Below are 55,200 nucleotides of genomic sequence, written 5' to 3'. Positions count from 1 at the left end.
TGCTCCGCCAGGAGGAAAGGCCTTGAAAGACCTACTGAATTTGCTGAAAAACCAGGGTCAAGTCGAAGAGTTCGACGCCATCCGTATCGGATTGGCATCGCCTGAGATGATCCGTTCGTGGTCGTTCGGTGAAGTTAAAAAGCCGGAAACCATCAACTACCGTACGTTCAAACCTGAGCGTGACGGCCTGTTCTGCGCCAAGATCTTTGGCCCGGTAAAGGATTACGAGTGCCTGTGCGGTAAGTACAAGCGCTTGAAGCATCGTGGCGTAATCTGCGAGAAGTGCGGCGTTGAAGTTGCACTGGCAAAAGTTCGTCGTGAGCGCATGGCGCACATCGAGCTGGCCTCGCCTGTTGCCCACATCTGGTTCCTGAAATCGCTGCCGTCCCGTATCGGCTTGCTGATGGACATGACCCTGCGTGATATCGAGCGCGTTCTCTACTTCGAGAGCTATGTCGTTATCGATCCAGGCATGACCACCCTTGAAAAAGGTCAGCTGCTGAACGACGAGCAGTACTTCGAAGCGCTGGAAGAGTTCGGCGACGATTTCGATGCCCGTATGGGTGCCGAAGCTGTCCGTGAACTGCTGCACGCTATCGACCTGGAACACGAGATTGGTCGCCTGCGTGAAGAAATTCCGCAAACCAACTCCGAAACCAAAATCAAGAAGCTGTCCAAGCGTCTGAAGTTGATGGAAGCCTTCCAGGGTTCCGGCAACCTTCCAGAATGGATGGTGCTGACCGTTCTGCCGGTTCTGCCGCCAGATCTGCGTCCACTGGTCCCGCTGGATGGCGGTCGCTTCGCGACTTCCGACCTCAACGATCTGTATCGTCGAGTGATCAACCGTAACAACCGTTTGAAGCGCCTGCTGGATCTGTCCGCTCCGGACATCATCGTGCGCAACGAAAAGCGTATGTTGCAGGAAGCTGTCGACGCACTGCTCGATAACGGTCGTCGTGGCCGCGCTATCACCGGTTCCAACAAGCGTCCTCTGAAATCCCTGGCTGACATGATCAAGGGTAAGCAGGGTCGTTTCCGTCAGAACTTGCTCGGTAAGCGTGTTGACTACTCCGGTCGTTCGGTAATTACCGTAGGCCCGACCCTGCGTCTGCACCAGTGCGGTCTGCCGAAGAAGATGGCTCTCGAGCTGTTCAAGCCGTTCATTTTCGGCAAGCTGGAAATGCGTGGTCTCGCGACCACCATCAAAGCTGCCAAGAAGATGGTCGAGCGCGAGCTGCCAGAGGTTTGGGACGTTCTCGCTGAAGTGATTCGCGAACACCCGGTTCTTCTCAACCGTGCACCGACCCTTCACCGTCTGGGCATCCAGGCGTTTGAACCGGTACTGATCGAAGGTAAGGCTATCCAGCTGCACCCTCTGGTCTGCGCCGCGTACAACGCCGACTTCGACGGCGACCAAATGGCCGTGCACGTACCGCTGACGCTGGAAGCCCAGCTCGAAGCGCGTGCGTTGATGATGTCGACCAACAACATTCTGTCGCCAGCCAACGGTGAGCCAATCATCGTTCCGTCGCAGGACGTTGTATTGGGTCTGTACTACATGACTCGTGAAGCGATCAACGCCAAGGGCGAAGGTCGTGTGTTTGCGGATCTGCAGGAAGTTGACCGTGTGTTCCGTGCCGGCGAAGCCGCACTGCACGCCAAGGTCAAAGTGCGGATCAACGAAACCGTCAACGACCGTGATGGCGGCAGCGTGAGCAACACCCGTATCGTCGACACCACTGTCGGCCGTGCGCTGTTGTTCCAGGTTGTGCCAAAAGGTCTGTCGTACGACGTCGTCAACCTGCCGATGAAGAAAAAGGCGATCTCCAAGCTGATCAACCAGTGCTACCGCGTGGTTGGTTTGAAAGAGACCGTGATCTTCGCTGACCAGTTGATGTACACCGGTTTTGCTTATTCGACCATTTCCGGCGTTTCCATCGGTGTTAACGACTTCGTTATCCCGGATGAAAAAGCCCGCATCATCAATGCTGCTACTGATGAAGTGAAAGAGATCGAAAGCCAGTACGCCTCCGGCCTGGTAACCCAGGGCGAGAAGTACAACAAAGTAATCGACCTTTGGTCCAAGGCGAACGACGAAGTTTCCAAGGCGATGATGGCCAACCTCTCGAAAGAGAAAGTCATCGACCGTCATGGCGTCGAAGTCGACCAAGAGTCTTTCAACTCGATGTACATGATGGCCGACTCGGGTGCACGGGGTTCTGCTGCGCAGATCCGTCAGCTCGCCGGTATGCGTGGCCTGATGGCCAAGCCGGACGGCTCCATCATTGAAACGCCGATTACTGCGAACTTCCGTGAAGGTTTGAGCGTACTTCAGTACTTCATCTCCACTCACGGTGCTCGTAAAGGTCTGGCGGATACCGCGTTGAAAACGGCTAACTCCGGTTACCTGACTCGTCGTCTGGTTGACGTTGCACAAGATCTGGTTGTAACCGAGATCGATTGCGGCACCGAGCACGGCCTGCTGATGACTCCGCACATTGAAGGCGGTGACGTTGTAGAGCCGCTGGGTGAGCGCGTATTGGGTCGTGTTATCGCCCGTGACGTATTCAAGCCAGGTACCGAGGACGTCATCGTTCCTGCCGGCACTCTGGTAGACGAGAAGTGGGTCGAGTTCATCGAGCTGAATAGCATCGACGAAGTGATCGTGCGTTCGCCGATCAGCTGCGAAACCCGCTACGGCATCTGCGCCAAATGCTACGGCCGTGACTTGGCTCGTGGTCACCAGGTGAACATCGGTGAAGCGGTTGGCGTTATCGCTGCCCAGTCCATCGGTGAGCCGGGTACCCAGCTGACGATGCGTACGTTCCACATCGGTGGTGCGGCAAGCCGGACCTCCGCTGCTGACAGCGTTCAGGTGAAGAATGGCGGTACCGTCCGTCTGCACAACCTGAAGCACGTTGAGCGAGTGGATGGTCACCTGGTGGCTGTGTCCCGTTCCGGTGAGCTGGCCATCGCTGATGACTTCGGTCGTGAGCGTGAGCGTTACAAGCTGCCATACGGTGCCGTGATTTCGGTTAAAGAAGGTGACAAGGTCGACGCTGGCGCAATCGTGGCCAAGTGGGATCCGCACACTCACCCGATCGTTACCGAAATGAAAGGTACCGTGACCTACGTGGGCATGGAAGAAGGCATCACGATCAAGCGTCAGACTGACGAATTGACCGGTATGACCAACATTGAAGTACTCGACGCCAAAGATCGTCCAGCTGCGGGTAAAGACATCCGTCCTGCCGTGAAGATGGTCGACGACAACGGCAAGGATCTGTTGCTGCCAGGCACTGACGTTATCGCTCAGTACTTCCTGCCAGCCAACGCCCTGGTCGGTGTTGCGGACGGTGCGAAGATTGCGATCGGTGATGTTATCGCTCGTATTCCGCAAGAAACTTCGAAGACCCGTGACATCACCGGTGGTCTGCCGCGTGTTGCCGACTTGTTCGAAGCTCGTCGTCCGAAAGAAGCGTCGATTTTGGCTGAAGTCAGTGGCACCATCGCGTTCGGTAAAGAGACCAAAGGCAAGCGCCGTCTGGTTATCACCCCGAACGACGGTAGCGATCCGTATGAAGAGCTGATTCCGAAGTGGCGTCACCTGAACGTCTTCGAAGGCGAACAAGTGAACCGCGGCGAAGTTATCTCCGACGGTCCAAGCGATCCACACGACATCCTGCGTCTGCTGGGTGTGAGTGCGCTGGCCAAGTACATCGTTAACGAGATCCAGGACGTTTACCGTCTGCAAGGCGTGAAGATCAACGATAAGCACATCGAGACCATCCTGCGTCAGATGCTGCGTAAAGTTGAAATCGCTGAATCCGGCGATTCCAGTTTCATCAAGGGCGACCAGATGGAATTGACTCACGTTCTGGTAGAGAACGAGCGTTTGAGCGGCGAAGACAAATTTGTCTCCAAGTTCACTCGCGTTCTGCTGGGTATCACCAAGGCGTCGTTGTCCACCGAATCGTTCATCTCGGCGGCTTCCTTCCAGGAAACCACCCGTGTACTGACCGAAGCGGCGGTAACCGGCAAGCGCGACTACCTGCGCGGCCTGAAAGAAAACGTGGTCGTGGGTCGTCTGATCCCGGCTGGTACCGGCCTGGCTTATCACAGCGAGCGTAAGCGTCGTCGTGACGCCGACAAGCCGTTGCGCGTAAGCGCCAGTGAAGTGGAAGCTGCACTGACCGAAGCGCTGAACTCTAGCGGTAACTGAGTTCTGCGATAAATGAGCGTAAGGCCCTGGCAGCTCCGTTCATCGAATCAAGACAATTTGTCGAGGTTGGATGAACGGGGAGGTCGGGGCCTTGCCTTGACTGGGGACAAGATCCTCTTTAGACTCTTGTACCCCTAAATTTGGCAGGGATTCATTCCTGCCATTTTGCTTTTCTTGCAAGACAATAGCGTCGCAAGACAACAGTGGAGCTAGTAGATGGCAACTATCAACCAGCTGGTACGTCAGCCGCGTAAGCGTATCGTCGAGAAATCCGACGTGCCTGCGCTGCAGAACTGCCCGCAACGTCGTGGCGTGTGCACCCGTGTGTATACCACTACGCCGAAAAAACCTAACTCGGCACTGCGTAAAGTATGCCGTGTGCGTCTGACCAACGGTTTCGAGGTTTCCTCGTACATCGGTGGTGAAGGCCACAACCTGCAAGAGCACAGCGTGGTACTGATCCGCGGCGGTCGTGTAAAAGACTTGCCAGGTGTTCGTTACCACACCGTACGCGGTTCTTTGGATACTTCCGGCGTTAAAGGTCGTAACCAGGGTCGTTCGAAGTACGGTACCAAGAAGCCTAAGTAGTAGCGGCTTTTTGTAAGAACTGATTTTCTATTTTTCTGAGTCGATAAGAGTAAGGTCGGAGGCGTCCCTTCAAGGGCACCGATTCCGAGCGAACCTGAAGACCGTTTGAGGGCTTATCCATGCCAAGAAGACGCGTAGCAGCCAAGCGCGAAGTGCTTGACGATCCAAAATACGGAAGCCAAATCCTGGCGAAGTTCATGAACCACGTAATGGAAAGCGGCAAGAAAGCCGTTGCCGAGCGTATCGTTTATGGCGCGCTGGAAAAGGTTAAAGAACGCAAGAACAGCGACCCCCTGGAAATCTTCGAGAAAGCTCTCGACGCCATCGCTCCGCTGGTCGAAGTAAAGTCGCGCCGTGTAGGCGGTGCTACTTACCAGGTTCCGGTTGAAGTTCGTCCGTCCCGTCGTAACGCTCTGGCAATGCGCTGGTTGGTAGACTTCGCCCGTAAGCGCGGCGAGAAGTCTATGGCTCTGCGTTTGGCTGGCGAACTGTTGGACGCCGCCGAAGGTAAAGGTGCTGCAGTTAAGAAGCGTGAAGACGTGCACCGTATGGCTGAAGCTAACAAAGCTTTCTCGCACTACCGCTTCTAATTTTAGCGTCACTAATTTTGCGAGGGCTTTATGGCTCGTACTACACCGATTAATCGCTACCGTAACATTGGTATCGTTGCTCACGTGGATGCTGGTAAAACCACCACCACCGAGCGCGTCCTTTTTTACACTGGCAAAAGTCACAAGATGGGCGAGGTGCATGACGGCGCCGCGACCACAGACTGGATGGTTCAGGAGCAGGAGCGTGGTATTACCATTACTTCTGCTGCTATTACCGCCTTCTGGCAGGGTTCTGCGAAGCAGCACAAGGACCAATACCGCTTCAACGTCATCGATACCCCGGGTCACGTAGACTTCACTATTGAAGTTGAGCGTTCCCTGCGTGTACTCGACGGCGCTGTCGTTGTGTTCTGTGGTACTTCCGGTGTTGAGCCTCAGTCCGAAACCGTATGGCGTCAAGCCAACAAATACGGTGTTCCACGTATCGTTTACGTGAACAAAATGGACCGTGCCGGCGCGAACTTCCTGCGCGTGATCGCTCAGATCAAGCAGCGCCTGGGTCACACCCCGGTGCCTATCCAGTTGGCTATCGGTTCCGAAGACAACTTCCAGGGTCAGATCGATCTGATGACCATGGAAGCGGTTTACTGGAATGATGCTGACAAAGGCATGACTCCGCGTCGCGAAGCTATCCCTGCTGAATTGCAGGAGCTGGCTGAAGAGTGGCGCAGCAACATGGTTGAGGCTGCGGCTGAAGCCAGCGAAGAGCTGATGAACAAGTACCTCGAGGGTGAAGAGCTCACCATCGAGGAAATCAAGGCCGCTCTGCGTCAGCGTACTATCGCTGGTGAGATCGTTCTGGCTGTTTGCGGTTCTTCCTTCAAGAACAAGGGTGTTCCCCTGGTTCTCGACGCCGTTATCGACTACCTGCCGGCTCCTGTCGACATTCCTGCTATCAAGGGTTCCAACCCTGATAACGAGGAAGAAGAGATGGAGCGTCATGCAGACGACAACGAGCCGTTCTCGGCTTTGGCGTTCAAGATCGCTACCGACCCATTCGTGGGTACTTTGACCTTCGTCCGCGTTTACTCGGGCGTGTTGGCATCCGGCGACGGCGTGATCAACTCGGTTAAAGGCAAGAAAGAGCGCGTGGGTCGTATGGTGCAAATGCACGCAAACGCCCGTGAAGAAATCAAGGAAGTACGCGCTGGTGACATCGCGGCCTTGATCGGCATGAAGGACGTCACCACTGGTGAAACTTTGTGCAACGCTGACAAGCCAATCATCCTGGTTCGCATGGACTTCCCGGAGCCGGTTATTTCGGTTGCCGTTGAGCCTAAGACCAAGGATGACCAGGAAAAAATGGGTATCGCTCTGGGCAAACTTGCTCAGGAAGACCCGTCTTTCCGCGTCAAAACTGATGAAGAGACTGGTCAAACGATCATCTCTGGCATGGGCGAGCTGCACCTGGACATCCTGGTTGACCGGATGCGCCGTGAGTTCAACGTCGAAGCCAACATCGGTAAGCCTCAGGTTTCGTATCGTGAGCGCATCACGAAGAATTGCGAAATCGAAGGCAAGTTCGTTCGTCAGTCCGGCGGTCGTGGCCAGTTCGGCCATTGCTGGATCCGTTTTGCTCCTGCTGACGAAGGTCAGGAAGGTCTGCAATTCGTGAACGAAGTAGTGGGTGGTGTGGTTCCTAAGGAATACATCCCGGCTATCCAGAAGGGTATCGAAGAGCAGATGAAGAACGGCGTAGTTGCCGGCTATCCGCTGATCGGCCTGAAGGCTACCGTGTTTGATGGTTCTTACCACGACGTCGACTCGAACGAGATGGCGTTTAAGGTGGCTGCTTCCATGGCGACCAAGCAACTGGCCCAGAAGGGCGGTGGTGAGTTGCTTGAGCCGATCATGGCGGTAGAGGTTGTTACGCCTGAAGACTATATGGGTGACGTGATGGGCGACCTTAACCGTCGTCGCGGCATGATTCTGGGTATGGAAGACACGGTTTCCGGTAAGGTGATTCGTGCTGAAGTTCCGTTGGGCGAGATGTTCGGTTATGCGACCGACGTTCGTTCGATGTCCCAGGGTCGCGCAAGCTACTCTATGGAATTCAAAAAATACAATACGGCTCCGTCGCACATCGTCGAAACCGTTACCAAAAAACAAGGCTGATTCAGTCCTTTAGGCAAGGAGTTAATTGTCGTGGCTAAAGAAAAATTTGATCGTTCCCTACCGCACGTCAACGTTGGCACCATCGGTCACGTTGACCACGGTAAAACCACTCTGACCGCAGCTCTGACTCGCGTTTGCTCCGAAGTTTTCGGTTCGGCAATCGTTGATTTCGATAAAATCGACAGCGCTCCAGAAGAAAAAGCTCGTGGTATCACCATCAACACCGCGCACGTCGAGTACAACTCGAAGATCCGTCACTACGCTCACGTTGACTGCCCAGGTCACGCTGACTATGTGAAGAACATGATCACCGGTGCTGCCCAGATGGACGGCGCGATCCTGGTTTGCTCGGCCGCTGATGGTCCGATGCCACAAACCCGTGAGCACATCCTGCTGTCCCGTCAGGTAGGCGTTCCGTACATCGTGGTTTTCCTGAACAAGGCTGACCTGGTAGACGACGCAGAGCTGCTGGAACTGGTTGAGATGGAAGTTCGCGACCTGCTGTCCACCTACGACTTCCCGGGCGATGACACTCCAATCATCATCGGTTCGGCTCGTATGGCGCTGGAAGGCAAAGACGACAACGAAATGGGCACCACTGCCGTTCGTAAACTGGTTGAAACTCTGGACAGCTACATCCCAGAGCCAGAGCGTGCTATCGACAAGCCATTCCTGATGCCAATCGAAGACGTATTCTCGATCTCGGGTCGTGGTACTGTTGTGACTGGTCGTATCGAGCGCGGTATCGTTCGCGTTCAAGATGCACTGGAAATCGTTGGTCTGCGTGACACCACCACCACCACCTGCACCGGTGTTGAGATGTTCCGCAAGCTGCTCGACGAAGGTCGTGCTGGCGAGAACTGCGGCGTTCTGCTGCGTGGCACCAAGCGTGACGACGTTGAGCGTGGTCAGGTTCTGGTTAAGCCGGGTTCGGTTAAGCCGCACACCAAGTTCACCGCAGAAGTTTACGTTCTGAGCAAGGAAGAAGGCGGCCGTCACACTCCGTTCTTCAAAGGCTACCGTCCACAGTTCTACTTCCGTACTACTGACGTGACCGGTAACTGCGAGCTGCCAGAAGGCGTTGAAATGGTAATGCCAGGTGACAACATTCAGATGACTGTTACCCTGATCAAAACCATCGCAATGGAAGACGGTCTGCGCTTCGCTATCCGTGAAGGCGGCCGTACCGTTGGTGCTGGCGTAGTAGCTAAAATCATCGAGTAAGCTCTTTTTTGAGTTAGCTTGATGCTTTGAAAAGCCCCCGCTCAGCGGGGGCTTTTTTATTGGGTTGACACCTATCTGGGGCGTCTATAGAATTGCGCCTCCTTTTAACGGGCGTATTGCGCCCGGTGGGAATAGCAGCCGGAGTCTGAAATCCAATGCAAAATCAGCAAATCCGTATCAGGTTGAAGGCTTTCGACCATCGCCTGATCGACCAATCAACCCAGGAAATCGTGGAAACCGCGAAACGTACTGGTGCTCAAGTGCGTGGTCCAATTCCACTGCCTACCCGTAAAGAGCGGTTCACCGTTCTGGTCTCCCCGCACGTCAACAAAGACGCGCGTGACCAGTACGAGATCCGTACTCATAAGCGCGTACTGGACATCGTCCAGCCAACGGATAAAACCGTTGATGCTCTTATGAAGCTTGATCTTGCGGCCGGTGTGGAAGTGCAGATCAGCCTCGGCTAAGACTCGGTCTTAGTCGTGTAACGCTCTGAAATGGGCGGCCATAGCGGGTGAAAGCCCCGTACACTCATGAGGTTTACAACATGACTATTGGTGTAGTCGGTCGTAAATGCGGTATGACCCGTATTTTCACCGAAGAAGGTGTCTCCATTCCGGTCACGGTCATTGAGATCGAGCCGAATCGCGTCACCCAGTTCAAAACTGAAGAGACCGATGGCTATCGTGCAGTGCAAGTCACTGTCGGCGAGCGTCGTGCTTCGCGTGTAACAGCAGCTCAGGCTGGCCACTTCGCTAAAGCGAACGTTGCCGCTGGTCGTACCGTAATGGAATTCCGCCTTGAAGAAGGCGAGTACCAGGCCGGCGATCTGATCAACGCTGAAATCTTCGCCGCTGGTCAGCTGGTTGATGTAACCGGTCAGTCCAAAGGTAAAGGCTTCCAGGGTACGATCAAGCGTTGGAATTTCCGCGGGCAAGATAACACCCACGGTAACTCCGTATCCCACCGCGTTCCAGGCTCTATCGGCCAGTGCCAGACTCCTGGTCGTGTATTCAAGGGCAAAAAAATGTCCGGTCATATGGGCGCTGAGCGCGTGACCGTGCAGTCCCTCGAAGTAGTGCGCGTGGACGCTGAACGCAATCTGTTGTTGGTCAAGGGCGCTGTTCCTGGCGCTACTGGCGGCAACTTGGTTGTACGTCCAGCAGCCAAGGCTCGCGGTTAAGGGGAAGCTGACATGCAATTAAATGTAAATGACGCTCAAGCGATCGAAGTTTCCGAACTGACATTTGGCGGCGAATTCAACGAGACGCTGGTTCACCAAGCAGTCGTGGCCTACATGGCCGGCGGCCGTCAAGGTAGCAAGCAGCAAAAGACCCGTTCCGACGTTCGTGGTGGCGGTAAGCGCCCATGGCGTCAGAAAGGTACTGGCCGTGCTCGTGCCGGTACTATCCGTAGCCCAATCTGGCGTGGCGGCGGTACCACTTTCGCAGCTCGTCCTCAGGATCACTCCCAGAAGCTGAACAAGAAGATGTATCGCGCAGCAATGCGTTCCATCCTTGCTGAGCTGGTGCGTACTGATCGTCTGGTCGTGGTTCAGGATTTCGCCGTTGAAACGCCGAAAACCAAAGACCTGCTGGGCAAACTGAACAACATGAGCCTGACCGACGTTCTGATCGTGTCGGACGCTGTTGATCAGAACCTGTACCTGGCTGCTCGTAACCTGCCACACGTAGATGTACGTGACGTGCAAGGTTCCGATCCAGTTAGTCTGATCGCATACGACAAGGTGTTGATCACCGTGTCGGCCGTGAAGAAATTCGAGGAGCTGCTGGGATGAACCAGGAACGCGTATTTAAAGTTCTGCTTGGCCCGCACGTTTCCGAGAAGGCTACGGTTCTGGCAGACAAGAAAGGCCAGTTCGTTTTCAAGGTTGCTACTGATGCAACCAAGCTGGAAATCAAGAAGGCCGTCGAAAGCCTGTTCAGCGTGAAAGTAGAGCGTGTTACTACCCTGAATGTTCTGGGTAAGAGCAAGCGCACTGCTCGCGGTCTGGGCAAGCGTAATGACTGGAAGAAGGCAGTTATCTCCCTTCAGCCAGGCCAAGATCTCGATTTCAGCAGCAGTGCTGAGTAAGGAAGGGGTGCATCATGGCAATCGTTAAATGCAAACCGACTTCCCCTGGCCGCCGTTTTGTGGTCAAGGTGGTCAACCAGGAGCTGCATAAAGGCGCTCCTCACGCACCGCTGCTCGAGAAGAAGTCGAAGACTGGTGGTCGTAACAACAATGGCCGTATTACCACTCGTCACATCGGTGGTGGTCATAAGCAGCATTACCGTATGGTCGATTTCCGTCGCAACGACAAAGATGGCATCGTCGCCACTGTCGAGCGTATCGAATACGATCCAAACCGTACTGCTCACATCGCACTGCTCTGCTACGCAGACGGCGAGCGCCGCTACATCATCGCCCCTAAAGGCGTGAGTGCTGGCGACACGCTGATCGCAGGTGCCCTGGCTCCAATCAAGCCAGGCAACGCTCTGCAACTGCGCAACATTCCAGTCGGTTCTACCGTACACGGCATCGAATTGAAGCCAGGTAAAGGCGCTCAGATCGCTCGTTCCGCTGGTGCTTCGGCTCAGCTGATCGCTCGTGAAGGTGTCTACGTGACCCTGCGTCTGCGTTCTGGTGAGATGCGTAAAGTGCTGGCTGAGTGCCGCGCGACCCTGGGCGAAGTCTCGAACTCCGAGCACAGCCTGCGTTCGCTGGGTAAAGCTGGTGCCAAACGCTGGCGTGGCGTTCGCCCAACCGTTCGTGGTGTTGCCATGAACCCGGTTGACCACCCACATGGTGGTGGTGAAGGTCGTACCTCTGGTGGTCGTCATCCGGTATCGCCATGGGGCTTCCCGACTAAGGGCGCGAAGACTCGTGGTAATAAGCGTACCGACAAAATGATCGTCCGTCGTCGCAAGTAAATAGAGGGATACGACAGTGCCACGTTCTCTGAAAAAAGGTCCTTTTATCGATCTTCACCTACTGAAGAAGATCGAAGTGGCGGCGGAAAAGAACGATCGCAAACCAGTTAAAACCTGGTCGCGTCGTTCGATGATCCTGCCACAAATGGTCGGTCTGACCATCGCAGTACACAACGGTCGTCAACACGTCCCAGTTCTCGTTAACGAAGACATGGTCGGCCACAAACTGGGCGAGTTCGCCGGTACCCGCACTTATCGTGGGCACGTGGCAGACAAGAAAGCCAAGCGTTAAGGGGTTAGGAAATGGAAGTAGCCGCTAAGTTGTCGGGCGCTCGAATCTCCGCCCAGAAAGCCCGCTTGGTCGCCGACCAGATCCGCGGGAAGAAGGTGGGCGAAGCGCTCAACCTGTTGGCTTTCAGCAGTAAGAAAGCCGCCGAGATCATGAAGAAAGTGCTGGAGTCGGCCGTAGCCAACGCCGAGCATAACGAAGGCGCAGACGTTGATGACCTGAAGGTCAGCACCGTTTTCGTCAACGAAGGGCGTTCGCTGAAGCGCATCATGCCACGTGCCAAAGGCCGTGCTGATCGCATCGTCAAGCGGTCTTGCCATATCACTGTCAAGGTTGCTGACAAGTAACGGAGTCGAAGAGATGGGTCAGAAAGTACATCCCATTGGCATTCGCCTGGGAATCGTCAAGGAGCACACCTCCGTCTGGTACGCAGACGGTCGGACTTATGCGGACTACTTGTTCGCTGATCTGAAGGTGCGTGAGTATCTCCAAGACAAACTAAAAAGCGCGTCCGTAAGCCGTATCGATATCCATCGTCCGGCCCAAACTGCACGTATCACCATCCACACCGCTCGTCCAGGTATCGTTATCGGGAAGAAAGGTGAAGATGTTGAGAAACTGCGTCAGGACCTGACCAAGCAAATGGGTGTGCCTGTGCACATCAATATCGAAGAGATCCGCAAGCCGGAACTCGACGGTATGCTGGTTGCGCAGAGCGTAGCTCAGCAGCTGGAGCGTCGCGTAATGTTCCGTCGCGCTATGAAGCGCGCTGTACAGAACGCCATGCGCATTGGTGCCAAAGGCATCAAAATCCAAGTGAGCGGTCGTCTCGGCGGTGCTGAAATCGCACGTACTGAATGGTATCGCGAAGGTCGTGTGCCACTGCACACCCTGCGTGCCGACATCGACTATGCCAACTACGAAGCTCACACCACTTACGGTGTGATCGGTGTAAAGGTTTGGATCTTCAAAGGCGAAGTAATTGGTGGTCGCCAAGAAGAACTGAAACCACAAGCACCAGCGCCTCGTAAAAAAGCTGCTAAGTAAGGGGTACGCCAAATGTTGCAACCAAAGCGTACGAAGTTCCGCAAGCAAATGACTGGTCACAACCGTGGCCTGGCATTGCGCGGTAGCAAAGTCAGCTTCGGCGAGTTCGCGCTGAAGTCTGTAGCTCGTGGTCGTCTCACCGCTCGTCAGATCGAGTCAGCGCGTCGTGCTCTGACCCGTCACGTAAAACGTGGCGGCAAGATCTGGATCCGTGTATTCCCGGACAAGCCGATCTCCAAGAAGCCTCTCGAAGTGCGGATGGGTAAAGGTAAGGGTAACGTGGAATACTGGGTTGCCCAGATTCAGCCAGGCAAAGTCCTGTATGAAATCGAGGGTGTTTCTGAAGAGCTGGCGCGTGAGGCTTTCGCCCTGGCTGCTGCAAAGCTGCCGCTCGCCACCTCCTTTGTTAAACGGACGGTGATGTGATGAAAGCGAATGAACTTCGTGAAAAATCCGCAGAGCAGCTGAACGAGCAACTGCTCGGCCTGCTGCGCGACCAGTTCAATCTGCGTATGCAGAAAGCAACTGGCCAGTTGGGGCAGTCTCATCTGCTCTCGCAAGTTAAGCGTGACATCGCTCGCGTGAAGACTGTGCTCAACCAGCAGGCAGGTAAGTAATCATGGCTGAAGCCGAAAAAACTGTCCGTACGCTGACTGGCCGTGTTGTCAGCGACAAGATGGACAAAACCATCACCGTTCTGATCGAGCGTCGCGTTAAGCACCCGATCTACGGTAAATACGTTAAGCGTTCGACTAAGCTGCACGCGCACGACGAAACCAATCAGTGCCACATCGGCGACAAAGTCACTATTCGTGAAACTCGTCCTTTGGCCAAGACCAAGTCTTGGGCGCTGGTTGATGTTCTCGAACGCGCTGTGGAAGTCTAAGGACTAGGGGTCGGAGAAATTATATGATTCAGACTCAATCCATGCTCGATGTGGCCGATAACAGCGGCGCTCGCCGTGTTATGTGCATCAAGGTGCTGGGTGGCTCCCATCGTCGTTACGCTGGTATCGGTGACATCATCAAAGTTACCGTCAAGGAAGCAATTCCTCGCGGTAAAGTGAAAAAAGGCCAAGTGATGACTGCTGTTGTAGTCCGCACTCGTCACGGTGTACGCCGTGCTGATGGCTCCATTATCCGCTTTGATGGCAACGCTGCTGTTCTTCTGAACAACAAGCAAGAGCCGATCGGCACCCGTATCTTTGGGCCAGTGACCCGTGAACTTCGTACTGAGAAGTTCATGAAGATCGTCTCGCTCGCCCCAGAAGTGCTGTAAGGAGATCCGACATGCAAAAGATTCGTCGTGACGACGAGATCATCGTGATCGCCGGCAAAGACAAAGGTAAGCGCGGTAAGGTGCTTAAGGTTCTCGCTAACAACCGTCTGGTTATTGGTGGTCTGAACCTGGTCAAGCGTCATACCAAGCCTAACCCGATGTCGGGCGTGCAGGGCGGTATCGTCGAGAAAGAAGCTCCGCTGGATGCTTCTAACGTCGCCATTTTCAACGGCGAAACCAACAAGGCTGACCGCGTTGGTTTCAAAGTAGAAGACGGCAAGAAAATTCGTGTCTTCAAGTCGACCCAAAAAGCGGTTGATGCTTGAACACTGCTAGGTAGATGAGACCATGGCACGACTAAAAGAGATTTACCGGAAGGAAATTGCTCCGAAACTTAAGGAAGAACTTAAGCTTTCGAACGTGATGGAAGTTCCGCGCGTTACCAAAATCACCCTGAACATGGGTCTGGGCGAAGCGATCGGCGACAAAAAAGTCATCGAGCACGCTGTTGCTGACCTGGAAAAGATCACCGGCCAGAAAGTCGTTGTGACCTACGCTCGCAAATCCATCGCTGGCTTTAAAGTCCGTGAAGGTTGGCCGATCGGCGTCAAAGTGACCCTGCGCCGTGAGCGTATGTACGAGTTCCTGGATCGTCTGCTGTCGATCTCCCTGCCTCGGGTTCGCGACTTCCGCGGCCTGAATGCCAAGTCCTTCGATGGTCGTGGTAACTACAGCATGGGCGTAAAAGAGCAGATCATCTTCCCGGAAATCGACTACGACAAGATCGATGCTCTCCGCGGTCTGGACATCACCCTGACCACCACTGCCAAGAACGATGATGAAGGCCGCGCTCTGCTGCGTGCGTTCAAATTCCCGTTCCGCAACTGATTGGAGTAGGACCATGGCCAAGATGAGCATGAAAAACCGCGAGCTGAAGCGTCAGCTCACGGTTGCCAAGTACGCCAAGAAGCGTGCAGCACTGAAAGCAATCATCGTTGATCTGAACGCAAGTCCAGAAGCACGTTGGGAAGCTACAGTTGCCCTGCAGAAGCAGCCACGTGACGCAAGCGCTTCGCGCATGCGTAACCGCTGCCGCCTGACTGGTCGTCCACACGGCGTTTACCGCAAGTTCGGCCTCGGCCGTAACAAACTGCGTGAAGCGGCAATGCGTGGTGACGTACCAGGTCTGGTTAAAGCCAGCTGGTAAGTACTGTCAAAGTCTCGGTGCTCGGGTTCGCAAGATCCTGACCACCGGTGGCCTTGAATCTGAATCAAGCCCCTTTTGGGGCTTGATTCATTTCTGGGGTGTGTCTAGAATACCCGGCTCGCCTGAGCCCGTGTTTTATACGCTCGGAGATTCTCGGCGACACGTAGTAGCCGCAAGGCTAATTTTTCTGTATTAGGAGCGTCTAGCCCATGAGTATGCAGGACCCGTTAGCGGACATGCTAACTCGAATCCGTAATGCCCAGATGGCTGAAAAGTCCGTCGTAAGCATGCCATCTTCTACTTTGAAGGTAGCTGTTGCCAAAGTCCTGAAGGACGAAGGTTACATTGCGGGTTATCAGATCAGCAGCGAAATCAAACCACTGCTGTCTATCGAGCTGAAATATTTCGAAGGCCGTCCGGTTATCGAAGAAGTGAAGCGCGTTAGCCGTCCAGGCCTGCGTCAGTACAAGTCCGTCGAAGATCTGCCGAAAGTTCGTGGCGGTCTCGGTGTGTCTATCGTCTCCACCAACAAGGGTGTGATGACTGATCGTGCTGCGCGCGCTGCCGGTGTCGGCGGCGAAGTTCTTTGCACTGTGTTCTAAGGGGGGATAAGCATGTCTCGCGTCGCTAAGAACCCCGTTAAGCTGCCAGCCGGTGTCGAAGTAAAATTCGCAGGCCAACAGCTTTCGGTGAAGGGTGCCAAGGGCACTCTCGAACTGAACATCCATTCGTCCGTTGAGATCGTTGAAGAAGCCGGTGAGCTGCGTTTCGCTGCTCGCAATGGCGATCAACAGACTCGCGCAATGGCTGGTACCACTCGTGCGTTGGTAAACAACATGGTCCAAGGCGTAAGCCAAGGCTTCGAGCGCAAGCTCCAGCTGGTCGGTGTTGGTTACAAAGCGCAAGCTAAAGGCACAGTGCTGAACCTGGCTCTTGGCTTCTCGCACCCAGTGGATTACGAACTGCCGGAAGGCATCACCGCTGAGACTCCTAGCCAGACCGATATCCTGATCAAGGGCATCGACAAGCAGCTGGTAGGTCAAGTGGCCGCCGAGATCCGCGACTTCCGTCCACCAGAGCCGTACAAAGGCAAAGGTGTGCGCTACGCGGACGAAGTCGTCCGTCGTAAAGAAGCCAAGAAGAAGTAGGGCATAGCAAATGACCGACAAAAAAGTTACTCGACTGCGTCGCGCTCGCAAAGCACGCCTGAAAATGCACGAACTCGAAGTCGTGCGTCTCTGCGTGTTCCGCTCTTCGCAGCACATCTACGCCCAGGTCATTTCGGCCGACGGCAACAAAGTCCTGGCATCTGCCTCGACTTTGGATAAAGAACTGCGTGATGGCGCCACTGGCAACATCGACGCGGCCACTAAGGTTGGCCAGCTGGTCGCTACGCGTGCTAAGGCCGCTGGCGTCTCGCAGGTGGCTTTCGACCGCTCTGGCTTCAAGTACCACGGCCGCGTTAAAGCGCTGGCTGATGCTGCTCGTGAAGCTGGGCTGGAGTTCTAAGTTATGTCAAATAACGACCAAAAGCGCGACGAAGGCTACATCGAGAAGCTGGTTCAAGTTAACCGCGTAGCCAAAACCGTTAAAGGCGGCCGTATCTTCACCTTCACCGCGTTGACCGTGGTTGGTGATGGTAAGGGCCGTGTTGGCTTCGGCCGTGGCAAGTCGCGTGAAGTGCCTGCTGCGATCCAGAAGGCAATGGAAGCTGCTCGCCGCAACATGATCCAGGTTGATCTGAACGGCACCACTCTGCAGTACGCAATGAAGTCCGCACACGGCGCTTCGAAGGTGTACATGCAGCCTGCTTCTGAAGGTACCGGTATCATCGCTGGCGGCGCTATGCGTGCTGTCCTCGAAGTTGCTGGCGTTCAGAACGTTCTGGCCAAGTGCTACGGCTCGACTAACCCGGTAAACGTGGTTCACGCCACTTTCAAGGGTTTGAAAGCAATGCAGTCTCCTGAATCCATTGCCGCCAAGCGTGGCAAAAGCGTCAAGGAGATCTTCTGATCATGGCTACCGTAAAAGTAACGCTGATCAAAAGCATGACCGGCCGCATCCCTAACCACAAACTGTGCGTTAAGGGTCTGGGTCTGCGTCGCATCGGTCACACTGTAGAAGTCCAGGATACTCCCGAGAATCGCGGGATGATCAACAAGGCTTACTACATGCTGCGTGTCGAGGGTTAATCGATGAAACTCAATGATCTGAGTCCAGCGCCGGGTTCCCGTCGCGAAAAGCATCGTCCGGGCCGTGGTATCGGTAGTGGTTTGGGTAAGACTGGTGGCCGTGGCCACAAAGGTCAAACCTCCCGCTCCGGTGGCACCATTGCTCCAGGCTTTGAAGGCGGTCAACAGCCGCTGCATCGTCGCCTGCCGAAGTTCGGTTTCGTTTCCCTGAAAGCCATGGACCGCGCAGAAGTGCGTCTGTCCGAGCTGGCTAAAGTGGAAGGCGACATCGTCACCGTGCAGTCCCTGAAAGATGCCAACGTGATCAACGTCAACGTACAGCGTGTGAAAATCATGCTGTCCGGTGAAGTGACTCGCGCTGTCACTATCGGCAAGGGAATCGGCGCCACCAAAGGTGCGCGTGCGGCTATCGAAGCAGCTGGCGGCAAGTTCGAGGAATAAATGGCTAAGCAAGGTGCTCTCTCTGCGCTCGGCAAAGGCGGTATGTCTGAACTCTGGGCTCGTCTGCGTTTTCTGTTCCTGGCGATTATCGTCTACCGAATAGGCGCACACATCCCGGTTCCAGGTATCAACCCGGACCGACTCGCGGACCTGTTTCGACAGAATGAGGGGACCATTCTTAGCTTGTTCAACATGTTTTCCGGCGGCGCGCTGGAGCGGATGAGCATCTTTGCACTGGGGATCATGCCGTACATTTCGGCATCGATCATCATGCAGTTGATGACAGCCGTCAGCCCGCAGCTGGAGCAGTTGAAGAAGGAAGGTGAAGCTGGCCGTCGCAAGATCAGCCAGTACACCCGCTACGGCACTGTCGTCCTCGCTCTCGTCCAGGCTATTGGCATGTCCATTGGTCTGGCGGGGCAGGGCGTTGCGTTCACTGGTGACTTTGGCTTCCATTTCGTCGCGGTATCCACTTTTGTGGCTGGTGCGATGTTCATGATGTGGCTGGGTGAGCAGATTACTGAGCGTGGTGTTGGCAACGGTATCTCGATGTTGATTTTTTCGGGTATCGTCGCCGGTCTTCCGAGAGCGATCGGGCAGTCTTTCGAGTCTGCACGTCAGGGTGATATCAACATCTTCGCCCTGGTTGCCATCGGTTTGCTGGCAGTAGCGATTATCGGTTTCGTGGTGTTCATTGAGCGTGGTCAGCGTCGTATTGCTGTTCACTACGCCAAGCGTCAGCAAGGCCGTAAGGTGTTTGCTGCGCAGACTAGCCACTTGCCGCTGAAGGTGAACATGGCCGGCGTTATTCCGGCTATTTTCGCGAGCAGCATTTTGCTGTTCCCGGCTTCGTTGGGTGCCTGGTTCGGTCAGTCTGAAGGTATGGGCTGGTTGCAGGACATCTCGCAGTCGATCGCTCCTGGTCAGCCGTTGAATATTCTGCTGTTTAGTGCAGGGATTATTTTCTTCTGCTTCTTCTATACGGCGTTGATGTTCAATCCGAAAGACGTAGCGGAAAACCTGAAGAAGTCCGGTGCCTTTATTCCGGGCATCCGTCCTGGTGAGCAGTCTGCGCGCTACATTGATGGCGTTCTGACTCGCTTGACCATGTTCGGTGCTCTTTACATGACGGCCGTGTGCCTGTTGCCCCAGTTCCTGGTGGTTGCAGCCAACGTTCCGTTCTACCTTGGCGGGACCTCGTTGCTGATCGTCGTCGTGGTTGTGATGGACTTCATGTCCCAAGTACAATCGCACCTCGTTTCGCACCAGTACGAATCCCTGATGAAGAAAGCCAACCTGAAGGGTTACGGCAGCGGCATGTTGCGCTGAGTACCCATAAGGTTCGAGGAGTTGGTGATGAAAGTTCGTGCATCGGTGAAAAAGCTGTGCCGTAACTGCAAGATTATTCGCCGCGAAGGTGTTGTTCGAGTAATTTGCAGCGCGGAACCGCGTCACAAACAGCGCCAAGGCTGAGTGTGATTGTGCTTCAAGCCCGGTAGCTAGTGCGCTACCGGGTTGATTATTTGTTATTACAGCGATATTATCTCGCGCCCTATTTCTTGGCTTCCGGGGCGTAGGTAGCTGTCAATTGGAGTCCCACTGAATGGCCCGTATTGCAGGCGTTAACATTCCAGATAACAAGCATACTGTTATCTCGCTGACCTACATCTATGGTGTTGGTCGCACTACTGCACAGAAAATTTGTGCAGAGACTGGGGTAAACCCAGCAGCAAAGATCAAAGATCTGAGCGACGAGCAAATTGAACAGCTGCGTGGCGAAGTGGCGAAGTTCACCACTGAAGGTGACCTGCGTCGCGAAATCAACATGAAAATCAAGCGCTTGATGGACCTCGGTTGCTATCGCGGTCTGCGTCATCGTCGTGGTCTTCCAGTACGCGGTCAGCGTACCAAGACCAACGCGCGTACCCGTAAAGGTCCGCGTAAGCCGATCCGCAAGTAATCGCCCCAGCGAATCGACAGGAATTTAATCATGGCAAAACCTGCTGCTCGTCCTCGTAAAAAAGTTAAAAAGACAGTGGTTGATGGCATCGCCCACATCCATGCATCTTTTAACAACACCATCGTGACCATTACCGACCGTCAAGGTAACGCTCTTTCCTGGGCTACCTCCGGTGGTTCGGGTTTCCGCGGTTCCCGCAAGTCCACCCCGTTTGCTGCTCAAGTAGCTGCTGAACGTGCTGGTCAAGCTGCGCTGGAATACGGCCTGAAAAACCTCGACGTTAACGTCAAAGGTCCAGGTCCAGGTCGTGAATCCGCAGTCCGCGCTTTGAACGGCTGTGGCTACAAGATCGCCAGCATCACCGACGTGACGCCAATCCCGCACAACGGGTGCCGTCCGCCGAAGAAGCGCCGCGTGTAATCCAGGAGATTGTAAAGAATGGCTCGTTACATTGGTCCAAAATGCAAACTCGCTCGTCGCGAAGGCACCGATCTCTTCCTGAAGAGCGGCGTGCGCGCGATCGAATCGAAGTGCAACATTGAAGCAGCACCTGGTATCCACGGCCAACGCCGCGGTCGCCAGTCCGACTACGGCACCCAACTGCGTGAAAAGCAGAAGGTCCGTCGTATCTACGGCGTTCTCGAGCGTCAATTCAGCGGCTACTACAAAGAAGCTGCTGGCAAGAAAGGTGCAACCGGTGAAAACCTGCTGCAACTGCTCGAATGCCGTCTGGACAACGTTGTATACCGTATGGGCTTTGGTTCGACTCGTGCCGAATCCCGTCAGCTGGTATCGCACAAGTCGATCAGCGTAAACGGTCAGACCGTTAACGTTCCGTCCTACCAGGTTCGTGCTGGTGACGTGGTCGCTGTTCGCGAGAAAGCAAAAAACCAACTTCGCATTGTCCAAGCTCTCGATCTGTGTGCCCAACGTGGCCGCGTAGAATGGGTAGAAGTAGACACTGAGAAGAAGTCGGGCGTTTTCAAGAACGTTCCAGCTCGCAGTGATCTGTCCGCCGACATCAACGAAAGCCTGATTGTCGAGCTCTACTCCAAGTAAGGGCTAGAAAATAGGTGCATCCATGCAGATTTCGGTAAATGAGTTCCTGACACCCCGCCACATTGATGTGCAGGTTGTCAGTCCAACCCGCGCCAAGATCACTCTCGAGCCTCTCGAGCGTGGTTTTGGCCACACCCTGGGCAACGCGCTGCGCCGCATCCTGTTGTCCTCAATGCCTGGCTGTGCAGTTGTCGAGGCCGAGATTGACGGTGTGCTCCACGAGTACAGCGCCATCGAAGGTGTACAGGAAGACGTAATTGAAATCCTGTTGAACCTTAAAGGTCTGGCTATCAAGCTGCACGGCCGTGACGAAGTTACGCTGACCTTGTCGAAGAAGGGTTCGGGGGTGGTTACCGCTGCCGATATTCAGCTGGATCATGATGTCGAGATCGTTAACCCCGATCACGTAATCGCTAACCTGGCGTCTAACGGCGCCCTGAACATGAAGCTCGTAGTAGCTCGTGGTCGTGGTTATGAACCAGCCGACTCGCGTCAGAGCGATGAAGACGAAAGCCGCAGCATCGGTCGCTTGCAGCTTGACTCTTCGTTCAGCCCGGTTCGCCGTATCGCTTACGTGGTGGAAAACGCCCGTGTCGAGCAGCGTACTAACCTGGACAAGCTGGTTATTGATCTGGAAACCAACGGTACTCTGGACCCGGAAGAGGCTATCCGTCGTGCTGCAACCATCCTGCAACAGCAGTTGGCTGCGTTCGTCGACCTCAAAGGTGACAGTGAGCCAGTGGTTATCGAGCAGGAAGACGAGATCGATCCGATCCTGCTTCGCCCGGTTGACGATCTGGAACTGACTGTACGTTCGGCTAACTGCCTTAAGGCGGAAAACATTTACTACATCGGCGACCTGATTCAGCGTACCGAAGTAGAACTGTTGAAGACTCCGAACCTGGGCAAGAAATCCTTGACTGAAATCAAGGACGTTCTGGCCTCCCGCGGTCTGTCCCTCGGCATGCGCCTCGACAACTGGCCGCCTGCAAGTCTTAAGAAGGACGACAAGGCGACTGCCTGATCGTCGTAATCACCGAACGTAGTGTTTGGTAAGGAATGAACCATGCGTCATCGTAAAAGTGGTCGTCACCTCAGCCGCACCAGCTCGCACCGCAAGGCCATGTTCCAAAACATGGCGGTGTCGCTGTTCGAGCACGAGCTGATCAAAACTACTCTGCCAAAAGCTAAAGAACTGCGCCGCGTTGCTGAGCCGCTGATCACTTTGGCTAAGACAGACAGTGTTGCTAACCGTCGTCTGGCTTTCGACCGTACTCGTTCGAAAGCTATCGTTGGTAAGCTCTTCAACGACCTGGGCAAGCGTTACGCTACCCGTGAGGGTGGCTACCTGCGCATCCTCAAGTGCGGTTTCCGCGCTGGCGACAACGCGCCTATGGCGTACGTCGAGTTGGTTGATCGTGCTACTGCTGGCGAAGCTGTATCCGCCGAGTAAGACGTCAGTCTGAAACAAAGGACCGGGCCTAGTGCCCGGTTTTTTGTGTCTGTTCGAAAAGTGATGAAGCAAAGGTTTGATTAGGTTTTTTCTATCGATTGGCATCAGTCAATGAATTAGAAGATGTCATCTCGATCATCAATACTTCCTTTCAGCCGCTTAGCCGGCAGTTCAAGACTGACAAAGGAAGAGATCGCATGAGCCAAAATAAAACGCTTACCACCGCCGGTGGCGCTCCTGTCGCCGATAACCAGAATTCCCGTTCCGCTGGCCCTCGTGGCCCGCTGCTGCTCGACGACTTCCACCTGATCGAGAAGCTCGCCCACTTCAACCGCGAAAACATTCCAGAGCGCCGCGTTCACGCGAAAGGCTCGGGCGCGTACGGTACGTTCACGGTGACGCGCGATATCACTCAGTACACCAGCGCCAAGCTGTTCGAGGCTGTTGGCAAGCAGACTCCGACGTTTCTGCGTTTCTCCACCGTGGGTGGTGAGCGTGGTTCGGCTGACACTGAGCGAGACCCACGCGGCTTCGCCCTGAAGTTCTACACCGAAGAAGGTAATTGGGACATTGTTGGCAACAATACGCCTGTGTTCTTCATTCGTGATCCGCTGAAATTCCCGGACTTTATCCACACTCAAAAACGTCTGCCGCAGAGCAATCTCAAAAGCGCTCAGGCGATGTGGGATTTCTGGTCGCATTCTCCAGAGGCGCTGCACCAGGTCACCATCCTGTTTTCGGATCGCGGCATCCCCGATGGTTACCGTCACATGCACGGCTTCGGTAGCCACACCTATAGCCTCATCAGTGCCGGCGGTGAGCGTCATTGGGTGAAGTGGCACTACAAGACCCAGCAGGGCATCAAGAACCTGGCACCGGCCGATGCCGCGCGTCTGGCGGGGACTGATCCGGATTACGCTCAGCGTGACCTGTTTGAGGCTATCGAGCGCGGCGACTTCCCGAAATGGCGTGTGTGCATCCAGATCATGACGGAAGATCAGGCTGCCGCTCATTATGAAAACCCGTTTGATGTCACCAAAACCTGGTCGCAGAAAGAGTTTCCGCTGATCGAAGTCGGCGAGCTGGAGCTCAATCGCAACCCGCTCAATTATTTTGCTGAAGTGGAGCAAGCGGCTTTCGGCCCTAGCAACATGGTGCCGGGTGTTGGCCTGTCGCCGGATCGCATGCTGCAAGGTCGTGTATTCGCCTATGCGGATGCGCATCGCTACCGTGTCGGCACCAATCATCAGCAGTTGCCGGTGAATGCACCGCGCAGTCCGGTAAACACCTACCAGCGCGATGGCTCGATGGCTTTTGGTAGCAATGGCGGTGCAGCTCCGAACTACGAGCCAAACAGCTACGTTGAGTCGCCTAAACAGGCGCCTCGTTATGCGGAGCCCGCGTTGGCACTGAGCGGCGCTGCCGATCGTTACGATCACCGTGAGGACACCGACTACTACAGCCACGCCGGTGCTCTGTTCCGTCTGATGAGCGATGAACAGAAGAACTTGTTGGTCAGCAACATTGCTGGAGCCATGGCAGGTGTGTCGAGTGACGTGGTTGATCGTCAGTTGCAGCATTTCTTCAAGGCCGATCCGGCGTATGGAGAAGCAATCGCAAAGCGGCTCAACGTACAGCTTAACGAAGTCTAAATGAGAAGCAGAACCGCCCTTATTTGGGCGGTTTTTGCGTTATTTCAGCTGCTTTTCTCAGAATATCTTCGCTTTTATTGCGTCTGGCGAGTGACGTTATGGGCGGGTTGGTTCAAACTACAGACTTTAAAGCAGGGAGATGTAGGGCGATGCAAGGCCACCCAGACGTTATCGATTACCTCAACACGTTGCTGACCGGCGAATTGGCCGCGCGTGATCAATATTTCGTCCATTCGCGGATGTATGAGGACTGGGGTTTCACCAAGCTCTACGAACGTATCAACCACGAGATGGAAGAAGAAGCAGGGCACGCCGATGCTTTGATGCGTCGGATCCTGATGCTTGAAGGCACACCGCGCATGCGTCCCGACGATCTGGATGTCGGCACCACCGTACCGGAGATGCTCGAAGCGGATCTGCGTCTTGAGTACAAAGTCCGTGCGGCATTGTGCAAAGGCATTGAACTCTGCGAGCAGCACAACGACTACGTCAGCCGTGAAATTCTACGTGTTCAGCTCAATGACACTGAAGAAGATCATACCTACTGGCTGGAGAAGCAGTTGGGCCTGATCAAGCTGATCGGTCTTGAGAACTACCTGCAATCTCACACCTGATTGCAGCAGATACAAAAAAGCCCCTGTCACTGATGAAGTGACAGGGGCTTTTTCATGGAGCCGGTTAAGCCCGATCCCGCTCCAACAGCGGTTTCAGGTAATAACCCGTATGAGACTGCTTCATCTCGGCGACTTCTTCCGGTGTCCCAACTGCAATGATCTGGCCGCCCTTGGAACCGCCCTCCGGCCCCAGATCGACCAGCCAGTCGGCGGTCTTGATCACGTCCAGGTTGTGTTCGATCACTACCACGGTGTTGCCGTGGTCACGCAGGCGATGCAACACGTCCAGCAGTTGCTGGATGTCCGCGAAGTGCAGGCCGGTGGTCGGCTCGTCGAGGATGTACAGGGTCTTGCCGGTATCGCGCTTGGAGAGCTCGCGGGAGAGTTTGACCCGCTGTGCCTCACCACCGGACAGGGTGGTCGCCGATTGTCCCAGCTTGATGTACGACAACCCGACGTCCATCAACGTTTGCAGCTTGCGCGCCAGAGCCGGAACCGCGTCGAAGAACTCACGTGCTTCCTCGATGGTCATCTCAAGGGTTTCATGGATGCTCTTGCCCTTGTATTTGATTTCAAGGGTTTCACGGTTGTAGCGCTTGCTCTTGCACACATCGCAAGGCACATAGATGTCGGGCAGAAAGTGCATTTCTACCTTGATCAAGCCATCGCCCTGGCAGGCTTCGCAGCGGCCGCCCTTGACGTTGAACGAGAAACGCCCCGGGCCATAACCCCGTGAACGTGATTCCGGCACGCCGGCGAACAGTTCGCGAATCGGTGTGAACAAGCCGGTGTAGGTTGCCGGGTTGGAGCGCGGCGTACGGCCAATCGGGCTCTGGTCGATGTCGACGACCTTGTCCAGATGCTCCAGGCCCTTGATGCTGTCATGAGCGGCGGCTTCCAGCGTTGTCGCGCCATTCAGAGCGGTAGCGCTTAACGGGAAGAGCGTGTTGTTGATCAGCGTTGACTTACCCGAGCCGGACACGCCGGTGACGCAGGTCAGCAGGCCGATCGGAATTTCCAGATCGACATTGCGCAGGTTGTTGCCACGTGCGCCCTTGAGCGACAACGACAGCTTCTTGTTGCGCGGTGTGCGTTTGGCGGGCACTTCGATTTTCACCCGGCCCGACAGGTACTTGCCGGTCAGGGAGTCAGGGTGAGCCATGACTTCGGCCGGCGTACCTTCGGCAACGATATGGCCGCCATGGACGCCTGCGCCCGGGCCGATATCCACCACGTAGTCGGCCAGACGGATCGCATCTTCGTCGTGCTCGACGACGATTACTGTGTTGCCGATATCACGCAGGTGCTTGAGGGTACCGAGCAAACGGTCGTTGTCGCGCTGATGCAGACCGATCGAGGGTTCGTCGAGGATGTACAGGACGCCTACCAGGCCGGCGCCAATCTGGCTCGCCAGACGAATACGCTGAGCTTCGCCACCGGACAGGGTGTCGGCACTGCGGTCCAGCGACAGGTAGTCGAGACCGACGTTGACCAGGAACTGCAGGCGTTCGCGGATTTCCTTGAGAATCTTGTCAGCGATTTCCCCGCGACGGCCGGTCAGTTTCAGCCCGCCGAAATAATCGCAGGCATCGCCGATCGGCAAATTGGTGACCGCCGGCAAGGTTTTCTCACCGACCCATACATGCCGCGCTTCACGACGCAAACGGGTGCCGCGGCAGTCCGGGCACGACTGGGTACTGAGGAACTTGGCCAGTTCTTCGCGCACCGATGCCGATTCGGTTTCGCGGTAGCGGCGCTCCAGGTTCGGCACGATGCCTTCGAACGGATGCGAACGTTTGACGATGTCGCCACGGTCGTTCAGGTATTTGAAATCGACGTTTTGCGAGCCGCTGCCGTGCAGGATGAATTTCTGCTGATCGGCTGGCAGTTCGTTGAACGGTACTTCCAGGCTGAATTTGTAGTGGGATGCCAGCGACCCGAGCATCTGGAAGTAATAGACGTTGCGCCGGTCCCAGCCGCGAATCGCACCTTCGGCAAGCGTTAGCTCGCCATTGACGAGGCGCTTGATGTCGAAGAATTGCTTCACGCCCAGGCCATCGCAGGTCGGGCAAGCGCCGGCCGGGTTGTTGAAGGAAAACAGTTTCGGTTCGAGTTCGCTGATGGCGTGACCGCAAATCGGGCAGGCGAAGCGTGCGGAGAAGATCATCTCTTCGCCGGGCTCGTCGTCCATTGGTGCCACCAGGGCAATGCCGTCCGCTAGCTTCAGTGCGGTCTCGAAGGATTCGGCCAGACGCTGTTGGAGGTCGGCGCGGACCTTGAAGCGGTCGACCACGACATCAATAGTGTGCTTCTTCTGTTTGTCGAGCTTGGGCGCTTCGTCCAGCTCATACAGCTTGCCGTTGATCCGGGCACGCACAAAGCCCTGGGCGCGCAGCTCTTCAAAGACCGACAGGTGTTCGCCTTTGCGCTCGCGGATCACCGGGGCCAGCAGCATCAGCTTGCTGCCCTCCGGTTGGGCCAGGACCAGATCGACCATCTGGCTGACGGTCTGCGCTTCCAGCGGAATGTCGTGGTCCGGGCAGCGCGGAATGCCCACGCGTGCATAAAGCAGGCGTAGGTAGTCGTAGATTTCGGTAATGGTGCCGACGGTCGAACGCGGGTTGTGCGAGGTCGACTTCTGTTCGATGGAGATCGCCGGCGACAAGCCTTCAATGGTGTCGACGTCGGGTTTTTCCATCATCGACAGGAACTGGCGGGCATAGGCCGACAGCGACTCGACGTAGCGGCGCTGACCTTCGGCGTACAAGGTGTCGAAAGCCAGGGACGACTTGCCGGAGCCCGAGAGGCCGGTGATGACGATCAGCTTGTCCCGTGGCAGGGTCAGGTCGATATTCTTCAGGTTGTGGGTTCGAGCCCCACGAATCAGGATCTTGTCCAAAGTGGCCTCGCTTGGCGGGCGTCGAAAACGTAGGAGTATACGGCCAAATACTGGATGGATGCACACTATCGAATGATGTCATTGCAGGCTTACATGAAAGCTCTGTCATCTACACGCGGCAAAGCGTCGCGATATACCCCGCCAATCGATGGGACTGGTAGAATCGCCGCCGGTTCACATGAGGTTTTTCCATGCACGATCCCCACAGCGAACGCATGAGTGGCAGCGAGACCCGCGCGGCGAGCGGTCTGGCCTTGGTGTTCGCGTTCCGTATGCTTGGCATGTTCATGGTGTTGCCGGTACTGGCGACCTACGGCATGGACCTGGCAGGCGCGACCCCGGCCCTGATCGGGCTGGCGATTGGCGCTTATGGCCTGACCCAGGCGATTTTCCAGATACCGTTTGGTTTCATTTCCGACCGCATCGGCCGCCGCCCGGTGATTTACTTGGGGTTGATCGTGTTCGCCCTCGGCAGCGTGCTGGCGGCCAATGCCGATTCGATCTGGGGCGTGATCGCCGGTCGCATCCTGCAGGGTGCGGGGGCGATTTCCGCCGCCGTCATGGCATTGCTGTCAGATTTGACCCGCGAGCAGCACAGGACCAAGGCCATGGCCATGATCGGCATGACCATCGGCCTGTCGTTTGCCGTCGCGATGGTGGTCGGGCCGTTGCTGACCCGCGCTTTCGGTCTGTCCGGGCTGTTCCTCGCCACGGGCGGCATGGCGCTGTTCGGCATTGTCATTGTGATGTTCATGGTGCCTCGCTCCACCGGGCCATTGCAGCACCGCGAATCCGGTGTGGCGCGCCAGGCGCTGATTCCGACGCTGAAACATCCGGACCTGCTGCGCCTGGACCTGGGCATTTTCGTCTTGCACGCGATGTTGATGTCGAGCTTCGTTGCTTTGCCGTTGGCGCTGGTCGAAAAAGCCGGGCTGCCCAAGGAGCAGCACTGGTGGGTGTACCTGACCGCGCTGCTGATTTCGTTCTTCGCCATGATTCCGTTCATCATCTACGGCGAGAAGCGACGCAAAATGAAACGAGTTTTGCTCGGCGCCGTCGTGACGCTGATGCTCACTGAGCTATTCTTCTGGCAGTTCGGCGATAGCTTGCGGGCTCTGGTGATCGGTACGGTGGTGTTCTTTACCGCGTTCAATCTGCTGGAAGCTTCGTTGCCATCGTTGATCAGCAAGGTTTCACCGGCAGGCGGCAAAGGCACGGCGATGGGGGTTTACTCCACCAGTCAATTCCTTGGCTCGGCACTCGGCGGGATCCTCGGCGGCTGGTTGTTCCAGCATGGCGGTTTGTCGGTTGTGTTCCTCGGTTGCGCCGGGCTGGCTGCACTTTGGCTGGTTTTTGCTGTTACCATGCGTGAACCTCCCTACGTGACAAGCCTGCGCTTGCCGTTGTCGCCCGAGGCGATCCGCGAAGCGGGTCTGGTCGAGCGCCTGAAGGCCGTCGTAGGGGTAACAGATGCAGTGATAGTCGCTGATGAAGCGGCCATTTACATCAAATTGGACACCGAACTATTGGATCGCACCACCCTTGAGAGCCTGGTGAACAACCCGGCCGGGGCAGCGTGCGTAGCCTAGGAGAACGTAATGGCCCGTGGGGTTAACAAAGTCATATTGGTCGGCACTTGCGGCCAGGATCCTGAAGTTCGTTACCTGCCGAATGGCAACGCCGTGACCAACCTGAGTCTGGCGACCAGCGAACAGTGGACCGACAAGCAAACCGGTCAGAAAGTCGAAAAAACCGAATGGCACCGTGTGTCGATGTTCGGCAAAGTCGCAGAAATCGCTGGCGAGTACCTGCGTAAAGGTTCGCAGGTCTACATCGAAGGCAAACTGCAGACTCGCGAGTGGGAAAAAGACGGTATCAAGCGTTACACCACTGAAATCGTGGTCGACATGCAAGGCACCATGCAACTGCTGGGTGGCCGTCCTCAGGGCGACCAGCAAGGCCAGGGTGGCGGTAACAACTACCAGCAATCCGCTCCGCGCCAGCAGGCTCCGCGTCCGCAGCAGTCGGCTCCGCAACAGCGTTCGGCTCCGGCTCCACAGCAGGCCGCACCGCAGCCAGCTCCGGATTTCGACAGCTTTGATGACGATATCCCGTTCTGATTCTTGTCACCAAGAATAGAACCTGAAAAAGCCCGGCCTCCGTATGGAAGTCGGGCTTTTTGCTTTTTCAGCGGGGCAATCTTGTTGAGGTCAGGCCCGATCAACCCCTGACGTGCGGTGTTACTCTGCTACGTGTCCAGACCTTGTGCCGAGTTGCCCTATGGATCGCCTGTCTACGTTGCTGTCACAGTTCGGCGTGCGTGCAAACCTGTTTTACAGCGGCAAGCTGTGCGGGATGTCCACCTATGATGGCGCAGACCTGCGCGGGCATATTCACCTGTTGCAGGCCGGCACGGTCGGCTTGAAGGGACCCGGCAAAAGTAGCGTGCTGCTTACTCGCCCGAGCCTGATTTTTCTACCGCGCCCCAGCCGCCATCAACTCATCGCTAACGAGCATGAGGGCGCTCAGTTGTTATGTGCAACGATGCTGTTCGATGGCGGTATCAGCAATCCGATCTGTGCGTCGCTTCCCGAGCTGCTGGTGTTGCCTCTGGAGGAGCTTCCGTTGCTGGCGGACACCTTGAGATGGCTGTTCAGTGAAGCCTCGGGTGGGCATTGCGGCAGGGAGGCGGTGCTTGATCGCTTGTTCGAGCTGTTGATCATCCTGCTGTTTCGGCACTTGCTCGACCATCAGCAGTTGAGCACCGGCATGATGGCTGGACTGGCCGATTTGCGCCTGGCGCGCTCGCTGATACAGATGCATAACCAGCCTCAACGACTCTGGTCCGTGGCCGAGTTGGCGAACGAGTCCAACATGTCGCGCGCTGCGTATGCGGCGCATTTCCGTTCCGTCCTGGGACAAACGCCGTTGGATTATCTGTTGAGCTGGCGGATCAGTCTGGCGCAGAAGCGCCTTCGGGAAGGGCGGCCGATTACGCTGATTGCCGATGAGGTGGGCTATGAAAGTCCGTCAGCGCTGGCCCGGGCGTTTCGCCGCAAGACCGGCTGCAGCCCACGGGACTGGATGAAGTCTCTGACCATTGAGGGCGCCACATTTTCTGAGGCTGATGACCTGAACGCAGCGAACTGATTCAGGCCATCGGCGGATGAAGTTTTCAGCTCAAGTCGTTTCCAGTTTGGTCAGCGAATGGCCTGCCACGAACAGGGAGGCGGCTAGCAAACCGATGTCCTTGAGCAGGAACTGGCCTGGTGCGACTGTAATGGCCGGGAAACCAAGGCCGGGTTCAATCACGCCGGGTGTCGAGAACATGAAGCTAAGCGTAGTGAAAAACAGTCCGGCTGACAGAACCCCGCCGATCAGGGAAAGCTTTGGCGACAGCAGGCGACCGGCAATCAATACACCGATCGAAACCTCCAGAACGCCAAGCAAACTGGAAAACAGGTCCACGCTGAAAAGGTTGTAGACCCAACCGAGGAAGGGACTATTGCTGACCAGTGGTACCAGCCCCTGGGCTTCGTAGTGGGTGAACTTCATCCCGCCGAACCAGAAGTAGATAACGGCGAGGGCGACATAGATGCCGTAGGTCCCGATCGCCATGGTGGTGAGGCCCAGGGATGTTTTTTTCGTCAGGCTGTCAGTGCTGATGTTCATGCTGTTCATGGTTCAGGCTTCCAGTGAGATGTCTCGAAAGTGGCGTTGAGCAAAGCAATCTCCCCATCGACGCGTTGGGAGTGAGGCCATTGTTGGCTTTGGCATGACTTTCCTGGGTTCTGGCGGTCTTGCGTTCGGTGCAGATCGTCCAGACTCACGGGCAATAAAAAACCCATGGCATGGGCGCCATGGGTTTTTATATTTTTGCTGCGTATCAGCTTTTGGCGAACACCTTCATGCCTGTGTTGGCCTTTTCCGTCGAATGGCGCGGCGGGCGCTTAACGGGCGAGGAATTCGTCAGTGGACACCACGTCGGCGTAGGCAAAGCCCAGCGCGGACATGAACGCGGCATGTACGTGGGCCGCCGGGACGGTGGTGCCGTTGAACTCCAGGTCGCGGGAGGCACAGGCGTCATGAATTACAATGACGCTGTAGCCCAGATCATTGGCCGCACGGGTGATGCCGTCGACGCACATGTGGCTCATGCTGCCGACCACCACCAGTTCCTTGACGCCTTGCTCGTCGAGGATGGACTGCAGTTCGGTTTCGCGGAACGAATTGACGAAGTGCTTGAGTACGACCGGCTCATTGGCCTGGTTGAGGACTTTAGGGTGAAGCTTGGCGCCTTCGGAGTTCGGGGTGAAAAACGGTGCGTCCTCGGAGGTGAATTCGTGGCGGATGTGCACCACCGAATCACCGGCTTCGCGAAAGGCCTTGAGCAGGCGAACGGCGTTGTCGGCGGCGGCATCGGCCCCGACCAGCGGCCACTTGCCTTGAGGGAAGTAGTCGTTTTGGATATCGACTACGATGAGTGCTTGCTTGGCCATGACTGTTTCCTCGAAGTGCGGTTTGGGTGTGGAATGAAGTATTGGCTTTTGCAGGGCATTCGAGGATTGGCCGCACCGACAATTGAAGGGGGAAAACTGACAATGGACGCACAAAAGGCAATCGCCGAGCTGGGTGTGCTGATCTATCCCGGCGCGCAGATGGCGGCGGTGCATGGGTTGACGGACCTGTTCGGGGTGGCCAACCGGATTGCCGCGGAGCATCAGGCCGCGCATTTGCCGTTGTTGCGCGTCAGCCATTGGCAGGTCGAGGGCGATCAGGCACCGGTGCGGATCTACGACAGCCATCCCGGCCCCGAGCGTGCGTTAGTGGCGGTGATGATTCCGCCGTCGATTGCCGGGTTCTCCGAAGGGCAGGCGCCGCAGGGGCTGATTGACTGGATTCGTCAGCAGCACGCCAGCGGCGCCACCTTGGGCGGTGTCTGTGTGGGTTCGATTCTGCTGGCGGAAAGCGGTCTGCTCGATGGTCGCAGCGCGACGACCCACTGGACCTCGGCCAAGACCTTTGCCGAGCGTTACCCGGCCATCAAGCTCAAGGCCGATACACCGATTGTCGACGACGGCGACCTGATCACCACGGCCGGGCTGATGGCCTGGTCCGAGCTGGGGTTGCGTCTGGTGGATCGCCTGCTGGGGCCGAGCATTGCCACCGGCACCGCGCGTTTTCTGGTGGTCGAGCACAGCGACAGCGCGAGCGAGTGCGGCAGCAACTTCGCGCCGATCCTCAGTCATGGCGACGGCTCGATTCTCAAGGTCCAGCACTGGCTGCAAAGCACCGGGGCCACTGACGTTTCTCTGCCGGCAATGGCCGAGCGGGCAGGGCTGGAGGAACGAACCTTCCTGCGTCGGTTTCGCACGGCCACCGGGCTCAAGCCCACGGAGTACTGCCAACATTTGCGCGTGGGCAAGGCCCGGGAAATGCTCGAGTTCACCAATGGCACCATTGATCACATTGCATGGACGGTGGGCTATCAGGACCCGGGGGCATTCCGTTCGACGTTCAAGAAAATCACCGGTCTGGCGCCGAGTGATTACCGGACGCGATTCGGCGTGACGCCGGTGGCGGCGAGCCGATAACTGCCGCTCCTGCAGTTGAACTTCCCAATGCTTGAAATCGTGCAAATTGCAGGGCATGCCGTAGAGGTCGTGCAGAATGAAGCTGGCGTCCTGCTATCACCAACGCTGCAACCGTTTGATTGGAAAAACGTTTTTCAGCAAGCACCGTTGGCCTGATCTCTGCACCTCTCCAGCTACATTCATCTAGCGCCGATTGAAGGGGGATGCATGACCCCGGCAAACTGCAAGAAACTGGTGGTCGCTCATTCGGTGCACGCTGATGCGCCGCAGCACGAAGTTGAAACCAACCGCGCGTTGGCTCGCTGGCTGGCGCAAATACTCGGGCTCAAGTTCGGCGGCAGTTACGACCCGCAAGAGCATGGCGGTCGCGATCTCTACCTGCTGCCAACCCAGACGCTCGTCGGCGCCGCGGCCGCTCGGCAATTGGGTGTCAAAGGTCCGGAAGATTTGTGGGGCGGCTATGTCGAGCATGATTTCATCTGCACCAAAGCCATAACTCACGGCTTGTTGAGCTATCAGGCCCACGCGCCGCAAGGCTGGGCGCCGTTGTTTTCCGAGCGGGTGCGCAGTGTCGTGCTCGACGGCCTCAGCGTGTTCTCGTTCGAAGATGCACGACCGGCGGCGGAGCATCTGCTCTACGCCGGGCCGATTCGTCTCAAGCCTATCCATGCGTGCGCCGGACGCGGGCAGGAAGTGATCAAAAGCCTCGATCAGTTCGATGAAATCCTCGCCCGCCCAGAAGCCAAAGACTTGTTCAGCGAGGGCGTGGTGCTGGAGCAGGACCTGGATAAGGTCGTCACCCACAGCGTCGGTCAGAGTTTCATCGGCAATAAAGTGCTGAGTTACTGCGGTGATCAATACTTGACCGAAGACGCCCACGGCGAGGCTGTGTACGGCGGGTCCAATCTGCTGGTGGTGCAGGGCGGCTATGATGATTTGCTGAAACTGGATTTGGCGGATGATGTGCAACTGGCGATCCATCAAGCGCAGGTCTTCGACAGTGCCGCCGATGAAGCCTACCCCGGGTTCTATGCCTCGCGGCGCAATTACGACATCGCCCAAGGGCTGGCCAGCGACGGCAGACAGCGTAGCGGCGTGCTCGAACAGTCCTGGCGCATGGGCGGCGCCAGCAGCGCTGAAGTGGCAGCGTTGCAGGCGTTTCTCAACGACCCGGGAATGCGCGCGATCCGCGTGTCCTCGGTGGAAACCTACATTGATCAGCCGCTGCCCGTGGACGCCATCGAGGTGTACCGGGGGCCGGCGCAAAACAGTGATTTTCTACTCAAGTACGTAACGGTCAAATCCTATGACGGCTAGAAGCGAAAGCATTCAAATCGACATCGACGATGAACAGATGAGCGGGACGTTCCTCAGTCCCAAATCGAAAGTCCCCGGCGTGTTGTTTGTACACGGCTGGGGCGGTAGTCAGGAACGGGACCTGGAACGGGCCAAAGGTATCGCAGGCCTGGGTTGTGTGTGCCTGACGTTCGACCTGCGCGGACACACGGGTGGCACCGGCATTCCGCTGTCACGGGTGACTCGCGAAGACAACCTGCGTGACCTGTTGGCGGCCTACGACCGGTTGCTGGCGCACCCGGCGCTCGACACATCGGCGATTGCCGTGGTGGGCACCAGTTATGGTGGTTACCTGGCGTCGATCCTGACCTCTCTGCGCCCCGTGCGCTGGCTGGCGTTGCGGGTGCCGGCGCTGTATCGCGACGATAAATGGCACACGCCCAAACGCGATCTGGACAAGCTCGACCTGCGTGATTACCGCAGCACGCTGGTGCGCGCCGACAGCAATCGAGCCTTGCACGCCTGTTCGGAATTTACCGGGGATGTGTTGTTGGTTGAGTCGGAGACCGATGACTACGTGCCGCACGCAACCATTATGAGTTACCGCGCGGCATGCCAGCAGACACACTCGTTGACGCACCGGATCATCGACGGTGCCGATCATGCGTTGAGTGACCCGGTTTCACAGCAGGCTTACACCTCGATCCTTGTGGACTGGATCACGGAAATGGTGGTGGGTGAACGGTTGAGCATTATTCAGTCCAAGTGATTTTGGGTGTACTTGCGGGCGCCATCGCGGGCAAGCCCGCTCCCACAGGTTCCGAGTCGTTCACAAAATGGGTGATCGCCCAAAACTCTGTGGGAGCGGGCTTGCCCGCGATGGCGTCAGGTCAAACACCACAAATCACTTGGGCTTCTTCGAAATCCGCAGCGACTTCGCCTTGGCCTCCACCACCAGATACATCACCAACGTAATCAAAAGCGGCAACAAGAAATAAATCGCTCGATACGCCAGCAACCCCGCCACCAAACTGCCCCGCGACGCCTCGTGTTGCAGCAGCGCGACGAACACCGCTTCCAGCACACCGAGCCCGGCCGGGATGTGCGTGATGACCCCGGCAATGGCACTGATCAGCAACACGCCGAGCACCAGCGGATAGTCGAGTTTGCTCGGCAGCAAGGTGAAAATCACCGCGGCCATCAGCGACCAGTTCAATGCGCCGAGGCACAGTTGCAGGATTGCCATGCGCAGCGACGGCAAGTTGATTTCCACCCCGCGAATCGACCACTCGCGACGGCTGGAAAAGCGGCAGGCCGCGAGATACCCAGCGCTCACCAACAGCAACAACACACCCACCGCCTGCAACGCACCGCTGCTCAATTTCCAGCCGGGCGGCATCCGCACCAGTCCGCTGCTGAACACCACGCCGGCAATCAGCATGTAGCCGAACCAGTTGGTCGCCAGGCTCAGGCCGAGAATTTTCGCGATGTTGCTTTTGCTCACCCCCAGCCGCGAATACAGGCGATAACGCATGGCAATGCCACCGACCCAGGCACTGAGGTTGAGGTTGAACGCGTAGCTGATGATCCCCACCGGCAGGATCTGTTTCCACGTCAGGTCCTGGCGGATGTAAGTGCGGCCGATCAAGTCGAAACAGGCATACACCAGAAAACTCACCAAGGTCAGGCCGGACGCAATGATCAGCGTGCGCACCTTGAAATCGGCGAGGGTTTCGAGCACTTCGGCCCATTCGATGCGCTGCGCAAACATAGTCAGCAGGACGATCAGCGCCAGAAAAAACAGCAAGGTCAGCGGTCTTTTCCAGCGACCGAAACGCGACTTGGCCGGGTGCTCGGTGTGGGGCGTTGAGTGCGTATCAGCGTGGCTCATGGTGATCGCTCCCGGGCGCCGGTGTGAAGGGTTTCAGGTGTGGCTTGTGCGCCGGTAACCAACCGGCCCACGCCGGGAAATGCCGTAGAAAGTGGAACACCAGAAACCCCACGGTCATGTGCCAGACCCGCCCGCGAGGCGCTTTGTCCACCGACATGACTTTGCAATGGTTGTCGCTCAACTCTTCGAGCCGTTCGGCCAGATCACGGTTGAAGGCCCGGTCACGGATCAACACGTTGGCTTCCAGGTTCATCGACAGGCTCAGCGGGTCGAGGTTGCTGGAACCCACGGTGCTCCAGTCTTCGTCCACCAGCGCGACTTTGCCGTGCAGCGGCCGGTCGCAATATTCGTAGATTTGCACCCCGGACTTGAGCAGGTAGTCGTAGGTCATTCGCGCAGCGAGTTTGGCCACCATCATGTCCGGTTGTCCCTGCAGAATCAGGCGAACGTCCACGCCCCGGCGGGCAGCGTTGCGGATCTCGCGCAGTAATCGATAGCCCGGGAAAAAGTAAGCGTTGGCGATGTAAACGCGTCGTTGTGCCGTGCGCAGCACCTGGCGGTAAACCTCTTCGATGTCGGTGGGATGCTCGGCGTTGTCGCGGTACACCAGGCGCACTTGTCCATCGTGATCGCTGATCATCAGTTCCGAGCGACGCTGCCGACGCCGCTGCCACCAGTATTTGGCGCGGGCCGGGCGGCCGCATTGCAGCAGGGCGAAGTGATGGATGTCGGCGACGGCGGGGCCTTGCACCTCGACGGAGTAATCCTGTTTGGCCTCGGGGCCGAAGTCCGCCAGATGGTCGGCGGAAAAATTGATTCCACCGATGAACGCGACGTTGCCATCCACCACCACGATCTTGCGGTGCAGGCGACGGAACCAGTTGGTGCGAATGCCCAATCGTTTGGGTGCCGGGTCGAACATCTGCAAATGCACGCCGGCACCGCTCAGGGCGTTGAGAAAACCGGTGCTCAGCTCACCGCAACCGAAGCCGTCGAGGCTGACGGTTGTGCGCACCCCGCGCTGTGCGGCTTCGATCAGGATCTGCTGCAGCTCGTTGCCGACTTTGTCTTCGAAAACGATGAAGGTTTCCAGAAGGATTTCACTCTTGGCCTGGCGCAAGGCTTCGAAAACCCGGGGGAAATATGCCTCACCATTTTCCAGCAGTTCGACCCTGTTATTGCCGTGCCAGCCATACTCGACATCGACGACTGCCGGCTCGTGGATCGGCGGCGGTGTGGAGACTTGGTCCACGCTGGTTTTTTCCATCGAAGAGGTGCTCATAGCTCGATCTCCACCGACAGCGGGGCGTGGTCGGAAAGGTGTGACCAGGGACGGGTGGTCAGCACTTGCGGTTGGCTGGCCTTGAGGTTGCGCACGTAGATGCGGTCCAGGCGCAGGGCTGGCAGGCGCGCCGGAAAACTGCGTGCCGGTTTGCCGTGATGCTGGGCGAACACCTCGTGAAGCCCGCAGGGTTTGAGCAGGGCATCGGCGCGCTGGCGCCAATCATTGAAATCGCCGGCGACGATCACCGGCGCGTCACTGGGCAGTTCCGCCAGGCGCCGGGCGAGCAATTTGAGTTGTTCATTGCGGTGGGTTTCACGCAGGCCAAGGTGCACGCAGATCGCGTGTACCTCTGGACCTTCGCCGGGCAGTCGAAGGACACAATGCAGAATGCCGCGATTCTCATGGCCGCTGATGGACACGTCGAGGTTGTCATGGCGAACGATCTGGAATTTCGACAACAGCGCGTTGCCGTGATCGCCTGCCGGATAAACCGCATTGCGTCCGTAGGCGAACTGCGGCCACAGGGTGTCGGCAAGAAACTCGTACTGCGGCATCGCCGGCCAATTGCTGTAGCGCTTGGGATGCTGTTCGTGCGTGCCGTGGACTTCCTGCAAAAACACCACGTCGGCGGACACACTGCGCACCGCTTCACGCAGTTCCGGCAAGATGAATCGACGGTTCAGCGCCGTGAAACCCTTGTGGGTGTTGACCGTGAGCACCGTAAAACGGTGCGCGGAGGTGTTGACTTGCGCTTGCTCGTCCGTCACGCCGATAGGCTCGGAAATGCTCATGGCAGCACCCCTTCGGCAGCGGGTTCGCCGGGGGTGGTGAGCAAATGTTGGTCGAGGTCGAAGCGCTCCAGCAGTCGACGCGCATCGAAGGGCGCGCGGACTTTGATGTCATTGTCGAAATAACAAAATACCTCGCGGGATTTGCGCGCCCTGGGCTTTTGTCGCGGCGCGATCAAATGGGGGTCAGCCGGTTGCCGGCCGTGATGCCAGGCCTCGATCCGATCGCCCCAACGCTTTAGCGCCTGTGGGGTGTAGCCGCTGGCGTAGAGTTCTTCGGCGCCGTGCAGGCGCAGGTAAACGAAGTCACTGGTGATGTCTTCGCGATACGGCCATTTACCGGCGGTGTCGGCGATGACCAATGCAGCGTTATAGCGCTTGAGCAGGCGAACAAAGACCGGGTCGATGAAGCTCTCGTGACGGATTTCCACGGCGTGGCGCACCGGCTTCTTTGCGTGGGCCTTCATGCTGGCCGGGCCGCTCAGGTGTGAGTCGTGCTGGTGGGCGAGCGCGGCGGCTTGTTCGGTGTTGTGCGGCAACTGGTCGAGAAAGGTTTCGAACAGCTCGGCATCGAATTTGAAGTTGGGTGGAAATTGCCAGAGGATCGGGCCAAGCTTTTCCTTGAGCTCCAGCACCCCGGAGGCAAAGAAATTGGCCAGGGGTTTATGAATGTCCCGCAGACGCTTGATGTGGGTTATGAAACGCGGGGCTTTGACGCTGAAGATAAAGTGCGGCGGGGTCTCGGCATACCAGCGGGCGTACCGGTCAGGCCGCTGCAGGGCGTAGAACGATCCATTGATTTCGATGCTGTTGACCGCCCGCGACGCGAATTGCAGCTCGCGCTTTTGGGGCAACCGCTTTGGGTAGAAATCCCCCCGCCAGGGCGTGTAACGCCAACCTGAAATTCCGATGTGAATCGCCGCCATGTCGCCTCCCGTCTGAGTGCCCCATTCTTTTGCTGACTGCGGGGCGGCGACGAAAGTTTCGGTGGGGCTACGGACGGTAGGCACCAGTAATTCAAATGTGGGAGCTAGCCTGCTAGCGATAGCGGTCTGTCAGACACATCAATGTTGGCTGATCTATCGCCATCGCTAGCAGGCTAGCTCCCACAGGGGGTTATCAGTGACCGGCGACGACGCGGGTCGAGCTCTCGGCATACACCGGGCCGAGGCGATCCAGGCGTCCACTCCATGCCGTCAATGCCAGCGCCACCAGCACCACCAGCCCGCCAATCCACGCGGTATGGATCAAGCCCATGTGCGCGACGATCAAACCACCGCCCCACGCCCCACCTGCGATGCCGAGGTTGAAGGCGGCGATGTTCAGGCCCGACGCAACGTCCACCGCATGCGGGGTGTGATGTTCGGCCTGACGCACCACATACACCTGCAACCCCGGCACGTTGCCGAACGCCACGGCGCCCCAGACCAGCACGGTGGCCAGTGCCAGCCATGGATTACTGGCGGTGAACGTCAGCACGAACAGCACGGCGGCGAGCAGGGCGAAGATGATTTTCAAGGCGCTGATCGGGCCGCGTTTGTCGGCCAGTTTGCCGCCCCAGATGTTGCCCACCGCCACCGAGAGGCCGTACACCAGCAAGACAAGGCTGACGGTGCTGGCGCTGAAACCTGCGATGTCCTGAAGGATCGGCGCGAGGAAGGTGAAGGCAATGAACGAACCGCCGTAACCAACCGCCGTCATGGCGTACACCAGCAGCAGACGTGGTTGCTTGAGCACCTGTAATTGCTGCACCAGTGAAGCCGGTTTGCTGTGGGCGATATTTTTCGGCACGTAGAGCAGGCTGCCGATGAACGCGATCACACCCAATGCCGAGACGGCAAGGAAGGTTTCACGCCAGCCGAAATGCTGGCCGATGAATGTGCCCAGCGGTACGCCGGTCACCAGCGCCACGGTCAAGCCGGTGAACATGATGGCGATGGCGCTGGCGGCTTTTTCCTTGGGCACTAGACTGGTGGCGATGGTTGAACCGATCGAGAAAAACACCCCGTGGGCCAGGCCGGTCACGATCCGTGCGAGTATCAGCGACTCGTAGCCCGGCGCTTTCCACGCCAGCAGATTGCCGAGGGTGAACAACACCATCAGCGACAGCAGCAACAATTTGCGCGGCACTTTGCCGGTCAGGGCGGTCAGCACCGGGGCGCCAACGGCGACGCCCAGTGCGTAGAGGCTGACCAGCAGGCCGGCCGATGGCAGGCTGACCCCGAGGTCGGCGCCGATGGTAGGTAGCAGGCCAACGATGACGAACTCGGTCGTCCCGATGGCGAAGGCGCTGAGGGTCAGCGCGAGCAAGGCAATGGGCATGGCTGCAACTCCGGTGGGTTGATGTGATGGAGCGCAGTGTCGGGGTTTGGGTTGTGCGGAAAAATACAGGGAAGAGCATTTGATATTTGTCTTGAACGCAAAGATCGCCGGGCAGTTGCAGGCCATCGCCGAACTAGTCCGCCGTTTCTCGATCAGTTCCTTACAGTCTTATCCAAAGGAGCGGATGCCTTGATCAAGCTCAAGACCGCGATGTTGCTCGGCGCGTTGCTGTTTCTGGGCAGCGAGGAACTGGAGGCGGCGGCTATTCCGGGCCTGCCTGCCAGTACCACTGCCGCGACGCCACCGGCCCATCCTCAACCGCTGGTACAGGGCGGTTTACTGGGAGCCATCAGCTCCAGCATTGACGAGGTGCAAAACAAACTCGATCTCAATGAAAACCTGGTCGACGCCTGGCGCCTGCGCGCGGATCGTGCGGCGGATGAGGTGGATCAGTTGGTCAATCGCCCGTCCGCTCGTTCGAGCTGGAGCGTGACCGGGGATTTCCTGTTGCTGACCTTTGTCTGGGCCGCTGTTTTTGGCTCGCTGTGGTTGCTCGGCAAATGGTCCGCCCAACGTCTGTGTGAACATCGGCTGCTGCTCACTCGCGAGCGTGGCCAGGCCTTGTTGGGTTACGTGTTGCCCTACAGCATTGCGGCGTTGGTCAGCCTGCCACTGACGATTTATGCCAGCCAGTTTCTACCAGTGTCGGCGGGGCGGGCGCTCGCGTTGTGCTTTGCCTATGCCACCAGTAGCGGTGTGTTCGCCGCCTCGTTGGTGATGTCGTTGGTGGTATTGTTCAACACCGGCCACAAGCGCCGGGCCGTACAAATCATTCGTCAGCACAGCCCGCGTCCGTTGTTTGGAATCGGTTTTCTTGTCGCGCTGAGTGACGCCCTGACCAGCCCGCAGATCTCACATCAATTGGGCAACAACCTCACCAGCAGCATTGCGGTATTTACCGGTCTGGCGGCGTCGATTTCCTTTGGCCTGCTGGTGATCCGCATGCGTCGTCCGGTCGCTCAGTTGATCCGGATCCTGCCACTGGCGCAGCGTCGGAAACAGCCGGCCTTGCGTGAAACTTTGCGGATATTTTCCGGGCTCTGGTATTGGCCGATACTGTTGATGGTGCTGGTCTCGATCATCAATCTGATCAGCGTCAGTGCAGACAATCAGCAGGTCCTGCGCAGTGCGCTGTTCACCACGGTGCTGCTGATTGCCACGGTGTTTCTGAGTACTACGCTGCATCACTTGTTTAAGTCGCGCAGTGAAGCGGACCTGCGCCGCAACAGTGCCTACAAAGAGCGTTTTCTCAACCTGTCCCATGCCTTGTTGCGCATTGCCATGGCCATCGTGTTCATCGACATCCTTGGGCGCATCTGGGGCGTGTCGTTGTTCGATTTCGCGGTGAGCAACGCGGTCGGTCGAGCGATCAGTGATTCGCTGAGTCACATCGGCCTGATCTTCCTGATCACCTGGATGGTCTGGGTGGTGCTCGACACGGCGATCCAGGAAGCGCTGAAACCACCGGCCACAAAACGCTCGGCGCGTCAGCCGAGTACGCGGGTCAAAACCATCCTGCCGTTGCTGCGCAATGCGATCAAAATCATTCTGGTGGTGATTTGCGCAATCACCACCATGGCCAACCTGGGGATCAACGTCGCGCCATTCCTGGCCGGTGCCGGGGTCATCGGTCTGGCCATCGGTTTTGGCTCCCAGCAACTGGTGCAGGACGTGATCACCGGGCTGTTCATCATCATCGAAGACACCCTGTCCATCGGCGACTGGGTGGTGCTCGATTCCGGGCACGCCGGCACGGTCGAAGGCCTGACCATTCGCACCCTGCGCCTGCGCGACGGCAAGGGTTTTGTGCACTCGGTGCCGTTCGGCCAGATCAAAGCGGTGACCAACCAATCGCGGCAGTTTGCCTATGCGTTTTTCTCGGTGCAGTTCACCTACGACACCGATGTCGACAAGGCCATCGAACTGATCCGCGAGGCCGGGCACTCGATCAGCGACGATCCGTTCCTGCGGTACAACTTGCAGGGGCCATTGGACGTGTTCGGTGTCGACAAGATGGACCTCAATGGCGTGGTGCTGACGGCGCAGTTCCGTACCGTGTCCGGGGGGCAGTACGCGGTGAGTCGAGCGTTCAACCAGCGTTTGAAAAAGCTTGTGGATAACAGTCCGTGGGTACACTTCGCGCAGACTTATCCACAGCAGGTTTTGATGCCGCGGCATTCAGAGCCACCGCAGGAGGGAGCGGCGGAGCCGGAGCATTCGGCGGTGTTGATGCCGGAGCGGCCGCGGCCTCAATAGCTCAGTTGGCAGTGTTGGCCCCTTCGCGGGCAAGCCCGCTCCTACAGGGGATGTGTGAATGCCACGGATTTACTGTGGGGGCGAGCCTGCTCGCGATAGGGCCGGCCCAGACAACATCAATGCCGGATCAGCTTGTGACTGATCTCGGCACTGACCGACTGTTCCAGCTCCCCCCAAAAAACCTGCTTACCCGCCATCTCCGCCGCCACCGGCAACCCATCCCGATACACCAATCGGTTACTCGCCAGCGCCGGGACTTTCGCGCCGGGCAACAGCGTGCCAGCCAGGTTCAGCGGATCAACCCCGCACACCGCAATCAAGCTCCCGTCATGGGGCCGGCGTCGAACTTCGCGCAGCAGCGGAATCGCCTCAGGCAACGCAAATTGCTCGCCCGCCAACCCACTGACAAATCGCCCGCCGCGAATCTTCCCGCGTGCTTCCAGACGATGAAACGTTCGCAGCAATTCCCGCCAGCTCGGCAACCAATCCGCCTCACGCTCAAGCATTCGCCAGAACACCACGCCGTAGCGACGCAACAAGGTCATGGCGATGTGTTCCAAGGTCTCGGCCGGTGTCGCTGCAGGACGCAGGTTATCCACAACCGGCACTGCACTTGCGCGCCTCAGCAGTGCCCAACGCCCAGCGTCATCCATGCCGCCGACAAACGCTCCGCGCCCGCGACGGCTGCTACGGTTCTGGCGCTTGCTGGCCGGGGTGATCAGCGCGCGAAGGCCGGCAAAGCTATCGGCGTTTACCAGCCCGGCGCCGACCAATTCCTGCAGGGCGATTTCCAGTTCCGAGCGCAGCAGATGAGCCTCGTGAATCAGCTCATCGAAAAACAGTGCACCGTGCTGGCTGAGTGCAGCGTGAACCTTTTGGGTTTTCGGTGACAGTTCGCTGACCGGCGTTTGCTCAGTCAACTCGCTCCACAGCCCGACCCGATTGCGCGGCAACAACACGATCGGCGTGCTACGCAGGGCCGTGCCGGCGGTTTTGTTGTGCGTCGTGAGTCGGGTCCACGCCAGTTTGCCGTTGCGGCACAACTCATCGAGCCAGGTCGATGAATAGTCCTTGATGCGGGCCGGCAGGATGTCGCTGTCCCAGGCGGATGCAGCGGCGGGGTAGCCTTCGAACTGCGCGATGATTGCCGGCAGCACCGCATTGCCCTGGCCTCGGGTAGCGCTGGACAAATGCTGCCAGTCGAACAGGAACCGCATGAAATCCTGCAACGCCACCGGCTCGATTTCCCGTCGCAGACGCTTGACCGTGTAGCGGTGAATCCGCGCCAGCAGATGCCGTTCGCACCACTCTTCTACTGGGCAGCCCGGGGTAAAACGACCACGCAGCACGTAGCCTTCGTGCTCCAGTTGCGCCAGGGCCTGGGCGACTTGAGTCGGCGGTAATTCGAGCGGGTCTGCAATCGCTTGCAGCGGCAACGGACCGAAAGCGCTGAGCCGGGCTCGAATCATTTCCAGCACGGCTTCGTCCACTGTCCAAGGCTCGTCAAAACCCGGCAGCGCTGGCAGATTCGGTTGCCATTCGCCCTGTGGATAAATGGCGTGCAGGCAGCTCAGCCGTTCCCGGGCCAGCCACAGGGCTTGATTGATTTGGCAGGCGCGGCCGTTGTCGGCCAGGCTTTTCAGCCATTCAAGCCAGTGCGGGTTGGCGCGGGCCTCGGCGTCGGTGATGCACGCCAGACTCATCAATGTCTCGTGCATTTCATCGACATTGCCGGGCGCCGGCCAGGCTTCTTCGCGCACCGCGGCAATCGCCTCGGCATCCAGCGCGCCGAGGTCGTCGGTAGATTGCGGATCGCTCCAGCGTCGGTTGAGCACTGCTTGTGTGCGGCGTTCCTCCAGAGGGGCATCGTCGAGAAAGGTATAGGGGCGGGCACTGAGAATTTCCGCGGCCAGCGGTGAGGGCGCCGGTAAGTCGCGGCTGATCAAGCGCACGTCGCCGCTTTCCATGCGCCGCAGCAATGTCAGCCAGCCTTCGCAGTCCATGGCTTCGTGCAGGCAATCGTCGAGGGTTTGTTCCACCAGCGGATGGTCGGGAATTTCCCGCTCGCCGGCGAGGTTTTCCACGCAGGCGATCTGGTCGGGAAACACGCTGGCGATCAGGTCTTCGCTTTTCATTCGCTGGATTTGTGGCGCCACTTTACGTCCGCCGCTGTAGCGCGGCAGGCCCAGGGCGACCCCGGCATTCCAGCGCCAGCGCACGCCGAATAGCGGCGCATCGAGCACCGCTTGAATCAGGAGGTGCTCGGCGCTGTTGCTGTGCAGGTAACGCCAAACGTCGTCCAGTTCAAAGCTGTGGCTGGTGGACAGCGACAGGACGATGGCATCTTCGCTGGCGGCGGCCTGCAGTTCGAAGTTGAAGGTGCGGCAGAAACGTTTGCGCAGGGCCAGGCCCCAGGCGCGGTTAATGCGGCTGCCGAACGGGCTGTGAATGATCAATTGCGTGCCGCCGGACTCGTCGAAAAAGCGCTCCATCAGCAGCGTATCTTGCGACGGCAGGGCGCCGAGGGTCTGGCGCGCCCGGGCGAGGTATTCGACCAATTGCTCAGCGCTGGCCAGGTTCAGGCCAAGGGTGTTCGTCAGCCAGTCGAGACTCGGTTGCAAATTGCCCGGCGTGGCACTCAGCAACTCATCGAGATGCGCTTGCAGGCGCGCCACGGCCACCGACAATTCGGCACTGCGTCCCGGCGCCTCGCCGAGCCAGAACGGAATGGTCGGCGGCTGGCCCTGGGCATCTTCGACCCGCACCTTGCCAGTTTCCACGCGCAGGATTCGATAGGAGGTGTTGCCCAACTGAAAGACATCCCCGGCGATGCTTTCCACGGCGAAGTCTTCGTTGACGCTGCCGATGTTCAGCCCTTGGGGTTCGAGCAGCACGCTGTAGTCGGCGTTGTCCGGGATGGTGCCGCCGCTGGTCACGGCCGTCAGTTTTGCGCCACGTCGGCCGCGCAGGCTACGAGTCACCGCGTCGCGGTGCAGGTAAGCGCTGCGGATGCCCTGACGGCCGTTGTAGCCTTCGGCAAGCATGTGCAGCAGTGCCTGATAGTGTTTGTCGTCGAGTTCGGCGTAGGGCGAGGCGCGCCGCAGCATCTCCAGCAACGCCTGCTCCTGCCATTCCTGGCAGCTGACTTCGGCGATGATCTGTTGCGCCAGAACGTCCAGCGGTGCCACGGGGATCAATAACGTATCGAGTTCGCCCCGGCGCACGCAGTCCAGCAATGCGGCGCATTCGATCAGGTCGTCGCGAGTGGTGGCGAACAAACGCCCCTTGGGCGTGCCGCCCACCTGGTGTCCGGAGCGGCCAACGCGTTGCAAAAAACCGGAAATCGAACGCGGCGAGGCGATCTGGCACACCAGATCGACATCGCCAATGTCGATGCCCAACTCCAGTGACGCCGTGGCGATCAGCACTTGCAACTCGCCGCGCTTGAGCCGCTGCTCGGCGTCGAGGCGAAACTCCTTGGCCAGGCTGCCGTGGTGGGCGGCCACGGCGTTCTTGCCCAAACGTTCGCTCAGGTGCCGGCTCAGGCGTTCGGCCAGGCGCCGGGTGTTGACGAAAATCAGTGTGGTGCGGTGTTCCCGGGCGAGGACGGCGAGACGGTCGTAGACCAACTCCCAGACATCATTGGCCATCACCGCCGAGAGCGGCACGGGCGGCACTTCGATGCCCAAATCCCGTGGGCGGGCGTGGCCGATGTCTACGATTTCACAGGGGCGGTCCCGGCCCACGAGGAAGCGCGAGACGGCGTCGATGGGTTTTTGCGTGGCCGACAGGCCGATGCGCACCAGCGGTTCGGCACACAGCGCCTGCAAGCGTTCGAGGCTCAGGGCCAGGTGACTGCCGCGTTTGCTGGCGGCCATGGCGTGGATCTCGTCGACGATCACCGTGCGCGTGCTGCCAAGCATTTGCCGGCCGGAGTCGGAGCCGAGCAGCACATAAAGTGACTCGGGGGTGGTGACCAGTATGTGCGGCGCGGTTTTGCGCATCGCCGCGCGGTCTTTTTGCGGCGTATCGCCGGTGCGCACTGCCGTGGTGATCTGCAGTTCGGGCAGGCCCATCAGGCGCAGCTGTTCAGTGATGCCCGCCAGCGGATTTTGCAGGTTGATGCGGATGTCATTGGACAAAGCCTTGAGCGGCGAGACATAGACCACCAAGGTTTCGTTCGGCAGCCCGTCGGCGCTTTCGAGGCCGCGATGCACCAAGTCGTCGATCACCGCGAGGAACGCGGTGAGGGTTTTGCCGGAGCCGGTGGGCGCGGCGATCAAGGTCGAGCGCCGCCGGCGGATCAACGGCCACGCCCGGGCCTGAGCGGCGGTGACCGCGGGGAACGTGTGGCTGAACCAGGCACTGACGGCGGGGTGGAAGCCGTCCAGGGCACTGTCTGCGGAGATGGGCAGGTTCATGCAGTGATTTATGCGGCCAAGGCGACCCGTTTGCAAGCCGTACACCGACGTGTAGCAGCTGCCGAAGGCTGCGTTCGCCTGCGCAGCAGGCGTAAAATCAGGACTCGCAGAGTCGTCTGCAACATCGGGCAGACCGGAAGGCGACCGATTCGCGCTCGAACGCCGCCTTCGACAGCTGCTACAGGTGCAGGGTGTAGTTTATAAGTGACGGTTGCGCACTAAACCCGCAAAATGCAACGATTCCGGCAACTATCAACGACATCGCCTGCCAGCGGTGTCGATCAAGCCATCGTTCCAATCAGACTGGGCCTGCTGACTCTATGCGAATGCGCCTTATGTTACTGGGCGGCGGAAATGCCCTTGGGCAGGCGCTGATTCGCCTCGGTGCGGAGGAAGACATCGGTTTCCTCGCCCCCCGCCCACCGCAAGACGGCTGGGATGCCGCGAGCCTGACGCAACTGCTCGACGACACCCGCCCGGACGCGTTGATCAACCTCGCCTACTACTTCGACTGGTTCCAGGCGGAGGCGGTCAGCGAACAGCGTCTGGCCGGGCAAGAGCGCGCGGTCGAGCGCCTGGCCGAATTGTGCCAGCACCACAACATCGTGCTGGTACAGCCTTCGAGCTATCGCGTGTTCGATGGTTCGCGTGCTACCGCCTACAGCGAAAAAGACGAACCGGTGCCGCTGGGCCTGCGTGGTCAGGCTTTGTGGCGAATCGAACAAAGCGTACGCGCCACCTGCCCGCAGCACGTGCTGCTGCGCTTTGGCTGGCTTCTCGACGACAGCCCTGACGGCAGCCTTGGACGTTTCCTCGGCCGGGCCGAGCAGCCTGATGAGTTGTTACTGGCCGACGACCGCCGAGGCAATCCGACACCGGTGGACGATGCGGCCCGGGTGATTATTTCAGTGCTCAAGCAACTCGACTGCGCCGCGCCGCTGTGGGGCACCTACCACTACGCCGGGCACGAAGCGACTACGCCGCTGGCGCTGGGGCAGGCGATTCTCACCGAAGCGCGGGCCTTGCATCCGCTGGCTATCGAAGCACCGACCGCCCAGGCCCACGCCGCGCGCCCGGACGCCGCTGAAGAGCCGCAACACGCGGTGCTGGCCTGCAAGAAAATCCTTCACACCTTCGGGATCAAGCCACGCGCCTGGCGTGCGGCACTTCCCGGCCTACTGGACAGGTTCTATCGCCATGGCTGACAGCCCCGTTCTGATCACCGGCGGTGCCGGTTTCATTGGTTCGCACCTGACCGACGCCTTGCTTGCCAAGGGCCATTCGGTGCGGATCCTCGATGACTTGTCCACAGGCAAGCGCAGCAATTTGCCGCTGGATAATCCCAAGGTCGAACTGATCGTTGGCGACGTTGCCGACGCCGCGTTGGTCGCCCGTGCGATGGCCGGTTGCAGCGCCGTGGCGCACCTGGCCGCCGTGGCGTCGGTGCAGGCCTCGGTGGACAATCCGGTAAAGACCCACCAGAGCAATTTCATCGGTTCGCTGAATGTCTGCGAAGCCATGCGTCAGGCAGGCGTCAAACGGGTTGTGTTTGCCTCCAGTGCGGCGGTGTACGGCAACAATGGCGAGGGCGAGTCGATCGATGAAGACACGCCGAAGGCGCCGTTGACCCCGTATGCATCGGACAAGTTGGCGAGCGAGCATTACTTCGATTTCTACCGACGCGAGCATGCGCTGGAACCGGTGATTTTCCGCTTCTTCAATATCTTCGGCCCGCGCCAGGATCCGTCCTCGCCGTACTCCGGGGTGATCAGTATTTTCAGCGAGCGTGCGCAAAAAGGCTTGCCGATCACCGTGTTTGGCGACGGTGAGCAAACCCGCGATTTTCTCTACGTGGAAGACCTGGTCAAATTGCTGGTGCAAGCCATCGAACAACCGCAGGCTGCCGTCGGCGCGGTCAACGTTGGCTGGAATCAGGCGACCAGCCTCAAGCAATTGCTGGCGGCACTTGAAAGTGTGGTCGGTGAGTTGCCGCCCGTGAGTTACGCCCCGGCACGCTCCGGTGACATTCGTCATTCACGGGCGAACAACGGGCGATTGCTGGAGCGCTTCAAAGCACCTGAGCAAACACCGATGAGTGTTGGCCTGGCGCGGTTGCTGGGACAATAGAAAAAGGCGCCTGTACAGGCGCCTTTTTTGTTGCTGATCGTTCCCGTGCAGGGCGTGGAACGACCCATTCACCACCACGTGAATCCTTAGAACTTGTAACCCAGACCGACCATGTAGATGAACGGGTCGACGTCCACGTTCACCCGTGCGCGTGTACCCGGTGCAACGGCGTCATTTTCAACAGTGGCGCGGGTATCGATGTCGATGTAGCGCACTTGGGCGTTGATCATCACGCTGTCGGTCAGCATGTAGTCGGCGCCAACCTGCCAGGCCATGCCCCAGGAATTCTTCGCCTTGAAGTTGCTGAAACCGGCGGCACTGGCTTCGCTGCCGACGTGCTCGTCGTAGATCCAGGTGTAGTTGATGCCCGCGCCCACATACGGTTGGAAAGCAGACTTGCCGTCGAGTGGGTAGTACACCACGCTCAAGGTTGGCGGCAGGTGTTTGAGCGAACCGAGTTTGCCGTTGGCAGCGCTCAACGCAGTGTTCTTGAGTTTCACGTCATGCTCGAACGGCGTGGCCGCGAGCAGTTCGATACCCCAGTTGCTGGTGAGCATGTAGGCGAAGTTGAGGCCCAGTTGCGTGTCGCTGCTCATGGTCGCCTTGCCACCCAGGTCCGCACCGCTCAAAGGGCCTTGATCGACCTTGACGCTGGAGCTGTCGGCTTTCGGGTTAACGGTGATCGCGCCGGCACGAAGGATGATGTCGCCCGCCTCGTGGGCGTGGGCAAGCGGGGCTGCGAGTGCGAGGGCAACCAGCGAGGCACCGAGCAAGGACTTGTTCATGGGGGCTCCAAAGGACGTTAAAAATTTTCGATGTCCAATGGTAAGCCGGCTAACTATTCGGTCTTTTGACGCAGCTCAATGAAGTCGCAATAGACTTGAAAGATCGCAGCCTTCGGCCGCTCCTACAGAATCGGGTTAACACGCGGTCAATGTAGGAACTGCCGAAGGCTGCGATCTTTTGATCCTGGCCGGATTCACTCCGGTAATTCATACACATAAATCTTGTCCGCCTCCATCTGATAGCCCGCATCCGCCAACTCGCTGGTGGACGGTTTGACCTGCATCGGCCCTTCGATCCAGTACGGCTGATACAACTCATCGAGCTTCACGCCGACCTCGCTTTTGACATGCACGATCTGGTTCGACGGCGGAGGCGGCACGTGGATGCAGGCGCCGAAATATGGCACCAGCAAAAAGTCCGTGGTGCGACCGTCTTCACTCACTTCCAGCGGCACGATGTAGCCCGGCAGGCGAATGTTCTGTCCATCGAGCGCTTTGACCACAGGGGCATTGGGCATGTCCTGCTTGGCCGCTGGCGCCGACTCGGCGGACAGTGCATCGCTCATCTTCGACATGTCGTGCAGCGGCGTCATGTTCGGCACTTCCGGCGCTGCGTCCGGGGGAATCATTTCCGACCAGGTCAGCTCTTTCGGCTCGGCGGCCCATAGCGGCAGGGCGACCAGCATCAACAGCGCAAAGACAGCGCGGGGCATTTTCAAAGTCCTCATAAACGGATCGACAGGCCATCGGCCAAGGATTGGCGATAAGCGCGCCAGGCCGGCACGCTGCCCATCAGCAGCGCGGCGATCAGAATGCCACCGAGCAGCGTCCATTCATATTCGCTTGGCCAGGCCAACGGCAGAAACAGCCCATAATTGGCTTGCACGTAACCTTGGGCCGCGGCGATGCACACGTACAGCAAGGCCACGCCGGCGATCACGCCGGACAGCGCCAGGGCAAACGCTTCCAGCACCAGCAATGTCGCTACATGCCACGGTCGTGCGCCCACCGAACGCAGGATCGCCATCTCGCGGCGGCGTTCGTTGAGGCTGGTGAGAATGGCTGTGAGCATGCCAATCAAACCGGTCAGCACCACGAACAACGAGACCACGAACAAAGCTTTTTCAGCGGTGCTCATCAAGCTCCACAGCTCTTGCAGCGCCACTCCGGGCAGGATCGCCAACATCGGTTCGCCACGGAATTCGTTGATCTCGCGTTGCACGGCGAAAGTCGAAATCTTGCTGTTGAGGCCAAGCATGAACGCGGTGATGGCTTGCGGCGTCAGGTCCATGTTGCGTGCCTGATCGGCGCTGATTCGACCGTTGCCCCGGGCCGGCACACCGTTGTGCCAGTCGACGTGAATCGCCTCCATGCCACCGAGGCTGATGTGCAGCGTGCGGTCCACTGGTGTGCCGGTGCGCTTGAGAATGCCAACCACGGTGAAGGGTTTGTCGTCGTGCTTGACCAGGCTGATCGCCGCCACGCCGTGGGCCAGTACCAGCTTGTCGCCGAGCTTGTAATGCAGCGCATCGGCGACTTCGGCACCGAGCACCACTTCGAACGGATCGGTGGCGAAGGCCCGGCCATCGGCAATTTCCAGGTGTTGCTGGCGCCCGTACTGGTAATGCTCGAAGTAAGCCTCGGTCGTGCCCATTACCCGATAGCCGCGGTGGGAATCGCCGAGGGACATCGGGATCGCCCACTTCACTTTCGGGTTGTTGGCAAAGTGTTCGAAGCTGTCCCAGCGGATATTGTTGGTGGCGTTGCCGATGCGGAACACCGAGTACAACAACAGGTTGACCGAGCCTGAGCGCGCGCCGACGATCAGGTCGGTGCCGCTGATGGTGCTGGCGAAACTGGCCTTGGCTTCGGTGCGCACCCGCTCCACGGCCAGCAACAGACACACCGACAGGGCGATGGCGAACGCGGTGAGGATCGCGGTGAAGCGGCGGTTAGCCAGGCTGGCCATGGCTAGACGAAACAAATACATCTCAGACCTCGGACGGGGTGGCGGCGCGATTGAGTTCGGCCAGCGACAGGTTGCGATCGAACAGCGGGGCCAGGCTCTGGTCATGGCTGACGAACAACAGGCTCGACCCGGCTTCGCGGCACTCGGCGAACAGCAGGCGAATGAAGTTTTCCCGAGCGTCGTAATCGAGGGCCGAGGTCGGTTCGTCAGCGATCACCAGCTCTGGCTGACCGATCAACGCGCGTGCGGCGGCGACCCGTTGCTGTTGGCCGATGGACAGCGAATCGGCACGTCGACCAAGGATGTTTTCATCCTTGAGGCCCAAGTGGGCGAGCAGGGTGGCGGCGGCTTTATCAACACTGCCGTGACGCTGTTTCGCCCGGGCTGCACGCAGTTTCGAGAAGTGGCAGGGCAGTTCGACGTTCTCGCGCACCGACAGAAACGGCAGCAAATTGAACTGCTGAAAGATGTAGCCGGTGTGGTCGACGCGAAAGTGATCGCGGGCACCGGCCGAGAGTTCGGTCAGCTCCTGGCCGAGCAGGCGAATGCTGCCGCGATCAGGTTTTTGCACGCCGCCGAGCAGGCCCAACAAGGTGGTCTTGCCGCTGCCGCTGGGGCCCTTGAGGAACAGGGTTTCACCCGGTTCCAGGCGAAACGCAGGGATGTCCAGCAGCGGCGGATGGCCGGGCCAACTGAAGCTTAGGTCGGACAGTTCGATGAGTGCTTGGGTCATTTAACCGATTTCATAAATGATGAGGACCTGTGTAGGGGCTGCTGCAGGCTGCGATCTTTTGATCCTGCTTCTGAAAGATCAAAAGATCGCAGCCTGCGGCAGCTCCTACAAGGGATCTGAGGTGGATCAGAATTTCAGCGCAGCAGCCTTGGCCGTCACTTCAACCCCTTGCTGCCCGTTCGGGCTGATCAGTTGTACCTGAATTTTCTGGGTTGCCGGGAAGGTATTGAAAATGTTGGCCAGGTCCAGGGTCTTCAGCGCCGCGGGAGTGGCGCAGGTGAACTGGTAGTGGGCGTGGATTTCGCTGTGATCGTGATGATGCTCGTCCTTGGCGTCTTCATCGTCGGCTGCCGGCGCATCGCCGAACAACGGGCTTTCCAGTTCCTGGTTTTCCACGACGCAATCGGCGGCTTTGGGCAGGTTGAACAGCACCAGTGGTTTCTCCAGCTGAGCACGAACGGCGGCGACTTTGGCTTTGTCGGCATCGGAGTTCGCCGCGTGTTCGAAGCCCACCAGGTTCATCGCCGGGCTTTCCAGTTCCAGCTCCAGGGTCTGGCCATCCAGCGCCGCGTTGAGTCGCCCGACACCGTGCTCATGGGCGCCAAGGCTGCCGTGTTCATGGTCGTGATCGTGGTCATGCTCGTCAGCCGCGTGGGCGACAGCCAGTGGCAACAAGGCAAACGGCAAAGCGAGCAACAGACGACGCATGGCGAGTCTCCGAAAGGTTAAATGAAGATTTTGTTATGTAATCTTATAACGTAAGTGTGGAGAGTTTGACTGGCTGCTTGGCGTTGCACAAGTCCCATGGGAGCATGCAAGCGAAGAAATGTGCGGGAGCAGACTTATGTTGCGAATTCGCGGAAGCATCGGTGACTGGCCGGTGGATTTGACGCTGGAGATGGATGACGCCGACTGGGCCAGGCTCGGCGCGCAGTTGCAGGTAGAGAAGAGCGAAGTCAGTGCGCCAGCGTCGAAACCGGTGAGCCAGGATGATTCGCTGTGGCAGATCGCCAGGGATTTGCTGCGCAAGGCCGGGCAATTGAGCGGGCCAGATCTGCTGGATCAACTGGAAGGCCTGACCGGTAGCGCGGCGGCGGGCAAGCGGCTGCTGGTGCGGCTGCGCCATAGCCCGGACGTGAAAGTGGAAAGCGGTGGGGATACGCCGATCTATCGCTGGATTGCGTAAACAGCAAAAGATCGCAGCCTGCGGCAGCTCCTACAGGGTGAATACATAGCCTGTGTCGGAGCTGCCGAAGGCTGCGATCTTTTGATCTATTTAGTAAAGAGCAGCAAACAGCTTGCGGCGGTAGGTACTCACTAGCGGATGGTCGTTGCCCAGCAGTTCGAACACTTGCAGCAAGGTCTTGTGCGGCAGGCCTTCGCTGTAGCTGCGGTTACGGATAAACAGTTTGAGCAGAGCATCCAGTGCCGTGTCGTACTGCTGGCGGGCCAATTGCTGAATCGCCAATTGATAAACCGCTTCGTCGTCCTGCGGGTCTTTCGCCAGCCGTGCCTTCAGGTCGGCAGCGTCCGGCAGGTCCCGGGCCAATCCAAGAAACTTGATTTGCGCCTTGGCACCGGCCAGGGCGGCCTTGTGCTCATCGCTCTTGACCGAATCGAGCACGGCCTGTGCGTCGCCCAGTTCACCGCGCTCGGTGAGGCAGCGCGCATAAAGAATCAGCGCTTTGGCGTTGGTGTTGTCTTCACCCAGGATCACTTTGAGTTGCGCTTCGGCATCGGCAAAGCGGCTGTCGTCAAACAATGCCTGAGCCTGTTCGAACGGATCGGCAGCGGCCGGTGGCGGCATTTGCACATGGGGTTCGAGCAGGGCGCGAACGGCCGATTCCGGTTGCGCACCAGCAAAGCCGTCGACCGGCTGGCCGTCCTTG

Annotated in this window: 60 protein-coding genes (1 of these 60 only partly in view); 45 read left to right on the top strand and 15 right to left on the bottom strand. The window is 58.1% G+C overall.

Features of this window, described 5'->3' with window-relative positions; genetic code table 11:
* Window positions 1-22: 22 nt before the first annotated feature.
* The 35 genes from rpoC to bfr all read left to right on the top strand — a co-directional run bounded on the left by rpoC (window position 23) and on the right by bfr (window position 24,885).
* Window positions 23-4,222 (top strand): DNA-directed RNA polymerase subunit beta', encoded by a 4,200-nt coding sequence (gene rpoC / locus KVG88_RS27325; protein ID WP_150704931.1) that lies wholly within the window; start codon window positions 23-25, stop codon window positions 4,220-4,222.
* Between the two features lie 216 nt (window positions 4,223-4,438).
* Entirely contained in the window at window positions 4,439-4,810 is a 372-nt protein-coding gene (gene rpsL, locus KVG88_RS27320) for a 30S ribosomal protein S12 (RefSeq protein ID WP_002555494.1), read from the top strand.
* A 119-nt stretch (window positions 4,811-4,929) separates the two neighbouring features.
* Entirely contained in the window at window positions 4,930-5,400 is a 471-nt protein-coding gene (gene rpsG, locus KVG88_RS27315) for a 30S ribosomal protein S7 (protein WP_002555493.1), read from the top strand.
* A 30-nt stretch (window positions 5,401-5,430) separates the two neighbouring features.
* Window positions 5,431-7,536 (top strand): elongation factor G, encoded by a 2,106-nt coding sequence (gene fusA, locus KVG88_RS27310; protein ID WP_060541895.1) that lies wholly within the window; start codon window positions 5,431-5,433, stop codon window positions 7,534-7,536.
* Window positions 7,537-7,566: 30 nt separating this feature from the next.
* Complete coding sequence (tuf, locus tag KVG88_RS27305; protein ID WP_034148074.1) at window positions 7,567-8,760, top strand: elongation factor Tu; 1,194 nt, start codon at window positions 7,567-7,569, stop codon at window positions 8,758-8,760.
* 155 nt (window positions 8,761-8,915) lie between these two features.
* Complete coding sequence (gene rpsJ, locus KVG88_RS27300; RefSeq protein WP_003186070.1) at window positions 8,916-9,227, top strand: 30S ribosomal protein S10; 312 nt, start codon at window positions 8,916-8,918, stop codon at window positions 9,225-9,227.
* A gap of 80 nt (window positions 9,228-9,307) precedes the next feature.
* A complete protein-coding gene (gene rplC / locus KVG88_RS27295; protein ID WP_003186059.1) occupies window positions 9,308-9,943 on the top strand; it encodes a 50S ribosomal protein L3 in 636 nt (211 codons plus the stop codon).
* A gap of 12 nt (window positions 9,944-9,955) precedes the next feature.
* A complete protein-coding gene (gene rplD, locus KVG88_RS27290) occupies window positions 9,956-10,558 on the top strand; it encodes a 50S ribosomal protein L4 (RefSeq protein WP_003228735.1) in 603 nt (200 codons plus the stop codon).
* Window positions 10,555-10,854 (top strand): 50S ribosomal protein L23, encoded by a 300-nt coding sequence (gene rplW, locus KVG88_RS27285; protein WP_002555488.1) that lies wholly within the window; start codon window positions 10,555-10,557, stop codon window positions 10,852-10,854. The genes rplD and rplW overlap by 4 nt, the downstream gene beginning before the upstream one ends.
* Window positions 10,855-10,868: 14 nt before the next feature.
* Window positions 10,869-11,693, top strand: a complete 825-nt coding sequence (rplB, locus tag KVG88_RS27280) for a 50S ribosomal protein L2 (protein ID WP_008018194.1) — start codon at window positions 10,869-10,871, stop codon at window positions 11,691-11,693.
* 16 nt (window positions 11,694-11,709) lie between these two features.
* Complete coding sequence (gene rpsS, locus KVG88_RS27275; RefSeq protein ID WP_002555486.1) at window positions 11,710-11,985, top strand: 30S ribosomal protein S19; 276 nt, start codon at window positions 11,710-11,712, stop codon at window positions 11,983-11,985.
* 11 nt (window positions 11,986-11,996) lie between these two features.
* Window positions 11,997-12,329 (top strand): 50S ribosomal protein L22, encoded by a 333-nt coding sequence (rplV, locus tag KVG88_RS27270; protein WP_003103908.1) that lies wholly within the window; start codon window positions 11,997-11,999, stop codon window positions 12,327-12,329.
* A gap of 13 nt (window positions 12,330-12,342) precedes the next feature.
* A complete protein-coding gene (gene rpsC / locus KVG88_RS27265) occupies window positions 12,343-13,029 on the top strand; it encodes a 30S ribosomal protein S3 (protein WP_003176422.1) in 687 nt (228 codons plus the stop codon).
* A gap of 12 nt (window positions 13,030-13,041) precedes the next feature.
* Complete coding sequence (rplP, locus tag KVG88_RS27260) at window positions 13,042-13,455, top strand: 50S ribosomal protein L16 (RefSeq protein WP_003228729.1); 414 nt, start codon at window positions 13,042-13,044, stop codon at window positions 13,453-13,455.
* The gene (gene rpmC, locus KVG88_RS27255; protein ID WP_031596249.1) at window positions 13,455-13,646 is read left to right on the top strand and encodes a 50S ribosomal protein L29; all 192 of its coding nucleotides are present in this window, start codon (window positions 13,455-13,457) and stop codon (window positions 13,644-13,646) included. The genes rplP and rpmC overlap by 1 nt, the downstream gene beginning before the upstream one ends.
* Before the next feature lie 2 nt (window positions 13,647-13,648).
* On the top strand, window positions 13,649-13,915 hold the full coding sequence (gene rpsQ, locus KVG88_RS27250; protein ID WP_003176419.1) for a 30S ribosomal protein S17: 267 nt from the start codon (window positions 13,649-13,651) through the stop codon (window positions 13,913-13,915).
* 23 nt (window positions 13,916-13,938) lie between these two features.
* Window positions 13,939-14,307 (top strand): 50S ribosomal protein L14, encoded by a 369-nt coding sequence (rplN, locus tag KVG88_RS27245; RefSeq protein ID WP_002555479.1) that lies wholly within the window; start codon window positions 13,939-13,941, stop codon window positions 14,305-14,307.
* Window positions 14,308-14,318: 11 nt separating this feature from the next.
* Window positions 14,319-14,633: a 50S ribosomal protein L24 gene (gene rplX, locus KVG88_RS27240; RefSeq protein WP_003176416.1), complete on the top strand. Its 315-nt coding sequence runs from the start codon at window positions 14,319-14,321 to the stop codon at window positions 14,631-14,633.
* A 22-nt stretch (window positions 14,634-14,655) separates the two neighbouring features.
* Window positions 14,656-15,195, top strand: a complete 540-nt coding sequence (gene rplE, locus KVG88_RS27235) for a 50S ribosomal protein L5 (RefSeq protein ID WP_003210069.1) — start codon at window positions 14,656-14,658, stop codon at window positions 15,193-15,195.
* A 13-nt stretch (window positions 15,196-15,208) separates the two neighbouring features.
* Window positions 15,209-15,514, top strand: coding sequence for a 30S ribosomal protein S14 (gene rpsN, locus KVG88_RS27230; protein ID WP_003176414.1), 306 nt, complete (start codon window positions 15,209-15,211; stop codon window positions 15,512-15,514).
* Window positions 15,515-15,723: 209 nt separating this feature from the next.
* A complete protein-coding gene (gene rpsH / locus KVG88_RS27225; protein WP_017848802.1) occupies window positions 15,724-16,116 on the top strand; it encodes a 30S ribosomal protein S8 in 393 nt (130 codons plus the stop codon).
* A 12-nt stretch (window positions 16,117-16,128) separates the two neighbouring features.
* The gene (rplF, locus tag KVG88_RS27220; protein WP_003176412.1) at window positions 16,129-16,662 is read left to right on the top strand and encodes a 50S ribosomal protein L6; all 534 of its coding nucleotides are present in this window, start codon (window positions 16,129-16,131) and stop codon (window positions 16,660-16,662) included.
* A 10-nt stretch (window positions 16,663-16,672) separates the two neighbouring features.
* A complete protein-coding gene (gene rplR, locus KVG88_RS27215; RefSeq protein WP_003186037.1) occupies window positions 16,673-17,023 on the top strand; it encodes a 50S ribosomal protein L18 in 351 nt (116 codons plus the stop codon).
* Between the two features lie 3 nt (window positions 17,024-17,026).
* On the top strand, window positions 17,027-17,527 hold the full coding sequence (gene rpsE / locus KVG88_RS27210) for a 30S ribosomal protein S5 (RefSeq protein WP_003186035.1): 501 nt from the start codon (window positions 17,027-17,029) through the stop codon (window positions 17,525-17,527).
* A 2-nt stretch (window positions 17,528-17,529) separates the two neighbouring features.
* Complete coding sequence (rpmD, locus tag KVG88_RS27205) at window positions 17,530-17,706, top strand: 50S ribosomal protein L30 (protein ID WP_003176408.1); 177 nt, start codon at window positions 17,530-17,532, stop codon at window positions 17,704-17,706.
* Window positions 17,707-17,709: 3 nt separating this feature from the next.
* On the top strand, window positions 17,710-18,147 hold the full coding sequence (gene rplO, locus KVG88_RS27200; RefSeq protein ID WP_003228720.1) for a 50S ribosomal protein L15: 438 nt from the start codon (window positions 17,710-17,712) through the stop codon (window positions 18,145-18,147).
* On the top strand, window positions 18,148-19,476 hold the full coding sequence (gene secY, locus KVG88_RS27195) for a preprotein translocase subunit SecY (RefSeq protein ID WP_003228718.1): 1,329 nt from the start codon (window positions 18,148-18,150) through the stop codon (window positions 19,474-19,476). It abuts the gene before it with no gap.
* 27 nt (window positions 19,477-19,503) lie between these two features.
* On the top strand, window positions 19,504-19,620 hold the full coding sequence (rpmJ, locus tag KVG88_RS27190; protein WP_002555468.1) for a 50S ribosomal protein L36: 117 nt from the start codon (window positions 19,504-19,506) through the stop codon (window positions 19,618-19,620).
* Between the two features lie 130 nt (window positions 19,621-19,750).
* A complete protein-coding gene (gene rpsM / locus KVG88_RS27185) occupies window positions 19,751-20,107 on the top strand; it encodes a 30S ribosomal protein S13 (RefSeq protein WP_009045849.1) in 357 nt (118 codons plus the stop codon).
* Window positions 20,108-20,137: 30 nt separating this feature from the next.
* Window positions 20,138-20,527 (top strand): 30S ribosomal protein S11, encoded by a 390-nt coding sequence (gene rpsK / locus KVG88_RS27180; protein ID WP_002555466.1) that lies wholly within the window; start codon window positions 20,138-20,140, stop codon window positions 20,525-20,527.
* An 18-nt stretch (window positions 20,528-20,545) separates the two neighbouring features.
* The gene (gene rpsD / locus KVG88_RS27175; protein WP_003176404.1) at window positions 20,546-21,166 is read left to right on the top strand and encodes a 30S ribosomal protein S4; all 621 of its coding nucleotides are present in this window, start codon (window positions 20,546-20,548) and stop codon (window positions 21,164-21,166) included.
* A gap of 22 nt (window positions 21,167-21,188) precedes the next feature.
* Complete coding sequence (locus KVG88_RS27170; protein WP_007924176.1) at window positions 21,189-22,190, top strand: DNA-directed RNA polymerase subunit alpha; 1,002 nt, start codon at window positions 21,189-21,191, stop codon at window positions 22,188-22,190.
* A gap of 42 nt (window positions 22,191-22,232) precedes the next feature.
* Window positions 22,233-22,619: a 50S ribosomal protein L17 gene (gene rplQ / locus KVG88_RS27165; protein ID WP_007970429.1), complete on the top strand. Its 387-nt coding sequence runs from the start codon at window positions 22,233-22,235 to the stop codon at window positions 22,617-22,619.
* A gap of 197 nt (window positions 22,620-22,816) precedes the next feature.
* On the top strand, window positions 22,817-24,271 hold the full coding sequence (locus KVG88_RS27160) for a catalase (protein ID WP_150704929.1): 1,455 nt from the start codon (window positions 22,817-22,819) through the stop codon (window positions 24,269-24,271).
* A gap of 149 nt (window positions 24,272-24,420) precedes the next feature.
* Window positions 24,421-24,885: a bacterioferritin gene (gene bfr, locus KVG88_RS27155; protein ID WP_123535044.1), complete on the top strand. Its 465-nt coding sequence runs from the start codon at window positions 24,421-24,423 to the stop codon at window positions 24,883-24,885.
* A 64-nt stretch (window positions 24,886-24,949) separates the two neighbouring features.
* Here bfr and uvrA read toward each other — a convergent pair whose 3' ends face one another.
* Window positions 24,950-27,784 (bottom strand): excinuclease ABC subunit UvrA, encoded by a 2,835-nt coding sequence (gene uvrA, locus KVG88_RS27150; RefSeq protein WP_150704928.1) that lies wholly within the window; start codon window positions 27,782-27,784, stop codon window positions 24,950-24,952.
* A 191-nt stretch (window positions 27,785-27,975) separates the two neighbouring features.
* On the opposite strand from uvrA, the gene KVG88_RS27145 reads away from it, so the two are divergent.
* The 3 genes from KVG88_RS27145 (at window position 27,976) to KVG88_RS27135 (ending at window position 30,934) form a co-directional block, all read left to right on the top strand.
* Window positions 27,976-29,373 (top strand): MFS transporter, encoded by a 1,398-nt coding sequence (locus KVG88_RS27145; protein ID WP_034148069.1) that lies wholly within the window; start codon window positions 27,976-27,978, stop codon window positions 29,371-29,373.
* Between the two features lie 9 nt (window positions 29,374-29,382).
* Window positions 29,383-29,904: a single-stranded DNA-binding protein gene (locus KVG88_RS27140; RefSeq protein WP_053162823.1), complete on the top strand. Its 522-nt coding sequence runs from the start codon at window positions 29,383-29,385 to the stop codon at window positions 29,902-29,904.
* A 160-nt stretch (window positions 29,905-30,064) separates the two neighbouring features.
* The gene (locus KVG88_RS27135; protein WP_217873253.1) at window positions 30,065-30,934 is read left to right on the top strand and encodes a helix-turn-helix transcriptional regulator; all 870 of its coding nucleotides are present in this window, start codon (window positions 30,065-30,067) and stop codon (window positions 30,932-30,934) included.
* A 30-nt stretch (window positions 30,935-30,964) separates the two neighbouring features.
* Here the strand turns inward: KVG88_RS27135 and KVG88_RS27130 are convergent, their stop codons facing one another.
* Window positions 30,965-31,465, bottom strand: a complete 501-nt coding sequence (locus tag KVG88_RS27130; protein WP_217873252.1) for a YkgB family protein — start codon at window positions 31,463-31,465, stop codon at window positions 30,965-30,967.
* A 269-nt stretch (window positions 31,466-31,734) separates the two neighbouring features.
* Window positions 31,735-32,283, bottom strand: coding sequence for a cysteine hydrolase family protein (locus KVG88_RS27125; RefSeq protein ID WP_217873251.1), 549 nt, complete (start codon window positions 32,281-32,283; stop codon window positions 31,735-31,737).
* Between the two features lie 102 nt (window positions 32,284-32,385).
* On the opposite strand from KVG88_RS27125, the gene KVG88_RS27120 reads away from it, so the two are divergent.
* From KVG88_RS27120 to KVG88_RS27110, 3 genes are all read left to right on the top strand, one after another.
* Window positions 32,386-33,378 (top strand): GlxA family transcriptional regulator, encoded by a 993-nt coding sequence (locus KVG88_RS27120; RefSeq protein ID WP_217873250.1) that lies wholly within the window; start codon window positions 32,386-32,388, stop codon window positions 33,376-33,378.
* A 207-nt stretch (window positions 33,379-33,585) separates the two neighbouring features.
* Window positions 33,586-34,695 carry a DUF3182 family protein gene (locus KVG88_RS27115; protein WP_217873249.1) on the top strand — a complete coding sequence of 370 codons (1,110 nt, stop codon included), beginning with the start codon at window positions 33,586-33,588 and terminating at the stop codon, window positions 34,693-34,695.
* Window positions 34,685-35,443, top strand: coding sequence for an alpha/beta hydrolase family protein (locus KVG88_RS27110; RefSeq protein ID WP_150704921.1), 759 nt, complete (start codon window positions 34,685-34,687; stop codon window positions 35,441-35,443). Before KVG88_RS27115 ends, KVG88_RS27110 begins: the two co-directional genes overlap by 11 nt.
* 135 nt (window positions 35,444-35,578) lie before the next feature.
* Here KVG88_RS27110 and KVG88_RS27105 read toward each other — a convergent pair whose 3' ends face one another.
* From KVG88_RS27105 to KVG88_RS27085, 5 genes are all read right to left on the bottom strand, one after another.
* Complete coding sequence (locus KVG88_RS27105; RefSeq protein WP_150701664.1) at window positions 35,579-36,565, bottom strand: lysylphosphatidylglycerol synthase domain-containing protein; 987 nt, start codon at window positions 36,563-36,565, stop codon at window positions 35,579-35,581.
* Complete coding sequence (clsB, locus tag KVG88_RS27100) at window positions 36,552-37,847, bottom strand: cardiolipin synthase ClsB (RefSeq protein WP_150701663.1); 1,296 nt, start codon at window positions 37,845-37,847, stop codon at window positions 36,552-36,554. Before clsB ends, KVG88_RS27105 begins: the two co-directional genes overlap by 14 nt.
* The gene (locus KVG88_RS27095; protein WP_217873248.1) at window positions 37,844-38,641 is read right to left on the bottom strand and encodes an endonuclease/exonuclease/phosphatase family protein; all 798 of its coding nucleotides are present in this window, start codon (window positions 38,639-38,641) and stop codon (window positions 37,844-37,846) included. The genes clsB and KVG88_RS27095 overlap by 4 nt, the downstream gene beginning before the upstream one ends.
* Window positions 38,638-39,564, bottom strand: coding sequence for a DUF72 domain-containing protein (locus KVG88_RS27090; RefSeq protein ID WP_217873247.1), 927 nt, complete (start codon window positions 39,562-39,564; stop codon window positions 38,638-38,640). The genes KVG88_RS27095 and KVG88_RS27090 overlap by 4 nt, the downstream gene beginning before the upstream one ends.
* A gap of 193 nt (window positions 39,565-39,757) precedes the next feature.
* Window positions 39,758-40,960 carry an MFS transporter gene (locus tag KVG88_RS27085; protein WP_150701660.1) on the bottom strand — a complete coding sequence of 401 codons (1,203 nt, stop codon included), beginning with the start codon at window positions 40,958-40,960 and terminating at the stop codon, window positions 39,758-39,760.
* A 189-nt stretch (window positions 40,961-41,149) separates the two neighbouring features.
* On the opposite strand from KVG88_RS27085, the gene KVG88_RS27080 reads away from it, so the two are divergent.
* Window positions 41,150-43,276: a mechanosensitive ion channel family protein gene (locus KVG88_RS27080; protein ID WP_217873246.1), complete on the top strand. Its 2,127-nt coding sequence runs from the start codon at window positions 41,150-41,152 to the stop codon at window positions 43,274-43,276.
* A gap of 116 nt (window positions 43,277-43,392) precedes the next feature.
* On the opposite strand, the gene KVG88_RS27075 is transcribed toward KVG88_RS27080, so the two are convergent.
* Window positions 43,393-47,697: a DEAD/DEAH box helicase gene (locus tag KVG88_RS27075; RefSeq protein WP_217873245.1), complete on the bottom strand. Its 4,305-nt coding sequence runs from the start codon at window positions 47,695-47,697 to the stop codon at window positions 43,393-43,395.
* Between the two features lie 320 nt (window positions 47,698-48,017).
* Between KVG88_RS27075 and KVG88_RS27070 the strand changes: the two genes are divergently transcribed.
* Both KVG88_RS27070 and KVG88_RS27065 read left to right on the top strand, forming a co-directional pair.
* Window positions 48,018-48,902, top strand: a complete 885-nt coding sequence (locus KVG88_RS27070) for a sugar nucleotide-binding protein (RefSeq protein WP_150701657.1) — start codon at window positions 48,018-48,020, stop codon at window positions 48,900-48,902.
* Window positions 48,895-49,824, top strand: coding sequence for an NAD-dependent epimerase/dehydratase family protein (locus tag KVG88_RS27065; protein WP_150701656.1), 930 nt, complete (start codon window positions 48,895-48,897; stop codon window positions 49,822-49,824). Before KVG88_RS27070 ends, KVG88_RS27065 begins: the two co-directional genes overlap by 8 nt.
* An 86-nt stretch (window positions 49,825-49,910) precedes the next feature.
* Here KVG88_RS27065 and KVG88_RS27060 read toward each other — a convergent pair whose 3' ends face one another.
* From KVG88_RS27060 to KVG88_RS27040, 5 genes are all read right to left on the bottom strand, one after another.
* The gene (locus tag KVG88_RS27060; protein ID WP_150701655.1) at window positions 49,911-50,609 is read right to left on the bottom strand and encodes an OmpW/AlkL family protein; all 699 of its coding nucleotides are present in this window, start codon (window positions 50,607-50,609) and stop codon (window positions 49,911-49,913) included.
* Between the two features lie 194 nt (window positions 50,610-50,803).
* On the bottom strand, window positions 50,804-51,322 hold the full coding sequence (locus KVG88_RS27055; protein WP_150701654.1) for a DUF3299 domain-containing protein: 519 nt from the start codon (window positions 51,320-51,322) through the stop codon (window positions 50,804-50,806).
* An 11-nt stretch (window positions 51,323-51,333) separates the two neighbouring features.
* Complete coding sequence (locus KVG88_RS27050) at window positions 51,334-52,599, bottom strand: ABC transporter permease (protein ID WP_217873244.1); 1,266 nt, start codon at window positions 52,597-52,599, stop codon at window positions 51,334-51,336.
* A 1-nt stretch (window position 52,600) separates the two neighbouring features.
* Window positions 52,601-53,311: an ABC transporter ATP-binding protein gene (locus tag KVG88_RS27045; protein WP_217873243.1), complete on the bottom strand. Its 711-nt coding sequence runs from the start codon at window positions 53,309-53,311 to the stop codon at window positions 52,601-52,603.
* 126 nt (window positions 53,312-53,437) lie between these two features.
* Window positions 53,438-54,019: a DUF2796 domain-containing protein gene (locus KVG88_RS27040; protein WP_217873242.1), complete on the bottom strand. Its 582-nt coding sequence runs from the start codon at window positions 54,017-54,019 to the stop codon at window positions 53,438-53,440.
* Between the two features lie 136 nt (window positions 54,020-54,155).
* Here KVG88_RS27040 and KVG88_RS27035 point away from each other — a divergent pair, with 136 nt between their 5' ends.
* Window positions 54,156-54,497: a hypothetical protein gene (locus KVG88_RS27035; protein ID WP_150701650.1), complete on the top strand. Its 342-nt coding sequence runs from the start codon at window positions 54,156-54,158 to the stop codon at window positions 54,495-54,497.
* Between the two features lie 90 nt (window positions 54,498-54,587).
* Here KVG88_RS27035 and trxA read toward each other — a convergent pair whose 3' ends face one another.
* A protein-coding gene (gene trxA / locus KVG88_RS27030) for a thioredoxin (protein ID WP_217873241.1) crosses the window boundary here: on the bottom strand, window positions 54,588-55,200 show its 3' portion. 260 nt of this gene lie beyond the right edge of the window; the window shows 613 of its 873 coding nt (coding positions 261-873); the start codon falls outside the window, past its right edge — the gene reads right to left on this strand; the stop codon is at window positions 54,588-54,590.

This window comes from Pseudomonas azerbaijanoccidentalis, from assembly GCF_019145495.1.
Taxonomy (GTDB): Bacteria; Pseudomonadota; Gammaproteobacteria; order Pseudomonadales; family Pseudomonadaceae; genus Aquipseudomonas; species Aquipseudomonas azerbaijanoccidentalis.
The sequence above is the reverse complement of the archived record's forward strand: the minus strand, read 5'-3'. Positions and strand labels throughout refer to the sequence as shown.

Excerpts from the sequence above, each read along its gene's own strand:
- rpsL (WP_002555494.1), top strand. The coding sequence starts at position 4,439 with ATGGCAACTATCAACCAGCTGGTACGTCAGCCGCGTAAGCGTATCGTC.
- rpsG (WP_002555493.1), top strand. The coding sequence starts at position 4,930 with ATGCCAAGAAGACGCGTAGCAGCCAAGCGCGAAGTGCTTGACGATCCA.
- fusA (WP_060541895.1), top strand. The coding sequence starts at position 5,431 with ATGGCTCGTACTACACCGATTAATCGCTACCGTAACATTGGTATCGTT.
- rpsJ (WP_003186070.1), top strand. The coding sequence starts at position 8,916 with ATGCAAAATCAGCAAATCCGTATCAGGTTGAAGGCTTTCGACCATCGC.
- rplC (WP_003186059.1), top strand. The coding sequence starts at position 9,308 with ATGACTATTGGTGTAGTCGGTCGTAAATGCGGTATGACCCGTATTTTC.
- rplD (WP_003228735.1), top strand. The coding sequence starts at position 9,956 with ATGCAATTAAATGTAAATGACGCTCAAGCGATCGAAGTTTCCGAACTG.
- rplW (WP_002555488.1), top strand. The coding sequence starts at position 10,555 with ATGAACCAGGAACGCGTATTTAAAGTTCTGCTTGGCCCGCACGTTTCC.
- rplB (WP_008018194.1), top strand. The coding sequence starts at position 10,869 with ATGGCAATCGTTAAATGCAAACCGACTTCCCCTGGCCGCCGTTTTGTG.
- rplV (WP_003103908.1), top strand. The coding sequence starts at position 11,997 with ATGGAAGTAGCCGCTAAGTTGTCGGGCGCTCGAATCTCCGCCCAGAAA.
- rpsC (WP_003176422.1), top strand. The coding sequence starts at position 12,343 with ATGGGTCAGAAAGTACATCCCATTGGCATTCGCCTGGGAATCGTCAAG.
- rplP (WP_003228729.1), top strand. The coding sequence starts at position 13,042 with ATGTTGCAACCAAAGCGTACGAAGTTCCGCAAGCAAATGACTGGTCAC.
- rpmC (WP_031596249.1), top strand. The coding sequence starts at position 13,455 with ATGAAAGCGAATGAACTTCGTGAAAAATCCGCAGAGCAGCTGAACGAG.
- rpsQ (WP_003176419.1), top strand. The coding sequence starts at position 13,649 with ATGGCTGAAGCCGAAAAAACTGTCCGTACGCTGACTGGCCGTGTTGTC.
- rplN (WP_002555479.1), top strand. The coding sequence starts at position 13,939 with ATGATTCAGACTCAATCCATGCTCGATGTGGCCGATAACAGCGGCGCT.
- rplX (WP_003176416.1), top strand. The coding sequence starts at position 14,319 with ATGCAAAAGATTCGTCGTGACGACGAGATCATCGTGATCGCCGGCAAA.
- rplE (WP_003210069.1), top strand. The coding sequence starts at position 14,656 with ATGGCACGACTAAAAGAGATTTACCGGAAGGAAATTGCTCCGAAACTT.
- rpsN (WP_003176414.1), top strand. The coding sequence starts at position 15,209 with ATGGCCAAGATGAGCATGAAAAACCGCGAGCTGAAGCGTCAGCTCACG.
- rpsH (WP_017848802.1), top strand. The coding sequence starts at position 15,724 with ATGAGTATGCAGGACCCGTTAGCGGACATGCTAACTCGAATCCGTAAT.
- rplF (WP_003176412.1), top strand. The coding sequence starts at position 16,129 with ATGTCTCGCGTCGCTAAGAACCCCGTTAAGCTGCCAGCCGGTGTCGAA.
- rplR (WP_003186037.1), top strand. The coding sequence starts at position 16,673 with ATGACCGACAAAAAAGTTACTCGACTGCGTCGCGCTCGCAAAGCACGC.
- rpsE (WP_003186035.1), top strand. The coding sequence starts at position 17,027 with ATGTCAAATAACGACCAAAAGCGCGACGAAGGCTACATCGAGAAGCTG.
- rpmD (WP_003176408.1), top strand. The coding sequence starts at position 17,530 with ATGGCTACCGTAAAAGTAACGCTGATCAAAAGCATGACCGGCCGCATC.
- rplO (WP_003228720.1), top strand. The coding sequence starts at position 17,710 with ATGAAACTCAATGATCTGAGTCCAGCGCCGGGTTCCCGTCGCGAAAAG.
- secY (WP_003228718.1), top strand. The coding sequence starts at position 18,148 with ATGGCTAAGCAAGGTGCTCTCTCTGCGCTCGGCAAAGGCGGTATGTCT.
- rpmJ (WP_002555468.1), top strand. The coding sequence starts at position 19,504 with ATGAAAGTTCGTGCATCGGTGAAAAAGCTGTGCCGTAACTGCAAGATT.
- rpsM (WP_009045849.1), top strand. The coding sequence starts at position 19,751 with ATGGCCCGTATTGCAGGCGTTAACATTCCAGATAACAAGCATACTGTT.
- rpsK (WP_002555466.1), top strand. The coding sequence starts at position 20,138 with ATGGCAAAACCTGCTGCTCGTCCTCGTAAAAAAGTTAAAAAGACAGTG.
- rpsD (WP_003176404.1), top strand. The coding sequence starts at position 20,546 with ATGGCTCGTTACATTGGTCCAAAATGCAAACTCGCTCGTCGCGAAGGC.
- KVG88_RS27170 (WP_007924176.1), top strand. The coding sequence starts at position 21,189 with ATGCAGATTTCGGTAAATGAGTTCCTGACACCCCGCCACATTGATGTG.
- rplQ (WP_007970429.1), top strand. The coding sequence starts at position 22,233 with ATGCGTCATCGTAAAAGTGGTCGTCACCTCAGCCGCACCAGCTCGCAC.
- KVG88_RS27160 (WP_150704929.1), top strand. The coding sequence starts at position 22,817 with ATGAGCCAAAATAAAACGCTTACCACCGCCGGTGGCGCTCCTGTCGCC.
- bfr (WP_123535044.1), top strand. The coding sequence starts at position 24,421 with ATGCAAGGCCACCCAGACGTTATCGATTACCTCAACACGTTGCTGACC.
- KVG88_RS27145 (WP_034148069.1), top strand. The coding sequence starts at position 27,976 with ATGCACGATCCCCACAGCGAACGCATGAGTGGCAGCGAGACCCGCGCG.
- KVG88_RS27140 (WP_053162823.1), top strand. The coding sequence starts at position 29,383 with ATGGCCCGTGGGGTTAACAAAGTCATATTGGTCGGCACTTGCGGCCAG.
- KVG88_RS27135 (WP_217873253.1), top strand. The coding sequence starts at position 30,065 with ATGGATCGCCTGTCTACGTTGCTGTCACAGTTCGGCGTGCGTGCAAAC.
- KVG88_RS27130 (WP_217873252.1), bottom strand. The coding sequence starts at position 31,465 with ATGAACAGCATGAACATCAGCACTGACAGCCTGACGAAAAAAACATCC.
- KVG88_RS27125 (WP_217873251.1), bottom strand. The coding sequence starts at position 32,283 with ATGGCCAAGCAAGCACTCATCGTAGTCGATATCCAAAACGACTACTTC.
- KVG88_RS27120 (WP_217873250.1), top strand. The coding sequence starts at position 32,386 with ATGGACGCACAAAAGGCAATCGCCGAGCTGGGTGTGCTGATCTATCCC.
- KVG88_RS27115 (WP_217873249.1), top strand. The coding sequence starts at position 33,586 with ATGACCCCGGCAAACTGCAAGAAACTGGTGGTCGCTCATTCGGTGCAC.
- KVG88_RS27110 (WP_150704921.1), top strand. The coding sequence starts at position 34,685 with ATGACGGCTAGAAGCGAAAGCATTCAAATCGACATCGACGATGAACAG.
- KVG88_RS27105 (WP_150701664.1), bottom strand. The coding sequence starts at position 36,565 with ATGAGCCACGCTGATACGCACTCAACGCCCCACACCGAGCACCCGGCC.
- clsB (WP_150701663.1), bottom strand. The coding sequence starts at position 37,847 with ATGAGCACCTCTTCGATGGAAAAAACCAGCGTGGACCAAGTCTCCACA.
- KVG88_RS27095 (WP_217873248.1), bottom strand. The coding sequence starts at position 38,641 with ATGAGCATTTCCGAGCCTATCGGCGTGACGGACGAGCAAGCGCAAGTC.
- KVG88_RS27090 (WP_217873247.1), bottom strand. The coding sequence starts at position 39,564 with ATGGCGGCGATTCACATCGGAATTTCAGGTTGGCGTTACACGCCCTGG.
- KVG88_RS27085 (WP_150701660.1), bottom strand. The coding sequence starts at position 40,960 with ATGCCCATTGCCTTGCTCGCGCTGACCCTCAGCGCCTTCGCCATCGGG.
- KVG88_RS27075 (WP_217873245.1), bottom strand. The coding sequence starts at position 47,697 with ATGAACCTGCCCATCTCCGCAGACAGTGCCCTGGACGGCTTCCACCCC.
- KVG88_RS27070 (WP_150701657.1), top strand. The coding sequence starts at position 48,018 with ATGCGAATGCGCCTTATGTTACTGGGCGGCGGAAATGCCCTTGGGCAG.
- KVG88_RS27065 (WP_150701656.1), top strand. The coding sequence starts at position 48,895 with ATGGCTGACAGCCCCGTTCTGATCACCGGCGGTGCCGGTTTCATTGGT.
- KVG88_RS27060 (WP_150701655.1), bottom strand. The coding sequence starts at position 50,609 with ATGAACAAGTCCTTGCTCGGTGCCTCGCTGGTTGCCCTCGCACTCGCA.
- KVG88_RS27055 (WP_150701654.1), bottom strand. The coding sequence starts at position 51,322 with ATGCCCCGCGCTGTCTTTGCGCTGTTGATGCTGGTCGCCCTGCCGCTA.
- KVG88_RS27050 (WP_217873244.1), bottom strand. The coding sequence starts at position 52,599 with ATGTATTTGTTTCGTCTAGCCATGGCCAGCCTGGCTAACCGCCGCTTC.
- KVG88_RS27045 (WP_217873243.1), bottom strand. The coding sequence starts at position 53,311 with ATGACCCAAGCACTCATCGAACTGTCCGACCTAAGCTTCAGTTGGCCC.
- KVG88_RS27040 (WP_217873242.1), bottom strand. The coding sequence starts at position 54,019 with ATGCGTCGTCTGTTGCTCGCTTTGCCGTTTGCCTTGTTGCCACTGGCT.
- KVG88_RS27035 (WP_150701650.1), top strand. The coding sequence starts at position 54,156 with ATGTTGCGAATTCGCGGAAGCATCGGTGACTGGCCGGTGGATTTGACG.